The organism is Arthrobacter sp. TJ-265, from assembly GCF_058269135.1.
In genome coordinates, this window is the sequence record NZ_JBZCND010000007.1 from 1 (window position 1) to 57,671 (window position 57,671).

Annotated in this window: 51 protein-coding genes and 2 tRNA genes (1 of these 53 running past the window's edge); 31 read left to right on the forward strand and 22 right to left on the reverse strand. The window is 66.8% G+C overall.

The features are described from left to right. Positions 1–343 precede the first annotated feature (343 nt). The 5 genes from AC4D2E_RS16640 to AC4D2E_RS16660 all read left to right on the forward strand — a co-directional run bounded on the left by AC4D2E_RS16640 (position 344) and on the right by AC4D2E_RS16660 (position 3,077). Positions 344–877: a hypothetical protein gene (locus AC4D2E_RS16640; protein ID WP_490911636.1), complete on the forward strand. Its 534-nt coding sequence runs from the start codon at positions 344–346 to the stop codon at positions 875–877. Positions 878–956: 79 nt separating this feature from the next. Then, positions 957–1,298 carry a hypothetical protein gene (locus tag AC4D2E_RS16645; protein ID WP_490911608.1) on the forward strand — a complete coding sequence of 114 codons (342 nt, stop codon included), beginning with the start codon at positions 957–959 and terminating at the stop codon, positions 1,296–1,298. Positions 1,299–1,528: 230 nt separating this feature from the next. Next, the gene (locus AC4D2E_RS16650) at positions 1,529–1,927 is read left to right on the forward strand and encodes a hypothetical protein (protein WP_490911607.1); all 399 of its coding nucleotides are present in this window, start codon (positions 1,529–1,531) and stop codon (positions 1,925–1,927) included. Between the two features lie 108 nt (positions 1,928–2,035). Beyond that, positions 2,036–2,500 carry a hypothetical protein gene (locus tag AC4D2E_RS16655; RefSeq protein WP_490953325.1) on the forward strand — a complete coding sequence of 155 codons (465 nt, stop codon included), beginning with the start codon at positions 2,036–2,038 and terminating at the stop codon, positions 2,498–2,500. A 130-nt stretch (positions 2,501–2,630) separates the two neighbouring features. Then, a complete protein-coding gene (locus AC4D2E_RS16660) occupies positions 2,631–3,077 on the forward strand; it encodes a MarR family winged helix-turn-helix transcriptional regulator (RefSeq protein WP_490953326.1) in 447 nt (148 codons plus the stop codon). Between the two features lie 628 nt (positions 3,078–3,705). Here the strand turns inward: AC4D2E_RS16660 and AC4D2E_RS16665 are convergent. After that, positions 3,706–4,632 (reverse strand): pyridoxal-phosphate dependent enzyme, encoded by a 927-nt coding sequence (locus AC4D2E_RS16665; RefSeq protein WP_490911604.1) that lies wholly within the window; start codon positions 4,630–4,632, stop codon positions 3,706–3,708. Positions 4,633–5,021: 389 nt separating this feature from the next. On the opposite strand from AC4D2E_RS16665, the gene AC4D2E_RS16670 reads away from it, so the two are divergent. Beyond that, on the forward strand, positions 5,022–6,284 hold the full coding sequence (locus tag AC4D2E_RS16670; protein ID WP_490953327.1) for an MFS transporter: 1,263 nt from the start codon (positions 5,022–5,024) through the stop codon (positions 6,282–6,284). A gap of 456 nt (positions 6,285–6,740) precedes the next feature. Here AC4D2E_RS16670 and AC4D2E_RS16675 read toward each other — a convergent pair whose 3' ends face one another. Continuing rightward, positions 6,741–7,637, reverse strand: coding sequence for a LysR family transcriptional regulator (locus AC4D2E_RS16675; protein WP_490953328.1), 897 nt, complete (start codon positions 7,635–7,637; stop codon positions 6,741–6,743). A gap of 72 nt (positions 7,638–7,709) precedes the next feature. On the opposite strand from AC4D2E_RS16675, the gene AC4D2E_RS16680 reads away from it, so the two are divergent. Next, positions 7,710–8,741 carry a DMT family transporter gene (locus AC4D2E_RS16680; protein ID WP_490953329.1) on the forward strand — a complete coding sequence of 344 codons (1,032 nt, stop codon included), beginning with the start codon at positions 7,710–7,712 and terminating at the stop codon, positions 8,739–8,741. A gap of 480 nt (positions 8,742–9,221) precedes the next feature. On the opposite strand, the gene AC4D2E_RS16685 is transcribed toward AC4D2E_RS16680, so the two are convergent. The 4 genes from AC4D2E_RS16685 to AC4D2E_RS16700 form a co-directional block, all read right to left on the reverse strand. Further along, positions 9,222–10,466, reverse strand: a complete 1,245-nt coding sequence (locus tag AC4D2E_RS16685) for a glycerophosphodiester phosphodiesterase family protein (protein WP_490953330.1) — start codon at positions 10,464–10,466, stop codon at positions 9,222–9,224. 191 nt (positions 10,467–10,657) lie between these two features. After that, positions 10,658–12,097 carry a phytoene desaturase family protein gene (locus tag AC4D2E_RS16690; RefSeq protein ID WP_490953331.1) on the reverse strand — a complete coding sequence of 480 codons (1,440 nt, stop codon included), beginning with the start codon at positions 12,095–12,097 and terminating at the stop codon, positions 10,658–10,660. 37 nt (positions 12,098–12,134) lie between these two features. Then, complete coding sequence (locus AC4D2E_RS16695) at positions 12,135–13,232, reverse strand: lipid II:glycine glycyltransferase FemX (protein WP_490953332.1); 1,098 nt, start codon at positions 13,230–13,232, stop codon at positions 12,135–12,137. A 10-nt stretch (positions 13,233–13,242) separates the two neighbouring features. Then, a complete protein-coding gene (locus tag AC4D2E_RS16700) occupies positions 13,243–14,862 on the reverse strand; it encodes a glycosyltransferase family 87 protein (RefSeq protein ID WP_490953333.1) in 1,620 nt (539 codons plus the stop codon). A gap of 191 nt (positions 14,863–15,053) precedes the next feature. Here AC4D2E_RS16700 and AC4D2E_RS16705 point away from each other — a divergent pair, with 191 nt between their 5' ends. Continuing rightward, positions 15,054–16,139, forward strand: coding sequence for an inositol-3-phosphate synthase (locus AC4D2E_RS16705; protein WP_104167568.1), 1,086 nt, complete (start codon positions 15,054–15,056; stop codon positions 16,137–16,139). 76 nt (positions 16,140–16,215) lie between these two features. On the opposite strand, the gene AC4D2E_RS16710 is transcribed toward AC4D2E_RS16705, so the two are convergent. The 3 genes from AC4D2E_RS16710 to mshA are packed head-to-tail and all read right to left on the reverse strand — an operon-like array spanning position 16,216 to position 19,957. Beyond that, positions 16,216–17,883 carry a formate--tetrahydrofolate ligase gene (locus AC4D2E_RS16710; protein ID WP_490953334.1) on the reverse strand — a complete coding sequence of 556 codons (1,668 nt, stop codon included), beginning with the start codon at positions 17,881–17,883 and terminating at the stop codon, positions 16,216–16,218. A 25-nt stretch (positions 17,884–17,908) separates the two neighbouring features. Further along, a complete protein-coding gene (locus AC4D2E_RS16715) occupies positions 17,909–18,679 on the reverse strand; it encodes a phosphatase (protein WP_490953335.1) in 771 nt (256 codons plus the stop codon). Between the two features lie 30 nt (positions 18,680–18,709). Further along, the gene (gene mshA / locus AC4D2E_RS16720; protein ID WP_104167565.1) at positions 18,710–19,957 is read right to left on the reverse strand and encodes a D-inositol-3-phosphate glycosyltransferase; all 1,248 of its coding nucleotides are present in this window, start codon (positions 19,955–19,957) and stop codon (positions 18,710–18,712) included. 899 nt (positions 19,958–20,856) lie between these two features. On the opposite strand from mshA, the gene AC4D2E_RS16725 reads away from it, so the two are divergent. Next, positions 20,857–22,023 (forward strand): DUF418 domain-containing protein, encoded by a 1,167-nt coding sequence (locus tag AC4D2E_RS16725; protein ID WP_490953336.1) that lies wholly within the window; start codon positions 20,857–20,859, stop codon positions 22,021–22,023. Here AC4D2E_RS16725 and AC4D2E_RS16730 read toward each other — a convergent pair. Further along, positions 22,020–22,670, reverse strand: a complete 651-nt coding sequence (locus AC4D2E_RS16730; protein WP_104167562.1) for a histidine phosphatase family protein — start codon at positions 22,668–22,670, stop codon at positions 22,020–22,022. The genes AC4D2E_RS16725 and AC4D2E_RS16730 overlap by 4 nt on opposite strands. Further along, complete coding sequence (locus AC4D2E_RS16735) at positions 22,667–24,112, reverse strand: CCA tRNA nucleotidyltransferase (RefSeq protein ID WP_490953337.1); 1,446 nt, start codon at positions 24,110–24,112, stop codon at positions 22,667–22,669. The genes AC4D2E_RS16730 and AC4D2E_RS16735 overlap by 4 nt, the downstream gene beginning before the upstream one ends. A gap of 141 nt (positions 24,113–24,253) precedes the next feature. Here AC4D2E_RS16735 and AC4D2E_RS16740 point away from each other — a divergent pair, with 141 nt between their 5' ends. The 5 genes from AC4D2E_RS16740 (at position 24,254) to trxA (ending at position 29,810) form a co-directional block, all read left to right on the forward strand. Continuing rightward, positions 24,254–24,784: an NUDIX hydrolase gene (locus AC4D2E_RS16740; RefSeq protein ID WP_104168190.1), complete on the forward strand. Its 531-nt coding sequence runs from the start codon at positions 24,254–24,256 to the stop codon at positions 24,782–24,784. Positions 24,785–24,856: 72 nt separating this feature from the next. Further along, positions 24,857–26,584: a murein biosynthesis integral membrane protein MurJ gene (gene murJ, locus AC4D2E_RS16745; protein WP_490953338.1), complete on the forward strand. Its 1,728-nt coding sequence runs from the start codon at positions 24,857–24,859 to the stop codon at positions 26,582–26,584. Between the two features lie 74 nt (positions 26,585–26,658). Further along, positions 26,659–28,230 (forward strand): ABC transporter substrate-binding protein, encoded by a 1,572-nt coding sequence (locus tag AC4D2E_RS16750; protein WP_490953339.1) that lies wholly within the window; start codon positions 26,659–26,661, stop codon positions 28,228–28,230. 173 nt (positions 28,231–28,403) lie between these two features. Beyond that, positions 28,404–29,456 carry a thioredoxin-disulfide reductase gene (gene trxB / locus AC4D2E_RS16755; RefSeq protein ID WP_490953377.1) on the forward strand — a complete coding sequence of 351 codons (1,053 nt, stop codon included), beginning with the start codon at positions 28,404–28,406 and terminating at the stop codon, positions 29,454–29,456. A gap of 27 nt (positions 29,457–29,483) precedes the next feature. Next, positions 29,484–29,810 carry a thioredoxin gene (gene trxA / locus AC4D2E_RS16760; RefSeq protein WP_104167558.1) on the forward strand — a complete coding sequence of 109 codons (327 nt, stop codon included), beginning with the start codon at positions 29,484–29,486 and terminating at the stop codon, positions 29,808–29,810. Between the two features lie 2,097 nt (positions 29,811–31,907). Here the strand turns inward: trxA and AC4D2E_RS16765 are convergent. From AC4D2E_RS16765 to rpmH, 8 genes are all read right to left on the reverse strand, one after another. Then, positions 31,908–33,281, reverse strand: a complete 1,374-nt coding sequence (locus AC4D2E_RS16765) for a ParB/RepB/Spo0J family partition protein (RefSeq protein ID WP_490911589.1) — start codon at positions 33,279–33,281, stop codon at positions 31,908–31,910. A 238-nt stretch (positions 33,282–33,519) separates the two neighbouring features. Then, complete coding sequence (locus tag AC4D2E_RS16770) at positions 33,520–34,407, reverse strand: ParA family protein (RefSeq protein ID WP_490911622.1); 888 nt, start codon at positions 34,405–34,407, stop codon at positions 33,520–33,522. A 303-nt stretch (positions 34,408–34,710) separates the two neighbouring features. Then, positions 34,711–35,379, reverse strand: coding sequence for a 16S rRNA (guanine(527)-N(7))-methyltransferase RsmG (gene rsmG, locus AC4D2E_RS16775; protein WP_104167555.1), 669 nt, complete (start codon positions 35,377–35,379; stop codon positions 34,711–34,713). Then, positions 35,372–35,929 (reverse strand): Jag family protein, encoded by a 558-nt coding sequence (locus AC4D2E_RS16780; protein ID WP_104167554.1) that lies wholly within the window; start codon positions 35,927–35,929, stop codon positions 35,372–35,374. Before AC4D2E_RS16780 ends, rsmG begins: the two co-directional genes overlap by 8 nt. After that, positions 35,926–36,888 carry a membrane protein insertase YidC gene (yidC, locus tag AC4D2E_RS16785; RefSeq protein ID WP_490911588.1) on the reverse strand — a complete coding sequence of 321 codons (963 nt, stop codon included), beginning with the start codon at positions 36,886–36,888 and terminating at the stop codon, positions 35,926–35,928. Before yidC ends, AC4D2E_RS16780 begins: the two co-directional genes overlap by 4 nt. 2 nt (positions 36,889–36,890) lie before the next feature. After that, positions 36,891–37,232: a membrane protein insertion efficiency factor YidD gene (gene yidD, locus AC4D2E_RS16790; protein WP_490911621.1), complete on the reverse strand. Its 342-nt coding sequence runs from the start codon at positions 37,230–37,232 to the stop codon at positions 36,891–36,893. 17 nt (positions 37,233–37,249) lie between these two features. Next, on the reverse strand, positions 37,250–37,630 hold the full coding sequence (gene rnpA, locus AC4D2E_RS16795; RefSeq protein WP_104167552.1) for a ribonuclease P protein component: 381 nt from the start codon (positions 37,628–37,630) through the stop codon (positions 37,250–37,252). Between the two features lie 82 nt (positions 37,631–37,712). Next, positions 37,713–37,850 carry a 50S ribosomal protein L34 gene (gene rpmH / locus AC4D2E_RS16800; protein ID WP_022892375.1) on the reverse strand — a complete coding sequence of 46 codons (138 nt, stop codon included), beginning with the start codon at positions 37,848–37,850 and terminating at the stop codon, positions 37,713–37,715. 460 nt (positions 37,851–38,310) lie between these two features. Here rpmH and dnaA point away from each other — a divergent pair, with 460 nt between their 5' ends. The 12 genes from dnaA (at position 38,311) to AC4D2E_RS16860 (ending at position 51,303) form a co-directional block, all read left to right on the forward strand. Then, the gene (gene dnaA / locus AC4D2E_RS16805; RefSeq protein WP_181033614.1) at positions 38,311–39,726 is read left to right on the forward strand and encodes a chromosomal replication initiator protein DnaA; all 1,416 of its coding nucleotides are present in this window, start codon (positions 38,311–38,313) and stop codon (positions 39,724–39,726) included. 482 nt (positions 39,727–40,208) lie between these two features. Further along, on the forward strand, positions 40,209–41,333 hold the full coding sequence (gene dnaN, locus AC4D2E_RS16810; protein ID WP_490911587.1) for a DNA polymerase III subunit beta: 1,125 nt from the start codon (positions 40,209–40,211) through the stop codon (positions 41,331–41,333). Positions 41,334–41,396: 63 nt separating this feature from the next. Continuing rightward, positions 41,397–42,293, forward strand: coding sequence for a phosphogluconate dehydrogenase (NAD(+)-dependent, decarboxylating) (gene gnd, locus AC4D2E_RS16815; RefSeq protein WP_490953340.1), 897 nt, complete (start codon positions 41,397–41,399; stop codon positions 42,291–42,293). A gap of 10 nt (positions 42,294–42,303) precedes the next feature. Beyond that, the gene (gene recF / locus AC4D2E_RS16820; RefSeq protein WP_104167548.1) at positions 42,304–43,587 is read left to right on the forward strand and encodes a DNA replication/repair protein RecF; all 1,284 of its coding nucleotides are present in this window, start codon (positions 42,304–42,306) and stop codon (positions 43,585–43,587) included. Further along, positions 43,580–44,206, forward strand: a complete 627-nt coding sequence (locus tag AC4D2E_RS16825; protein WP_490953341.1) for a DciA family protein — start codon at positions 43,580–43,582, stop codon at positions 44,204–44,206. Before recF ends, AC4D2E_RS16825 begins: the two co-directional genes overlap by 8 nt. Before the next feature lie 242 nt (positions 44,207–44,448). After that, the gene (gyrB, locus tag AC4D2E_RS16830; protein ID WP_306738522.1) at positions 44,449–46,488 is read left to right on the forward strand and encodes a DNA topoisomerase (ATP-hydrolyzing) subunit B; all 2,040 of its coding nucleotides are present in this window, start codon (positions 44,449–44,451) and stop codon (positions 46,486–46,488) included. A 175-nt stretch (positions 46,489–46,663) separates the two neighbouring features. Beyond that, on the forward strand, positions 46,664–49,333 hold the full coding sequence (gene gyrA / locus AC4D2E_RS16835) for a DNA gyrase subunit A (RefSeq protein WP_104167545.1): 2,670 nt from the start codon (positions 46,664–46,666) through the stop codon (positions 49,331–49,333). Continuing rightward, positions 49,330–49,863: a DUF3566 domain-containing protein gene (locus tag AC4D2E_RS16840; protein WP_104167544.1), complete on the forward strand. Its 534-nt coding sequence runs from the start codon at positions 49,330–49,332 to the stop codon at positions 49,861–49,863. The genes gyrA and AC4D2E_RS16840 overlap by 4 nt, the downstream gene beginning before the upstream one ends. Positions 49,864–49,948: 85 nt before the next feature. Continuing rightward, a tRNA-Ile gene (locus AC4D2E_RS16845) sits at positions 49,949–50,022 on the forward strand. Positions 50,023–50,060: 38 nt separating this feature from the next. Further along, a complete protein-coding gene (locus AC4D2E_RS16850) occupies positions 50,061–50,177 on the forward strand; it encodes a DLW-39 family protein (protein ID WP_219815704.1) in 117 nt (38 codons plus the stop codon). Between the two features lie 44 nt (positions 50,178–50,221). Then, positions 50,222–50,294, forward strand: a tRNA-Ala gene (locus AC4D2E_RS16855). A gap of 88 nt (positions 50,295–50,382) precedes the next feature. Next, positions 50,383–51,303 (forward strand): DMT family transporter, encoded by a 921-nt coding sequence (locus AC4D2E_RS16860; RefSeq protein WP_104167543.1) that lies wholly within the window; start codon positions 50,383–50,385, stop codon positions 51,301–51,303. A gap of 95 nt (positions 51,304–51,398) precedes the next feature. Here the strand turns inward: AC4D2E_RS16860 and AC4D2E_RS16865 are convergent, their stop codons facing one another. Continuing rightward, positions 51,399–52,346 (reverse strand): hypothetical protein, encoded by a 948-nt coding sequence (locus AC4D2E_RS16865; protein ID WP_104167542.1) that lies wholly within the window; start codon positions 52,344–52,346, stop codon positions 51,399–51,401. A 165-nt stretch (positions 52,347–52,511) separates the two neighbouring features. Here AC4D2E_RS16865 and AC4D2E_RS16870 point away from each other — a divergent pair, with 165 nt between their 5' ends. Together AC4D2E_RS16870 and AC4D2E_RS16875 are read left to right on the forward strand one after the other, a co-directional pair. After that, positions 52,512–53,054: a peptidylprolyl isomerase gene (locus AC4D2E_RS16870; protein ID WP_104167541.1), complete on the forward strand. Its 543-nt coding sequence runs from the start codon at positions 52,512–52,514 to the stop codon at positions 53,052–53,054. A 221-nt stretch (positions 53,055–53,275) separates the two neighbouring features. Further along, positions 53,276–53,935, forward strand: coding sequence for a rhomboid family intramembrane serine protease (locus tag AC4D2E_RS16875; RefSeq protein WP_306738519.1), 660 nt, complete (start codon positions 53,276–53,278; stop codon positions 53,933–53,935). A gap of 256 nt (positions 53,936–54,191) precedes the next feature. Here the strand turns inward: AC4D2E_RS16875 and AC4D2E_RS16880 are convergent, their stop codons facing one another. Then, positions 54,192–54,440 carry a cell division protein CrgA gene (locus AC4D2E_RS16880; RefSeq protein WP_104167539.1) on the reverse strand — a complete coding sequence of 83 codons (249 nt, stop codon included), beginning with the start codon at positions 54,438–54,440 and terminating at the stop codon, positions 54,192–54,194. A 177-nt stretch (positions 54,441–54,617) separates the two neighbouring features. Here AC4D2E_RS16880 and AC4D2E_RS16885 point away from each other — a divergent pair, with 177 nt between their 5' ends. Genes AC4D2E_RS16885 through AC4D2E_RS16895 form a run of 3 tightly spaced genes read left to right on the forward strand, consistent with a single transcriptional unit; the run spans position 54,618 to position 56,248 of the window. After that, on the forward strand, positions 54,618–55,433 hold the full coding sequence (locus AC4D2E_RS16885) for a class E sortase (protein WP_490953342.1): 816 nt from the start codon (positions 54,618–54,620) through the stop codon (positions 55,431–55,433). Between the two features lie 5 nt (positions 55,434–55,438). Then, a complete protein-coding gene (locus AC4D2E_RS16890; RefSeq protein WP_490953343.1) occupies positions 55,439–55,600 on the forward strand; it encodes a hypothetical protein in 162 nt (53 codons plus the stop codon). Between the two features lie 3 nt (positions 55,601–55,603). Beyond that, positions 55,604–56,248, forward strand: coding sequence for an aminodeoxychorismate/anthranilate synthase component II (locus AC4D2E_RS16895; RefSeq protein ID WP_490911580.1), 645 nt, complete (start codon positions 55,604–55,606; stop codon positions 56,246–56,248). Here the strand turns inward: AC4D2E_RS16895 and pknB are convergent. After that, positions 56,245–57,671, reverse strand: partial view of a Stk1 family PASTA domain-containing Ser/Thr kinase gene (pknB, locus tag AC4D2E_RS16900; protein WP_490953344.1) — the 3' portion only. It continues 547 nt past the right edge of the window; only the last 1,427 of its 1,974 coding nucleotides appear in the window; the start codon falls outside the window, past its right edge; it ends in the stop codon at positions 56,245–56,247. The genes AC4D2E_RS16895 and pknB overlap by 4 nt on opposite strands.

Consider the following 57,671-nt stretch of genomic DNA (forward strand, 5'->3'; position numbering starts at 1 on the left):
GTGCCCTCTGGGTGACGGTACGCAGGGTTTGGTGGGTTGGACAACCAGCGCAATCCGATCGTGACCGCCCCGCCCCGCAGCCCTACTTCATCCAAGGATCCTCTGGCCCGGCTGATGGTCCGCGGATTCCCGGGCCTTACCCGGCTCGCTGCCAGACTCCGGTCAGACGGTCACAGCCCGATCACAGGGCGGTTGCGTGTTCGCAACGGATGTCTCTGATGGTCCTGGATCGCCCCATTCCGGCTCGTCAGCATGCTTACCGTTGGGTCTGGCGTAGAACACAACCCAACCGCAACGAAGGGCCGGAAGGCGCCGCCGGACCCCCCTATCCTGAGGAGGAGTCATGGGAACAATGACCAAGAGCACCTGGATGAAGAAGGCAGCAGCCCTCGCGATCGCACCGGCCGCGATCCTGTCCGTCGCCGCCTGCAGCGACACCTCCGGATCCGAACAGGGCGCCGACGTCGAAGACGTCGTGGAGTCGGATGAGGAGGACAACGAGCAGGTCGCCGAAGGGGACGACGCCTACATCGGCTCCTACGACCAGTCCTGGTACGACGACAACGAGTCCTACATCGGTGAAGAAGTCACCCTCTCCGCGGACGTGAACGAGGTTATCGACCCCACGGCGTTCACCATTGCCGGCACCGATGACACCACGGTCGAGGAGCTGCTGATCGTGCACCCCGAGGACCTCCCCGAGGTCAGCCCCGAGCTGACGGTCGCGGTCACCGGGACCGTGAAGGAAGGCTTCGACCTCGTCACGGTCGAGGAGGAGCTCGGCGTCGACCTCGATGACGCTCTCTACGAGGACTGGGACGGCGAGCCCTACGTCCACGCCACCGAGATCGACGACTCCGTCGCCTCCGACTCCTAACCCCTGACGCCGCAAAGACCCCTCCACGGGTCCTTGCCCCCATCGACATCATCGTCATCAGTGAAGGGAAGGAACATCCATGGACACCATCGGATCCGTCCGTGAAGGCATGGACGTCTTCACCGCCTTTGGTCACCGAGTCGGCACCATCGCGAGCATAAAGATGGGCGATCCCGACGCCGTCACCGCCGAAGGCCAGCAACCGGACCGGGGCGGCAGCATTCTAGGAGCGATTGCCTCCGCCTTCGACGGCAGCCCCGACCTCCCCGAGGAGCGCCGGGAACGGCTCCTGCGCCTGGGTTACATCGAGATCAACGGTACGGGGCCGGGGAACCACATGTACGAGTCAGCAGAGGCCGTCGACCGAGTCACCGATGAGGGCGTGTTCCTAAACCGCTCCGCTGCGTTGACCCAGACCTGACTCCGGCGCCCTAACCGAACAGCCCCCACCCCCTAATCCCCCCGGAATCTCGTGTGCGAGGAGGACGAGCCATGACGTGTCAGCAGACTCCAGCATCTCCTTGCACACTCCGGTGGCACCAAGCCCACCCGTCAATGTTCACGCCTCGGTCCACGGTCGACTCAGGGGCATGTCCGGCACAGGCCCTCAGGCGGGCAACAACGGTCGGTCTGACCGTCGCCATTGCGGCGGTGACAGTGGTGCTGCTGGGAGGATGCGCGACCGCATCCTCCCAGCCCGGTATCGGCCGCGGCACCCAGATGGAGATGGGCCAGGTGCAGGGCATCGACCTGAAACTAGTGACTGAAGCACCCGACGAACCGGCTCGCATCCTAGGTACCCTGATCAACACAGGAGAAACCCCTGTCGAGGTTATCCTCCGCGACACTGATGACATAGCCACGCTGACCATCGGAGCCGAGGACATGTTCCGGTTCGCTGACCATACGACCATTTTCAGCACCACCGACGCCGACATCGGCGACACCGCACCACTGCTCATCACCGTCCCGGTCACCGCCAGCGAGGAATCCGTTGCGGTGCCAGTGTACGAAGGCAGCATCGGCGGCTACAGCGACCAGACACCTTGAGGTCCCTGAGGCCACTGAAGTCCCTGGTCCTGACGCGAACACTACTCCGCCAGCGAATCAACGCAGTCCCACCCCGATGCATCACGGACTCATAGACGAGGAAGCAGCATGGACGACCACACGATGTGCAGGCTACGTCACTCCCTGGGCCTGCCGACACTTCTGCTGTGCTGGACGCTCACTATCGCTAGCTGCGGGATACCCGAAGCCACCGCTGAAACATCAGCTTCCGATGCCGGTCGCAAGGTAGGCGTCGTCGAACTGCAGAAACTGCTCCTCGTCACGGGGGGTGAGGGCAGGGCAGGCAGAATTCTTGGAACACTCGTCAACGACTCCACTGCGCCCGTCGAGGTAATGATCAGCGACCTCGACGACGCGGTGACAGTCGTCGTACCAGCGCACGCGAACTACCCGTTCACTATTCGAGAAACCATCTTCGACACCGTCGACGCCCAACCAGGCCACACCATCACCATGACCGTCACGACCCCTGCGGTATCAGCGGCTATCGACATCCCCGTTGTCGACGGTACGAAGGACCCCTACACGTCCTACCTGCCGGCCGGAACGTGAAGAACTGACAAAGAAGCGCCCGGACCTGGCATCTTCTCGGCTTCCCGTTCGTTGCACCAAGGCAACGGAAACCGAAAGAGTGGAGCGTATGGACAACCCACACGAACACCACACATACGAGGATGCCGGTATGGACGCCATCCTCAGGGCCTCTCGCGTCTTTATCGCCGTCGTCGCCAAATCCATCGCCGACATAGAAGACCTCGTCACCTACCCCCAATGGCGAATTCTCATCATCATCGCCACACGCGGACCCCAAACACATCGAGCCATCGCGGCGGATCTCGGAGTTCACCCGTCCAACGCGACCCGAGCGGTGGACAAACTTCAAGCAGCTGGGCTGGTTCGGAGGGAGGAAGACCCGCAAGATCGACGCTTCCATCGCCTCCAGCTCACCGATGAGGGCCAAGCCCTCGTCAACCGCGTCATGGCACAGCGCCGACACTCCCTCAACGAAGTGACTAGGCGGATGAACGACGAGGACCGGAACAATCTCGCGACAGCAATGTCCGCGTTCGCCGAAGCCGCCGGAGAGACTCCCGACGAGGCAACGCGTGCTGCCCTCGGCTTGAGCTAAGCCCCGGCCGTGGAGACGGCCGAAGTCAAACTGCCGTCAGGTGGAACGGTGCTACTTCAGGCGACGACCCAGGCCCGAACGCACCATCAGGACGACCAACATCAGCAGCGGTGGAACTGCCTCCTGCACTGGGTCGCGGGCCGGCCTGTCCGGCTCCGTCATTAACGACGACGAACATCCTGCCGCCGGATCGACAGCTAGGCCTGGATTTCCTTCAAGATTTTTCCGACGCCGCCGCCGTGCGTGCCGGAGTCCGCTTTGCGTGCTGAAGTGCACTCCAGCGGCCCCACCTGACGCGTATCCATGGCCATGGAGCAATTGAGCCGTCATACCTGGTCGCGAGGAGCGCCGCCTCGGCGACTTTATCGTGACCCCGAGCGAAGAACGTGCCCAGGCCGACCTCTTCTCCACAGCCGCACCAGCAGGTGCCCGTAGGAATCAGGCGACGATGCTCTGTCATGGCCATCCAATCAAAGTAGGGCTTCCAGAAGCATCGCCGCGCAGGCTCCACATCGTGTCGGCAGTTGTCGTTGCTCGGTACTCGTTGTCGAGCACAGTAAGCCCGGCAATGTGCAGCCGCATGGCGTCCCAGATGGGGATGGAGCTGCGCCCCTCGTTACACGAGGCTTCAAGCGCACTTAGCCGTGCTACCTCCGTCGTGCAGGTCAGGATGACCGAACAGCCCGGGGAGACCACCGGTGTGGAGGAACACCACGCGGCCAGGAGGAGTCACATCGGTCGTTGCCGCTGCGATCAGTCCAGCCATCGCGCGACCGGTATAGGTGGGGTCGAGAACGATCCCCTCGGTGCGAGCCGCTAAGGTCATTGCCTGCCGGACTGCCGTAGTCAGATATTGATAGCCGTCACCGATCTGCGAATCATCGATGCGCAGGCCTTCCGCTGACACTCCCATCTCGGTCACAAGCAAGCTCACCGTGGCATGTGCATCCGCTACCGCCCCGGTGGCCACCCCGAGCACTCGAGATGTACCAAGGGCTGCAGCCAGGCCCGCCATTGTTCCGCCGGATCCTACCGCTACTACGACAACCCCGAGGTCTGGAACTTGGCTCAGTAACTCTTCTCCAGCCCGCTGGTAGGCCACCGCGCTCTCCGCACTGGTGCCGCCGAAGGGAATCAGGAAGGCCCCCCGTAAAAAGGCCTGTTCGGCAGCGACCGTTGCTGTTTCGCGATTCCCGGCGAACACGATCTCGGCTCCAAAGAGCTCGTCGAGCAGAAGGTTTCCTTGCAGGCGGGACGGCGCCTCACCCTCCAGCACGAGAACGCTTCGAAGTCCGCATCGCGCTGCAGCGGCAGCCGTCAAGCGAGCGTGGTTGCTCTGAGGCGCGCCGGTCGTGACGACTGTGCTCACTCCGGCCGCCAATGCAGCACTCATCGTGACCTCGAGCTTTCGGACCTTGTTGCCGCCACCGCCGAGACCGATGAGGTCGTCGCGCTTGATCAGCAGCCGGTGCGCGTCGAGCCCGATTGCCCGCGCGAGCCGAGGTGCGGAATCGATCGGTGTCGGCCGCGAGAAGAACGAGACAGCGGAATTCATCACGCGATCATATCTGAGCGGCTCCCTTGACCCCTGTGTACGAGAAGGCGGGAGGTGACGTCGAACGCGCAGGTGGGGGCGGAAGCGGACAGACTCGCGCCAACTGCCGCAGCTCCGTACGGTAGTGCCTGCCGCCCGAACTCAATTCGTAAGCGGAGCTTCGGACAGGGGACCCGGGACTTCACGCTTCCTAAACCAGGCAACACCAGCACTGATGCAATTGAGCGTGCCCGCTGGCCGGTTGTCGAGCGGCCCCGAGCTAGCTAGAGCTACGCCCCGCTCGAGGACCGATTTACGGACAGGCGACTTCGCCCTACCCGATACGATCCGAAGACAAACGGTGCAACCACCGTTCGCCCGTGCCGCCTTCCCCTTGTCAGGAGAACGTAATGTCCTCGTTCGGTGAGGTGCTCGCTCCGCGCCGGCTGGGCATCAGCTTCAGATGGTTGCTCGCGTCCACCTGGACGAGCAACATCGGTGACGGGATCGCCCTCTCGGCCGCTCCGCTGCTCATCGCGTCGGTGACGTCGTCGCCGCTTCTCGTCGCGTCCGGGGCCATGATGCAGATCCTGCCGTGGCTCCTGTTCGGACTCCTGGCGGGTTCGATCGCCGACCATCATGACCGGCGCCGCCTCGTCATGCTGGCGAACGGGATCCGGGCCGTGATCGTCCTCGGCCTCGTGACCGTTCTCGTGACCGGTCAAGTGAGCATCTGGGTGGTGCTCGTCTCGGCTTTCCTCTACGGAACGGCCGAAGTCTTCGCGGACACGGCCGGCAGCACGCTGCTTCCCATGACGGTGCCATCGGCCGATCTCGGGGTCGGCAACGCCCGCATGCAGGCCGGATACCTCGTGGCCAACCAACTCGTCGGGCCGCCACTGGGCGCTTTCCTCTTCGCTGTCGGCTCGTTCTGGCCGTTCACCGTGCAGATTCTCTGCGTGAGTCTCGCCGTCGTCCTCGTCTCGAGGATGGCGAAAACGCCTCCTCCGCAGCAGGACGTGACTACCCTCGACGACGGCATCAAACCTCGGCCCATCCGAGAGGGTCTTTCCTGGCTGCGTGGCAACGCGCCCATCCGGACGCTGATCCTCATCATCCTGATCTTCAACGTGACGTGGGCGGCCCCCTGGTCCGTCCTCGTGCTCTACGCCACGGAGTACCTGGGCCTCAGCGCCGTTGGCTACGGCCTGCTCGCGACCTCCGCGGCTCTCGGCGGACTCGTGGGAATCAGCTGTTTCGGCTGGCTCGAACGGCGGGTCCGCCTGGCAACCATGATGCGGGTCTGCCTCAGCCTCGAGGTGGTGATGCACCTGGGCTTCGCTCTCACGACGTCGGCGGCGCTTGCCTTCGTCATCATGTTCGGGTTCGGTGTCTACGCCTTCATCTGGGGCACCATCTCGACGACGGTCCGGCAGCGCCTCGTTCCCCTGTCCCTGCAGGGGCGCATTGCTTCCGTCAACATGGTGGGCGTATTCGGTGGGCTCGTGATCGGGCAGCTGCTCGGGGGGCTGATCGCCCAGGTGTGGGGGCTGACCGGGCCGTGGTGGTTCGCCTTCTCGGGCTCCGCCATCACCCTGGCCCTCCTGTGGAAGGCCATCTCGAACATCTCCGCAGCCCCGCCCGCCCTCGAGTCAGAGGCACCGACCGGCTAGGGCCAGGGCTGGGCATCCACCGTGTCGTTGTTGACGAGGACCTCGAAGTGGCCGCTACGGATTAGGTTGTCGCACTCTCACAAGAATCCTGTAACGAGGTCCTGGCGCATCCGACGGAGACCCGTTCCGAACCATCAACGCCAGGGTTCAGGGTCCCGCCGGCTTGCAAGTCACGTTCTTCGAGGAACTCGAAACGCTCGAGCAACGGACAGGCAGAGAGGGCTTTTCTATCGACGACAAGTGCGCACGCTAAAACGATCGTCTTGCGGGACTGAGCGCGCGTCGACGTTCCTCACTGGGCACAGCTCTCGGACACGGCCCGTGAAACACGACGCACCGTTCTCGCCGCTCATCGCGCAACGCGTTCCGTGGACGGTCGTGCCTAAGACTCCTGACAGTCAGGTGTTCTAAACGCGGTGAGCGACCGACTTGCGAAACGTTTCTTTCGCCCGGTATTCAGACCGGGATCACAACTCGTCGGAGAGTTGTGACGACTTGTTGGACTGCGGTCCGGTGGAGGGTTTCCGGTCGGCAGAGGATGTCGACGCGCCTGGCCAGCAGTAGATCGTGGATGGGTTTGAGGACGATGCCGCTGCCGGGTGGTGGGGAGGCGGTGTGGCGGGGCATCAGCGCGACGGCCGGGCCGGCAGTTACGATTGCGGCCGCGATGAAGAACTCGTTGATCCGGTGTGTGACCTTGAGAGGCTGGCCGGCATGAACGGCGATCGCCTGCAAAGCCGGCACGAGCGGGAACCCGTCCTGAACAGACACCCATTCTTCATCGATCAGGTCGGCGACACTGACGCTTGGTGCGTCGGCGAGCCGGTGGCGGTCCGACATGGCGACGTCCAGGGGCTCGCGCATCAGCGGCAGGGTGGTAATCGTGTCGGGCCACGGCGCACTGTGCTCCAGACGGTGCGCGATGACCAGATCGTAGTCAGCCGTCAGGGCCGGGAAGTGCTCCTGTCCCACATCCCGGTCATGGCAGATCAGCCCCGGGCGTCCCTCACCGGATAGGGCTTGAAGCAGGGGGCCGAAGTAGGTCAGGCCGGCACTGTTGAACGCGGCGATCCTCACCGTCGCACAAGGGTCCTGGAGGTAGTGGCTGACCGCCTGCTCGGCGGAGCTCATCGCGACACTGATATCCACTGCAGCTTTGGCCAGGGCCCGACCGGCGCCGGTGAGGACAAGGTTCCGTCCGCGTCGTTCGGTCAGGGGAACGTCGACCCGACGCTGCAACGCCGTGAGTTGCTGCGACACCGCCGACGCAGAGACGTGGAGCGCGCGAGCGACGGCGGCGAGGCTGCCCCGCTCCCCCAACTCCCGAAGCAACCGCAACTGATGAGGATCCATAAGTAGAAACTAAACTAATAGTTCACCAAGTGGCCCCTCGTCTTACCGGTGCGTTGCCATGAGACTCTAGGGGTGCCCTCCCCCATACTGACTCCCCCAGCGCACCTGCGCGGTGAACGACGAAGCCCGTTCGTCTCTTTTGTTGCTGCGCGCAGGGTGGACGCGCTCCTGCTCCTGGTCGCTATCGTGTGGGGCAGCAGCTACCTGGCAGCGAAAACCCTCACCGACACGGTCGGCGTCACCGTCATTCTTTCGCTGCGTTTTCTGATCACCACGCCGGCGCTGGCGGTGATCTGGCTGATCTGGAACCGCCGCCGGCCCGGACGCCGCGAGACCATGGTCGGCGTCATCCTGGGCCTCACCCAGGCGGCGGTACTCATCCTCGAAACACACGGGATCGCCGGGACCAGCGCCACGAACGCCGGACTGATCATCAGCCTCGTCATCATCTTCACCCCCGTCACCGAAAGCATCGCCCTCCGGGTGAGACTGCCGCGCACAGTGTTCGTCGCCGGTGTCATCGCGGTCGTAGGCGTCTGCCTCCTCGTCTCCGGTGACGGCTTCGCCACACCCACCCTTGGGGACATGCTCATGCTCGCCGCAGCGGTCGTCCGCTCCATCCACGTCACCGCGGTCTCCGCCCTTACCCGGGGACGCGGTTACAGTGCGCTGACTCTGACCCTGATCCAAAGCGCGGTCTGCGCTCTCTTCTACACCCTCTCCGATTACCACGGCGTGCTTCAGGCAGTGCGGAGCTTCGATACCGGTGAATGGATCGGCGTGCTCTACCTCGGACTAGCGTGCAGTGTCTTCGCTTTCCTCGTCCAGACCTGGGCCATCCAACAGACATCAGCCTCCAGGGCGAGCCTCCTCATGGGAACCGAACCCATCTGGGCTGTGCTCATCGGAATCACCATCGGCCAGGACACCCTCGCACCCCTTGGCGTCGTCGGGGCCGCCCTCATCATCACCGGCACCTACCTGGGACTCAGAGCCGAAACACGCCACCGAACCCCACCCATGCCCCCGACCCGCGACACATTCAGGAGGCTTCCTGAACTCCAACCACCCGCCAGCAGCCACACTCCAACTGACCCTCGCTGATAGATGTGCCTGCCGACACCCGTCGGCCATACACGCTGCGGAATCCACAGCACTGACTGCGGCCACCCCATTCCCGGACTGCTATCGGGCCCCACCACCGGTCCAAGCAAAGGATTCTTCGCCGGGGCTACTCGTCGAACCGAATGACGTCTCCACCATATGGAGTACCGTCTGGGAGATGCCCGACCCATCTTCGGTTACCCGCGGGTCGCCCGCGTGTATGACCCTGACCGCAGCGACCTGAGTACCTATCCAAGTCTCGTTCATGAAAACCTAGGCGCCGGCGGGACAACCAGCACGGGCGCTGCCGCCGGAGGTCTACACGAATCGATTCCGCTACGAGCGGCACTCGGTGATCTCCTCGCCCGGATCCTACGGGACAATCCCCGACCTGAAAGGATCCCGGACGAGGGCCCCGCGGGGCCCGGTCGGGAGCTGGTTCAACCCCGACCGGGCTCCGCGGGTTCGCCGGTGAAACAGCTAGTTCGCGTAGACGTCCACCAGGCGCAGGTCCGGCGTCCACAGCCCCAGCGAGTCGCCGGTGTTGTTGAGCACGGACGCCGGGATCGCGTTGAAATAGGCCGTCGGCGTGTTCGTGCCGGGGCCGGTGTGGACGCGCAGCTCACCGCCGGGCTGCAGGACATAGCCCTCCCCCACGCGCAGGATGTTGTTCGCGGCGTCCCGGACGAAGTAGCCGCTGACATCGAGTGCGGAACCCGAGACGTTCCGCAGCGTCACGTACTCGCCCGCGTCCGGCAGGACGTCGTCGCCCGCCGGGTTGTTCACGGCCCCGCTGATCTCCAGGGCCGCACCCGGGAACACGGGAAGCCCGCGCAGGTAGCGGCTGTTCTGGATCGGGAAGTCGGTGGTCACGACGTCGACACCGAGGTCCACCACGGCCTGCACGGCTTCCGGCGAGTTCACGGTGTAGACGCCCATCACGAGGCCGGCGTCCTTGACCCGGGCGACGTCGGCGGCGGTGAGGCCGCGGTAGTTCGCGCCGACGGAATCCACGAAGGTGGCCCATTCAGCCAGTACCTCGGACCCCGGGACCACCCCGGTGAGCTGCTGCAGCTCCACCTCCGGTGCCAGCGCGGCGAAGGTGCGGTTGGAGGACTCGTCGAAGCCGAGCACCTGCACCTTGTCCGCGTCGACCAGCTTCTGCCAGGCGGGATCGGTGCTCAGTTCACCGGCCACCAGTGCCTCGATGCCGGGCGAGTTCCGGGGCGACTTGATCTCGATGTACACGCCGGTGTTGCGGGTGGCCACTGTGGCGGCGTCGTCGAGGTGCGGGATCTTCTCGCCGATGAAACGCCCGTCGAAGTACGAACCGACGTCGAGCTGCTGCAGCTCGGCCCACGTGAAGGACGTGATCGGGTCGCCGGCGCGGCCCGGGAAGACGTCCTCCACATTGGTGGTGCGGGCGGGGGTGTCGTCATGGAAGAGGAACGGGACACCGTCGGCACTGAGCTGCACATCGATCTCGATGAAGTCCGCGCCGGAGGCCCGGCCGTCCTTGAAGGCTGCCACGGTGTTCTCGGGTGCCGTACCCGCGGCACCGCGGTGCCCCACGAGGATCGGGCCCACCTGGCGCTTGGCATCGCTCTTGCCCTCGGACGCCTCGGCGACGGCACCGACCGGTACGGCGTGAGCGGGAACAGCGAGGAACGAGAGTCCGACGGCGACGGCGGCAGCCGAGCGGATGGAACGGACGAAACGAGGCATGGGTGGATCCCTTCGGGTGGAGGATGCGCGAGCGATGACCGCTCACATCGAGCCAACCCTCCCCACCCGGCCTGCCCGTCAATGGCGGGTGAACTGCCGGCGACGGGCACCGTTACCTCAGGTAACGGCCCGAGGGGATACGCGGATCCACAGACATCGCGCGGTCCTTATTCCGAGCCGACCCGGCTGCCTCAGAGCCCGAGAGTGGGAACGGCCAGCCCGAACTCACGTTTGAGCGCCAGCTTCGCCGCGTTGAGCCCGGCCATCCCGTGGACCCCGGGGCCGGGCGGCGTGGACTGCGAGCAAAGGTAGACCCCCTTGATCGGCGTGGCCCAGGGCTGCAGGGACGGCACCGGGCGGGCGACGATCTGGCGGAGGTTCACCGCCCCGCTGCTGAAGTCACCGCCCACGTAGTTGGCGTTGTAGACCTCGAGCTCGCTCGCCGTCGTCGTATGGCTCTGCACGACGACGTCACGGAAGCCGGGCGCGAACCGCTCGATCTGCGCGGTCACCGCCTCCGCCATGTCCCGCGTGGAACCCCGAGGCACGTGGCAGTAGGTCCAGAGCGTGTGCCGGCCCTCGGGCGCGCGGGTCGGATCGAACGACGACGGCTGGGAGAGCAGCACGTACGGGCTGTCCGGGTGGTCGCCCCGGTTGACCTGCTTCTCGCCGGCGGCGATCTCCTCCCTCGTCCCGCCCAGGTGCGCGGTCCCGGCGCGGTGCAGCTCGGGATGGGTCCAGGGCACGGGACCGGACAGGATGAAGTCCACCTTGCAGGCGGCATTGCCGTAGGTGAAGGCCTTCAGCGCCGTCTCGTACGCGGCCGGGAGGCGCCCCCGAGACATGGCCCGGAAGGTCGTCGGAGCGACGTCGAGCAGCACCACCCGCGCGTCGGACACCTCCGCGAGGGTCTCGATCCTGCTGTCCGTGACGATCTGTCCACCGTGCTGCCGCACGTCGAGCGCCAGGGCGTCGGCGATGGACTGCGATCCCCCGACCGGGATGGGCCAGCCCACGGTGTGCGCCAGGAGGTTCAGCACCAGGCCTGCGCCGGCACCGGTCAGGGAGGGCAGGGTGCCCACGGGGTGCGCCATGACGCCCGTGACGAGGGCCTTCGCCTCCTCGGTGCTGAAGCGGCGGTTCCACCACGGCAGTCCCTGGTCGAGGACCGCGAGGCCGAAGCGCACGGTGGCCTCCGGGCTCTTCGGGACACGCACCACGTGGTTGAGGGTGAACGCGAGGATGTCCTGTTCGCGGTCGCTGAGCGGCTGCAGGAGCTTCCGGTACGCCTCCCCGTCCGCCCCGAGGCCCTCGACCGTCCTGTCGAGGCTGCGGTAGGCGATGCCGGCCCGTCCGTCGTCGAGCGGGTGGGCGAAGGAGACCTCGGGGACGGCGAAGCCGATGCGGCGGCTCAGCTCGAAGGCCCGGAAGAACGGCGAGGCGAGGGCCATCGGGTGGACGGCCGAACAGAAGTCGTGGAGGTGGTCCTGCTGCATGAGCTCGAGGGACCGGGACCCGCCGCCGATGGTCGGCGCTGCCTCGTGGATCCGCACGGACAGGCCCGCGCGCGCCATGACGACGGCGGCCGCGAGTCCGTTGGGACCGGCGCCGACGACCTCGACATCTACCATGGCTTCCTCTCTCCCGGGCGGGGTCGATCCCCGCCGGTCAGGTCTCCGTGCTCGTCCGGCTGCGCGCGCCGACCCGACCGGCCGCCTCCCGGAGGCGGCCGACCGTCCTGCGTGCTGCCGCCGGCCCGCTCCGCCGCGCGGCCAGCAGGAACGCCACCGCCGTGTACCGGCCCGCATCGAGCGGGACGTCGTACGTCGTGGGCACCACCACCACGTTCTTCGAGAAGTTCCGCTTGAACGTCGTGACGTTGACCAGCGAGGGGTAGTTCTCGCTCTCGATACCGGTCAGTCCGCACGCCGTGTTCCCTGCAGCCCTGAGCGTTTTGAACGCCTCCCACAGGAGCAGGTAGGGGGCGAAGGTGGTGCGTGCCGCCTGCGTGCTGCCGGCGAAGTAGTACACGGCATGGCCGCGGTACTCGGTGGTGATGAGCCAGCTCAGCGGCTGCCCGTCACGATAGGCGACGAGCAGGCGGAGATGGTCACCGAGGACGGTCAGCAGGGTCTCGTAGTAGGACGAGTCGAAGGACTGGAAGCCGTCGCGTTCCGCGGTCTCCCGCATGATCGGGTACAGCTCGCTCGCGAAGACCTGCTTCCATTCCTCCCGCGGAATATGCCTGATCTCGATGCCGTTGCGCTGGGCCCGCCGGATGCTATTGCGGGCGTTCGGCCGGAAGCTCTTCAGGAGGTCCGCCTCGGACGGCGTGAGGTCGACGACGATCTCGCGCTCGTACCAGCCGTGCTCGATCGGGCCGGTGGCGGGGGCCTGCAGGGTGGCGACCTGCAGGCGGACGTAGAGCGGGTGCACCGTCGGATGGTCGCTGAACTGCCGGCGCACCGTCTCCAGCAGCAGGCGTTCCGCCGCAGGCGTCCGCTCCGCGAACCAGACCGGTCCGTTCACCACGACGACGGATTCCCGGAAGCGGCGCACCACGTGCACGTAGCTGGCGGTTGCGACGAGCGTGCCCGCGGCGTCCCGGTAGGCCCAGATGCCCAGCGGCGTGCGCCCGAGGGCCCGCTCGAAGTCCACCCAGTCGGGCGTCTGCTCGAGCGGGATCAGCACCGCAGGGTGCGCGGCGGCGAGGGCGTCGAACGCCTGCCGGTCGAGCGGGCTGTAGGTCAGGAGTGCTGCGTTCACTGGGGGTCTCTCACTGGGGGTCCTGCACTGGTCGAGGATCGGGCACGCTGCGGGCCTGCGGGCTCGCCGGCCCCGGCCCGTCACCGGCGGCCGACAGGGTGACGGTCGGGTCCGCGCGGTCCTGCAAGCCTATCGGAGCGGCACTCACGGGTCCGCCCGCCTGCAGCCCTGCGACCGCCCGGCTCCGGGGCGGGAAGACGCGAGGTCCCAGGGCTCCCAGGGTGAAGCGGTCGCGCGCCCCGTCGAACGGGCCGCCCTGGGGGTCGTCGATGCCGATGCGCCGCACCACGTCGCGGCACGGCGCGAGGATGTCCGCGACGACCACCCCCATGACATATGCCGTAGCAAGCATGTGACCGAGGACCGCCCAGGAGTAGGTGCCGACCCCCAGATTGTTCGCGGCTGGGCCCCCGCTCGTCATACCCCCCAGGTACAGCCAGACCGCCGCCCAGTGGAGGATCTCCACGAGCTGCCACACGAAGACCACCCGCCAGCGGGGAACCGCGAGTGCCATGAGCGGCACGAGCCACAGGGCGTACTGCGGCGAGTACACCTTGTTGCAGAGGACGAACGCGCCGACGATGAGCAGTGCCAGCTGGGCCAGCCGGGGCCGGCGGTCCGCGCGCAACGCGAGGACCGCGATGCCCGCGCAGGCGAGCACGAACAGGACGGCCGCACCCGCGTTGATGGCAGCCGGGGTGAGGGTGGCGACGCCTGCCTGGCCTGCCAGGGCGTTGTAGACGTACCAGCCCGAGGAGAATCCGGCGTCGCGCGTCTCCGAGAAGGTGAGGAAGTAGCCCCAGCCCGCCGGATCACGCAGCAGGAACGGCAGGTTCACCGCGAGCCAGGCCGCGAGCGTGCCCGCCAGGGCTCCGACGAAGGGCCGGTAGCGCCCCGTCCGGATCGCCAGCACCAGCACCGCCCCGAGCATCAGGACCGGGTAGAGCTTCACCGCGGCACCGAGCCCCCAGAGGATCCCCGCCAGGACCGGCCGGTCGCGTGCGAACGCCAGCATGCCCGCGGTCGCGAGCAGCACGGCCCAGAGATCCCAGTTGATGGTGCCCGCCAGGATGATCACCGGTGCCGTGGCCACGACGGCCGCATCCCAGGGACGCCGTCCGGCGAGGCGGAGCGTCGCCAGGACCGTCAGGATCCACACCCCGGCCAGGAGCACGGCGTTGACGTCGAAGTAGAGGCGGGAGGCCACCGCCGCGTCCACCCCTCCCGCGACCACCTCCACCAGCACGGCGGTTCCCGAGGCGAGCAGCCCGAGCAGCACCGGGTACTCGAAGAGTGCGCCGGGTGTGATGAACGGCAGGACGCCCTCCCCGAGACCCCGGCTCTGGTAGAGCTCGGTCCAGTCGGAGTAGCAGGCCCGGTAGAAGTAGTCCGGTGAGGACCACCCCTCGATCCGGCACGGGTTCTTGACGACGACGGCCAGGACGGCCGAGCAGACGGTCAGGAGGATCAGCACCCGCTCCACCGTGAACCATCCCGGTGTGACACGGCCGGGATCGGCGCGGCGCCCGAGCGGGCCCCCGACGCCCTCGACCAGGGGCCGCAGCGCCGGGTCGGAGCGGCTCGGAACACTGATGCGGTAGGGGCCGCGCCTGCCCGTGCCCGAGGTCATTCCCCGAGCCTAACCGCCTCGCGTCCCCGGATGGGCAGCGTTCCCGGGCCCGTGACCGGGGAGGCCGACCCGCGCGAGGAATGAGGCGGCCTCCACCCGCGTTGGAAAGGGAACGTACACTGGCATTCCCTGCCAACCGCGCCCGGGGCGATGACGGCCGGGGCATATTCATCAGGCTTTCGAGGAGAACTGTGGGACAGAACCCCATTCGCGTGGCAATTATTGGAGTCGGCAACTGTGCCGCGTCGCTGGTCCAGGGCGTGCACTACTACCGCGACGCGGATGCGGCGGGCGCCATTCCCGGCCTGATGCACGTCGAGTTCGGCAAGTACCACGTGGGGGACGTGCAGTTCGTGGCGGCATTCGACGTCGACGGCAAGAAGGTCGGCCACGACCTCGCCGAGGCCATCGGTGCGAGCGAGAACAACACGATCAAGATCGCCGACGTGCCGCCGACCGGCGTCATCGTCCAGCGTGGACACACCCTGGACGGCCTCGGCAAGTACTACCGGGAGACGATCGTCGAATCGGACGAGGAGCCCGTCGACATCGTGGCGCAGCTCAAGGCCTCCAAGGCCGACGTCCTGGTCTGCTACCTGCCCGTCGGCTCGGAGCACGCCGCGAAGTACTACGCGCAGTGCGCCATCGACGCCGGCGTCGCGTTCGTCAACGCCCTCCCCGTCTTCATCGCGGGCACCAAGGAGTGGGCGGACAAGTTCACCGAGGCCGGTGTCCCGATCATCGGTGACGACATCAAGAGCCAGATCGGCGCCACGATCACCCACCGTGTCATGGCGAAGCTGTTCGAGGACCGCGGCGTCACGCTCGATCGCACCTACCAGCTGAACGTCGGCGGCAACATGGACTTCAAGAACATGCTCGAGCGCGACCGCCTCGAGTCGAAGAAGATCTCCAAGACCCAGGCCGTCACCTCCAACGTCAAGGCCGAACTGCGGGCCGATGACGTCCACATCGGCCCCTCGGACTACGTCGCCTGGCTCGACGACCGCAAGTGGGCCTTCGTCCGCCTCGAGGGCCGCAATTTCGGTGACGCCCCCGTGTCACTCGAGTACAAGCTCGAGGTCTGGGACTCGCCGAACTCGGCCGGCGTCATCATCGACGCCATCCGGGCGGCGAAGATCGCCCTGGACCGGGGTATCGGCGGACCGATCCTCTCGGCCTCGAGCTACTTCATGAAGTCGCCGCCGGAGCAGTACGCCGACGACATCGCCCACGAGAAGGTCGAGGCCTTCATCCGCGGCGACATCGAGCGCTAGGCAGCATCACAGGAGGCCGGGACGGATCGCCGTCCCGGCCTCCTGTGTGTCCCGACCGGTCCGGGCAGGGCGGGTACTAGAACAGTCCGACGGCGTTGCCGTCGGCATCCACGTCCATGCGGAGCGCGGCCGGCTCCTGCGGCAGTCCGGGCATCGTCATCACGGAACCCGTGAGCGCGACGACGAACCCGGCGCCGGTCTTCGGGATGAGGTCCCGGACGTGGACGGTGAAGCCCTTGGGTGCGCCGAGCAGGCTCGGGTCGTCCGAGAACGAGTACTGGGTCTTCGCCATGCACACGGGCAGTCCCGACCACCCGTTCGCCTCGATCTCCTTCAGGCGACGCAGGGCCGGGACCGAGAAGTCGACGCCGTCCGCTCCGTACATCTCCTGCACGATGATGCGGATCTTCTCCTCCACGGGGAGGTCGAGCGGGTAGAGGTGGGAGAAGGCGACGGGCCGCTCGAGGGCCGCGAGGACCTCGGCCGCGAGTTCGTCCCCGCCCGGGCCACCCCCGCCCTGGCCCCACACGTCGGCGACGGCGGCGGCGATCCCCTCGCCGGCGCACCAGGAGAGCAGCCAGTCGAGCTCCTCCTGCGTGTCGGTACCGAACCTGTTGATGGCGACGACGGGCGAGATCCCGAACTTCTCGATGTTCCGCACGTGGCGGAGGAGGTTCGCCGTCCCGCCCCGGAGCGCCTCGGCGTCGGGCCGCGCGAGGTCGGCCTTGGCGACCCCGCCGTGCATCTTCAGGGCACGGACGGTCGCGACGATCACGACGGCGTCGGGTGCCAGATCCGCGACCCTCGCCTTGATGTCCATGAACTTCTCGGCCCCGAGGTCCGCGCCGAAGCCGGCCTCCGTGACGACGATGTCCGCGAGGCGGCGGGCCGTCCGGGTGGCGATGACGGAGTTGCAGCCGTGGGCGATGTTCGCGAACGGACCACCGTGCACGAGGGCCGGTGTGCCGGCGATGGTCTGCACGAGGTTCGGCTTGAGGGCGTCCCTGAGCAGCAAGGCCAACGCCCCCTCCACCCCCAGGTCCCGGACGGTCAGCGGCCGGCGGTCGTAGGTGTAGCCGAAGGTGATGTCCGCCAGGCGTTCCTTCAAATCCGCGGGATCGGTGGCCAGGCAGAAGACGGCCATGATCTCGGAGGCCACGGTGATGTCGAAGCCGTCCTGGCGGGGGGTTCCCTGCATGGGCCCCCCGAGGCCGATGACCACCTCGCGCAGGGCGCGGTCGTTGACGTCCAGGACCCGCTTGAACGTGATGCGCCGCGGATCGATACCGAGCTCGTTGCCCTGGTGGATGTGGTTGTCGATGAGTGCGGCCAGCGCGTTGTTCGCGGAGGTGATGGCATGGAAGTCGCCGGTGAAGTGCAGGTTGATCTCGTCCATGGGCAGCACCTGCGAGTAGCCGCCACCGGTCGCGCCGCCCTTCATCCCCAGCACGGGCCCGAGGGAGGGCTCACGCAGGGCGATCATCACGCGCTGCCCTGCCCGGGCGAGGGAGTCCGCGAGCCCCACCGTGCAGGTGGACTTCCCCTCGCCCGCGGGGGTCGGGCTCATGGCGCTGACCAGGACCACCTTGCCGGGGGTGCGGCCGTCGTCGGGCAGCAGCCGCGGGTCGATCTTCGCCTTGTACCGGCCGTGGAACTCGAGGGCCTCCCGCGGGATCCCTGCCGCGTCGGAGATGTCCTCGATGGGCCTGACCGCGGCGGCGCGGGCAATCTCAAGATCGCTCATGCAGCCAACCTACCAGCGCCCCGGATCAGGCCCGCGGGAGCCCTGCCCGCCCGAGGACGTAGTCGATGAGGGGTTCGTACAGTCCCGGGGTCACGTTGTCGTCGAGCGGGACGGCGACGTCGAGCTGGCCCTGCGCCTCCGAGACGAACAGCCCGGGGTCGTTGCAGTCCGCGAAGCCGACGGTCGGCAGCCCGGCATTCGCCGCATGGCCTGCCCACCCGTGGTCGGCCACGACGAGGTCCGGCAGGTCGTGTCCGGCGCGGGTGAGGGTCTCGAGGCTCAGGCGCATGGGCTCCGGGAAGTGCGTGTGCATGAGTCCACCGTGCTGATGCCATACGAGCACCCCGAAGACCTGGCGGATGTCCCCGGCACCGAAATGGCGCCCCTCGGGGACCCGCACCACGGTGGCACCCGCGGCGGTCACCGCCTGCGCGAAGGCCGCATGGACGGGGAGCAGGCCCGCCGGGTGGCCCGTCGCGAAGAGGATCCGCTCCTTCCGGCGGGCGGACGCCCCCAGCCGGTCGGCGAACCGGTCGAGGGCCGCGATGCACTTCACGGCGTCGATGGTGTCCTGGCCCTCGGTGTGGTTCCGGTCGGGGCTCGTCCCCACGCGTTCGTGCATGAGGTCGAAGACGTCGTCGTAGGTCCACTCCCTGGTGTGTTCCACCCCGAACTCGAGGTGTTCGTTGCGCTCGAGGAAGAGCCGCATGTGCTTCAGGTTGTCCTGCCGCGACGTGGCCACGAGCCCGGTGATGCGGACGGAATCGAGGTAGGTGGCGAGCTCGGTGGGATTCACGCTTCCATCCTAGGGTGCGCGCACGGGGCGTCAGCGGGCGGGCGCCGTGGAGAAACGCTCGACGGCGGTGCGGTAGCTCTGGGCCGTCAGCAGGGCCGTGCGCTGCCAGCCGAATGCCAGCGCATGGGTGGCGGCCCCGCGGCCCAGCGTCTCCTTCAGGCGCGCGTCGTCATGCAGCCGTTCGAGCGCGTCCGCCCAGGCGGTCGCGGAGTGACCGTCCACGAGGAGGCCGCTGCGCCCGTCGCTGACGGCCTGCGGCAGCCCGCCGACGTTGGCGACGATCACAGGGGTACCGCACGCCTGTGCTTCCAGCGCCACGAGGCCGAAGGATTCACTGAAGGACGGCATCACCACCGCATCCGCGGACCGGAACCACTGGGCCAGGTGGGAGGCCGTGACAGGCGGGTAGAGGCGCACGTCCCGGGTGAGGCCGGCGTCGTCGATGAGGGGCTGAAGGGCCAGCGCCTCGGAGCCGCTTCCCGCGCCGAGGATGCTGACGGCGAGCGGGATGTCCGGCCGCCGGCGCCGGAGGTCCGCGGCCGCGGCCACGAGGACCTGCGGACCTTTCAGCTTCTGGATCCTCCCGGCGAACACCACGTGGAACTGCTCCGGAGGGAAGGCCAGCGCAGCCCGGGCAGCGGCGTGATCACCCGGGTTGAACGTCGACAGGTCCACGCCGGGAGCCACCACGTCGACGCGGTCCGGCTCGGCGCCGTAGAGCGAGATGAGCTCGGACGCCTCGGTGCTCGTGTTCGCGATCAGACGCGCCGCCCCCTCGACGACGGCCTCCTCGCCGGCGATCCGCTCGGCCGGTTCCGGAGCACTGAGGGCCTTCATGCGCAGGTTCTTGACCTTCGCCATCGTGTGCATGGAGTGGACCAGGGGCAGGTTCATCTCCCGGCTGAGCGTGAGACCCACCATTCCGGAGACCCAGTAGTGGGAATGCAGGACGTCGAAGTGGCCGTCCGCGAGGAGGTCGGCCACGTCCGTGATCGCGTCGGCGAAGGTGTCCGTCAACCCCGGCAGGTCTTCCTTCGGGATGCGGTGGCGGGGTCCCGCATCGAGGTGGTGGACCACGACGCCGTCGGCGAGCACCTCACGCCGCGGGCGTCCCTCGCCGGCCTCGCGCGTGAAGATCTCGACGTCGATCCCGACGCCGGCGAGCTCGAGGGCGGTGCTCCTGACATAGACGTTCATGCCGCCGGCGTCACCCGTACCGGGCTGCTCGAGGGGGGAGGTGTGCAGGGAGAGCATGGCCACGCGCCTGACGCCGGACACACCATCTCCCTTCCGACCGGAGCGGGAAGGCCGGTCGCGTAACCTCACGACCCTATAACGCCTCGTTCACGCCCCTCATTCCGTGAAGCAGCGCACTCCTGCCCGTCGGTGACCGTCGACCGCACCCGGGATCGCTGATCTGATCGCCGGCTGCGGTCGACGCCGCGGGGCCGGCCCGCAGGTCACTTGATGAACGTGGTGTGCTGGGGCAGCGTCAACCGCTGCGATGCCTCCCACGGGTCACGGGGCCGGCTCACCCAGTTCCGTCCCCACAGGGACAGGCTGTTCCTCCATCTCCTCAGCATGCGTTGCACCTCCTTCCTGCGGTGGAAACCGGGCATCGGGTGTGCTGGGACACCCGGGAGGTCCACCCCCGGCCGGGCGTCCGGGAGCGGAGTCAGCGATCCGCCCATGATGAATTCGCCGGAGGCAGGGAATGGTGCGGAGGGATTGTCGGTGAATTGGGCAGGAATGGGCCTGGAATCGGGCATGACGGACTTTCGGCAGGACGGAATTCGGCAGGGGCGAGCCACGAATGGCATTGCCGGGAAAGGAGAGGTGGGGAAGCCGCGCAGGGGCACGGGGGACGGTGCTGGATCGGCCGGCTACCGCCGGTGCGCCGACTTCCTAGTGGAGACGGAGGACGAAGGCGGGATCGGTCGGGCGGGCAAAGGCTCCGCCGAGCATGGTATTCACGATCTCCACCTCCAATACGTCGAGTGACCTGCGGTCATGCGGCCACGGCTTCCCTCGCGGTTCGGGTCGGGAACTGTTCGAGTTGGAACGGTCCGAGTTGGGAAGACCCAATGGCACGTGAATAAAGCTACCGTATGGAATATGCACAGGCATAGCCCTTCTGGTGAATTCATCGGGATAATTTCGGGGAGAGGTGGGATCGGGTGCCGGGACCGGTGGGTGGGAACTCGCGCATCGCGCAGGTCGACGCCCTGAGGGGTTTCGCCCTCTTCGGGATCCTCATGGTCAATGTGTGGTTCTTCGCCGACTCGTCCCATCTGGCGGGAGGCCAGGTTCCGTCCAGCGCATCACGGACGGATCTCGGGATCCGCTTCGCCGTGGTGATGTTCTTCGAGGGCAAGTTCTACCTGCTGTTCTCGCTGCTGTTCGGCTACGGGTCCGTCGTGCTCGCCGCGGCAGCCGGCAGGGACGGGGCGCGCATCATGGCACGGCGCCTGATCTTCCTCGGAGTCGTCGGCATCGTTCACGGGCTGACCCTGTTCTACGGCGACATCCTCCTGACCTATGCGGTCGCAGGCGCGGTCCTGCTCGCCGCCGGGTCCATGGCGCCGCGTGCACGCCTCGCCCTCGCGATCGGTATCACGCTGGGGATGGCCCTGCTCCTCGTCGCCGCGGCGCTCCTGCTCCTCGGTGGCGCGGCAGGTACCGAGGTCTCCGCCGCGCAGACCACGCCGACGGCGTCCCCTGCCGCCGCACTCGCCGCCAACGCGGCGACCTACGGCGTCGTCCTTCCGTCCGTCGTGTCCTTCCAGGGGCCACTCGCCCTCGCGGCCTTCCTCGCGGGTTCCGCACTGGCGATGCTGGGGGTTCTCCGACCGGCGGTGCCGCCACGCGCCGTGCTGTGGCGCGTCGTCGTCCTGACCCTCCCCCTCGGTCTGGCCGGCTCGGGGTACTCGGCCTACCTCGACGTGTGGGGTGGGGACAGTGCGGTGCCGCTCCTGGCCACCGGGATCTCGGTCGTGGTGTCTCCGCTCGTGACCGTGGGCTATGCCGCGTCCCTCCTGCTGGTGCTGGAATCGCGCGCCGGACGCGTCGTCACGGCAGTGCTCGCTCCGACCGGTCGCCTGTCACTGAGCAACTACCTCGCCCAGTCCGCCGTGCTGTGCCTCGTCTTCACCGGCTACGGGTTCGGTCTGATGGACCGCCTCCCGCCCACCCTCGTGGTCGTGGTCGTCGTCGTGCTCTTCGCGGGACAGGCCGCCGCCAGTCACCTCATCCTCGCGAGGTACCGGACCGGTCCGCTCGAGTGGGCCCTCCGGCGCTTCGTCCGCAGGTCAGCGCAGCCGGCGTCGGGGTCCGACGGCGCCTAGAGGTTCCAGTGCACGATGGCAGGCGTGTGCTTGTCCCAGCCCAGCGCGCAGACCGCGGCGGTGCCGAGGACGAAGCGCCGTCCCTCGATGCCGCCGAACTGGAGCCAGCGGGCCGCGACGATCCGCAGGAAGTGGCCGTGGGCGACGAGCAGCGCATTCTGCACGGGCGTCGCCCCGGGGTCGTTGTCGGCGGCAGTACCGCACCCCGCCTGGACACGGGCGATGACGCGGTCCGCCCGCTCAGCCACCTGGTCCAGCGTCTCCCCGTGCGGCGCGCCGTCGTTCCAGATGAGGTAGTCGGGGTTCTCTGCACGGACCCTGGCACTGTTGAGCCCCTCGTTGTCGCCGTAGTCCCACTCGTGGGCGTAGGGCAGCACCTCGGCGTCGGGGAAACCCGCGAGTTCGGCCGTGCGGACGGCGCGCTGCAGGGGGGAGGTCACCACGAGGTCGAACTCGACGCCCTGGAGGTGCTCGCGCGCGGCGAGCGCCTGCTCCTCCCCGTAGCCGGTCAGGGGGAGATCCGTCAGACCCGTGTAGCGGCCGTCCCTCGACCACTCCGTCTCGCCGTGCCGGAGCAGCCAGAGGCGGGGCAGGGGTGTCCCGGACGGGGTGAGGTCCGGTGCTGCGGCGCCTGACAACGGCTTCATGGGGTGCTCTCCTGAGATTCGGGTTGCTCGCTCCACCACTGCCGGAGCTTGGTCTGTGCGTCGACGGGGTCCTGCGGCCCGTGTTCCATCCGCTCCTCGAGGAGGAACCGGTAGGCGCGGCCCACCACGGGGCCGGGGCGGACGCCGAGCAGCGCCATGATCTGCTCGCCGTCGAGGTCGGGGCGGATCGAGGCCAGCTCCTCCTGGTCGGCGAGCGCGGCGATCCTCGCCTCGAGATCGTCGTAGGCGAACGCCAGCCGTTCGGCCTTGCGCCGGTTCCGGGTGGTGACGTCGGAACGCGTGAGGCGGTGGAGCCGCTCGAGGAGGGGTCCGGCGTCGCTCACGTAGCGTCGGACGGCCGAATCGCTCCAGCCGGCCTCCCCGTAGCCGTAGAACCGCATGTGCAGTTCCACCAGGCGCGCGACGGCCTTGATGGTGTCGTTGTCGAACCTCAGCGCCCGCAGCCTCTTCGCCGCGAGCTTCGCGCCGACGGCGTCGTGGTGCCGGAAGCTGACGGCGCCTCCGGGCTCGAACTTCCGGGTCGCGGGCTTGCCGATGTCGTGCAGGAGGGCGGCGAGCCGCAGGACGACGTCGGGCCCCGGGACCGGACCGTCGCCGCCCGACTCGAGGGAGCACGCCTGGCGCAGGACGGTGAGGGAATGCTGGTAGACGTCCTTATGACGGTGGTGCTCGTCCGTCTCCAGCCGCAGGGCGGACACCTCCGGCATCACGTGCTCCGCGAGCCCGGTCTCCACCATCAGGTCGATCCCGGCGTCGGGCGCCGCGCCCTGGATGAGCTTGACCAGTTCGTCCCGCACGCGCTCGGCCGAGATGATGGAGATCCGCTCGGACATGTGCGTCATCGCCTCCGTCACCTCCGGGGCGAGAGCCACACCCAGCTGGGAGACGAAGCGGGCGGCACGCATCATGCGCAGCGGGTCGTCGGAGAACGACGACGACGGCGTGCCGGGAGTGCGGAGGACGCCCGCGTGCAGGTCCCTGACACCGCCGAACGGGTCGACCAGTTCGAGGGACGGCAACCGGAGCGCCATCGCGTTGATCGTGAAGTCGCGGCGCTCGAGGTCGTCCTCGAGGTTCGCGCCGAAGGCGACCGTCGGGTTCCTGGACGACGGGTCGTAGGCCTCCGCGCGGTACGTCGTGATCTCGATCTGGTAGCCGTCCTTGCGGAGGCCGATCGTGCCGAAGGCCCGGCCGATCTCCCAGTAGGCGTCCGCCCAGCGCCGGACGACCGCGAGTGTCTGGTCGGGGTCGGCGTCCGTGGTGAAGTCCAGATCGGGCGACACCCTGCCGAGGAAGAGATCGCGCACCGGCCCCCCGACGAGCGAGAGCTCATGGCCCGCGGCGTCGAAGAGTTCGCCGACCTCGAGGACAACGGGAGGAAGGGGTGCGGTGAGGGTGGAAGTGTCCAGCAGGTGCGCCATAGTCCCTTAAGGGTGCCAGATCAGCCCCCGTTTCCCACACCGTGGACCGGGCCGCATGATGCCGTGACGCTGCTGTGGGAACGGGCGGGCCGGGGCCCGGGTCGTCATCGTCCCGGGCCAAAGATCGTTAGAGTGGTCTGCATGGACCGACCCGTTCCAAGTGCTCCGAAGCGCACCCCATTGACAGTGTCAATGGGAACCACGGGTATGCCTGCCGTGCAGCACCAGCTGCCCACGGTGGAGGAGGTGTCCGCGGGCGGCATCGTCGTCGACGCGTCGAAGGACACCCTCGACGTCGCCATCATCGCCCGACTCAACCGCGGCGGACGCCTGGAGTGGTGCCTGCCCAAGGGCCACCCGGAAGGCTCGGAGAACAACGAGGAAGCGGCCGTCCGGGAGATCGCCGAGGAGACGGGCATCGAGGGCAGGATCGTCTCCGCGCTCGGCAGCATCGACTACTGGTTCACGGTCAGCGGCCACCGCGTGCACAAGACCGTCCACCACTATCTCCTGATCAGTACCGGCGGTTACCTCACCATCGAGAACGATCCCGATCATGAGGCCGTCGACGTCGCGTGGGTGCCCCTGCAGGACCTCGGGCGCCGGCTGTCCTTCCCCAACGAACGGCGGATCGCCGATCTCGCCCGTGAGGTCCTGCCCGAGCACCTCTGAGCCCGGCGCGCGACCACCGCACCCGGGCGGCGGCGCGCCGCCGTCGTCCCATCGGTGAGACGATGGGGAGCGATGTCTGACACGAACACAGCCTCGGTACCCCTGCAGGACCCCGATCACCCGGTCCGCGATGACCCCTCGGCGCCGCGCGGCGGCTCCATGGCCCGGGCGAGTGCGATCATGGCCGCCGGCACCCTCGTCTCGCGGATCCTCGGCCTCGTCCGTGTGGCCCTGCTGGCGACGGCGATCGGCGCGACGGGTCAGGTGTCGGACCTGTTCACCTCGGCCAACAACCTCCCCAACTTCCTCTACCTGATGCTGGCCGGAGGCGTGTTCAACGCCGTCCTGGTGCCCCAGATCATCCGCGCCAGCAAGCAGCCGGACCGGGGGGCGGACTTCGTCAGCCGGCTCCTGACCCTCACTGCCGCGGCGCTCCTCGTCCTGACCGTGCTCGTCACCCTCGCCGCGCCGGTCATCGTCGGCGTGACCACGAGCTTCACGGGGGCGAACCTCGCCCTCACCACGGCGTTCGCCTTCTGGTGCCTTCCGCAGATCTTCTTCTACGGGATCTACGCGGTGACCGGTCAGATCCTCAACGCCAACGGTTCGTTCGGTCCGTACATGTGGGCGCCCGTCGTCAACAACGTGGTGTCCATCGCCTTCCTGATCGTCTTCATCGCGCTGATGGGTGGCGAGCAGGCGGAACGGCACCAGCCGGATACCTGGACCATGGAGCAGACGGTACTGCTGGCCGGGGGGACCACGCTCGGCATCGTGATCCAGGCGCTCGTGATGTTCATCCCGCTGAAGCGCCTGAACCTGGGCCTGCGGCCGAAGTTCGGGATCCGCGGCACGGGGCTCGGGAGGACGGGCAAGCTCGCGTCGGTCACGATCCTCACGATGCTCATCGGCAACGGCCTCTATCTCGTGAACCTGCGCGTCGCCACCATCGCCTCGGACGCCCGGCAGGGCTTCCTCGCCCAGGACCCTCCCGTTCAGATCCCGGGCTCCACCAACCTCGAGTTCGGCGCGATGGTGTACCAGCTGCCGCACTCCGTCATCGCGCTGTCATTGGCCACGGTCATGTTCAACCAGCTCTCGTCCGCGCATGCGGACGGCGACATGCGGACGGTACGGGCCACCCTCTCGCGGGGCCTGCGCATGATCGGCGTGGCCACGGTCTTCGGCGCGGCGGCCCTGCTCAGCTTCGCCGGACCCCTCGGCGTCCTGTTCAGCGAGTCCCCCGAAAGTGCTGCCATCAACGGTGTGATCATCGCGATCCTCGCCGTGGGCGCCCCGTTCCTCAGCGCCAACTTCTTCCTCAACCGTGTCTTCTATGCCAGCGAGGACGTCAGGACACCGCTCAAGATCCAGATCGTCCTGTCCGCAGTAGGGGTCGGCCTCGCCCTCATCGCGGGCACGTTCGATCCCCAGTTGATCGTGCCGATGCTGGCCGTCGCCTACTCGCTCGGCAACGCGATCGCCGTCGTCGTCAGCCACCTGTTCCTGACCCGCAAGATCGGGTCCTACGGCGCCGGACACGTCTTCGACGTCCATGTCCGCCTCACCCTGGCCGGGATCATGGCGGCGATCGCAGGGACCGCACTGTGCTGGGCGTTCGGAGGGTACAGCGCGGACGGCTTCCTCTGGCAGTCGAAAGTGAACGCCCTCGTCGTGCTCGCGATCGGCGGTGTCCTCATGTTCGCCGTGTACGTCGTCATGCTGAAAGTGCTGCGCGTCACCGAACTCACCGAGCTCGTGGGCCCGCTCCTCGGACGATTCCGCCGCAGCCGCGCCTGACCCTCCAGCCCGGGAATGGACCGACCGACCGGTAGCATGGGTAAAAATCAGCCAGGGTTTCCGGGGAGGAACACGTGCCAGAAGCAGTAGACGTCGGTTCAGTGCTGGGTGGCCGGTACAAGGTAACCGCCTACGTCCTGGCCTCTGCTGAGAAGGATCTCGTGCTCGACGGCGTCGACCAGGTCCTCAACCGGCCCGTCAGCATCCTCGTCGCCTCGGCCGGCAACGCATCCCAGGTGGCCACGAGCGCCCGGGAACTGGCCACGGGTGACCGGGACGGCAACATCCAGGTCCTCGATCTGGGTATCACGGACTCCGGTACCTATCTGGTGACCAACCGTGCGCCCGCCGCCGACATGCTCGACCTCATCGTCCAGCAGGACGCACCGGCCCACGAGGCGCCGTACATCGAACCGTTCTTCACCGACACGCTCGGTTCCGAGATCTTCGGCCGGCCGCGCTCCACGGAACCCGAGACCTACGACGACGACGACGAGGATTACGACGACCGCCCCCAGCGCCCCTCGCGGCTGTCGGGCCTGACGCAGCGTTTCGGCCGGCGCTTCGGAGGTCCACGGGAGGACGACACCTCGGACCTTGCTCCCGTTCCTGCCGAGCCGGTCGCCGCGCAGCCCCTGTCCGAGCACCGGACGTCCTCCCATCGCGTGCCACCGCCGCCGAACCGGCGGCCGGGCGGGTCCTCGCCTGCAGGCGCCCGGGAGGAGCCCGATGGTGGATCCCGCGCAGAGAACGGTCCGGGCCGCCTGAGCCCTGCCGCCGTCGCAGCCGGCGCAGCAGGAGCGGCATCGGTCGTGGGAGCCACGGGAGGCCAGAAACCCGCACGGGCTGCCTCGACGTTCCCGTTGTCCGCCTACAGCGACGACGAAGACACCCGAACCTCCAGTGACGATGATCCGGACGACTACGACACGGAGCAGGCGGACCGGGACGACGACAGCGACAGCGGTGGCCGGAAATTCACCCGGATCCTCGTCGGAGCGGTGCTCACCGTCGTCCTGGTGGTCGCGGTCGTCCTGGCGACGACGCATCTGGGGTCGGTGTTCAGCGGCAGCAGGCCCGTCGCCGAGGAGGATCCGGTCCAGTCCACGACCGCACCCGCCGAGACCCCGGCACCCGTTCCGGCCACGCCTTCGGCGGAGCCCACACCTGCGACGGTCGAGGTAGCGCCCGTGATCACGGGCATCACCCGCCTCGTTCCGGACAACCCCGGGCTCGACGCCGGCAACGACGGGACGCTGCCGCTCATCATCGATGGGAACCCCGCGACCTTTTGGGGCAATCAGGTCTACGCCAGCGACACCTTCGGAGGACTCGCCACGAACCTGGCGCTCGTCGTCGAACTGGAGCAGGAGTCCACCATCACCCAGGTCACCATCGACCAGTTGAACGCGGCGGGCGGCACCTTCTCCGTGCTGGTGAACGACCAGCCCACTCTCGAGGGCGCCGAGCAGATTGCCCAGGGCGGTTTCACCGCGCCGACGGCGAACCTCCCCATCCCCTCCGGCGCGGACGGTCCCGTCACCGGCCGGTACGTCATCATCAATTTCACCCAGCTGCCCCGGCTCTCCAACATCCAGGCCCAGTTCCCGTTCGGGCTCAGGATCGCCGAGATCGAGGTCGGCTGACCCTTCGGCACGTGGCGCGCGGTCCTGTCGATCGTGTGTCCAGGTGCGCCCGGCGCGGCTCCCTCGATGGAATAACCGCACCGGCGGCTCCGTTGTGGGAGGTGTCCGCGAGAAACGCCCGGTACGGCCGAATCAGCGCAGGAAAAACAGGAAGGTCTTCCGAGAACGTGACAATTCACACCGATGTCCAACTGGAAACACCCACGGCAGATCCCGCCGGTGGTGAGCAAAAGGTCCACGACGTCATCATCGTCGGTTCCGGGCCCTCCGGTTACACCGCGGCGGTCTACACCGCGCGGGCGAACCTCAAGCCCCTCATGATCGCGAGTTCGGTCAAGGCCGGCGGTGAGCTCATGAACACCACCGACGTCGAGAACTTCCCCGGATTCCCCGAAGGTGTCATGGGCCCTGAGCTCATGGAGCAGTTCGAGCAGCAGGCCCGTCGGTTCGGCACCGAGATCCTCTACGAGGATGTGGTCTCGGCAGAGCTTTCCGGGGACATCAAGAAGCTCACCATCGCCACAGGCGAAGAATTCCTCACACGAGCGGTCATTATCTCGACCGGCTCCGAGTACCGGGAGATCGGCCTCGACGACGAGAAGCGGCTGTCAGGGCACGGTGTCAGCTGGTGCGCCACCTGCGACGGATTCTTCTTCAGGGACCAGGACATCGCCGTCGTCGGCGGCGGTGACTCGGCCATGGAGGAGGCTCTGTTCCTGACGAAATTCGCGCGCTCCGTGACGGTCATCCACCGACGCGACAGCCTCCGTGCGTCGAAGATCATGCAGGACCGCGCCTTCGCCCACGAGAAGATCCGCTTCCTCTGGAACTCGGAGGTCGTCGGGATCCACGGTGCCGACAAGGTCACCGGAGTGAAGATCGCGAGCACGGTCGACGGCTCCACCTCCGACGTGGACGTCACCGGCATCTTCGTTGCCATCGGCAATGACCCGCGAGTCGATCTCGTCAAGGACCAGCTCCAGCTGACCAGCGAAGGCACCATCGCCGTCCAGGGACGCACGTCCAAGACGTCGCTGCCGGGTGTGTTCGCCGCAGGAGACGTCATCGATCCCACCTATCGCCAGGCCATCACCGCGTCGGGCAGCGGCTGCGTCGCTGCCCTCGATGTGGAGCACTATCTGGCCGACACGGTCAGTACGAGCCTCACCGCGGCCCGCGTACCCACCCCGCCGGCCGAAGCAGTTTCCGAATCAGCCACCCTCTGATCGATCACCTACGCAAGGAGCAACACAATGAGCAACGCAAAGGATGTGACGGACGCGTCTTTCGACGCTGACGTCCTTCAGGCCAGCAAGCCCGTCATCGTGGACTTCTGGGCCGAATGGTGTGGTCCCTGCCGCATGCTGTCGCCGATCCTCGACGACATCGCCGCCGAGCACAGCGAGAAGGTCGACGTCGTGAAGGTGAACGTCGACGACAATCCCGGTATCGCTGCCAAGTACGGCATCACGTCGATTCCCGCCGTGTACGTCTTCAAGGGCGGAGAAGTCGCGGCCACCTCCATCGGTGCCAAGCCGAAGCAGGTCCTCGAGCAGGAGTTCGCTGCATTCATCAACTGATTGCACTGTTGGAAGAGGGGCTCGTCGGACTGATCCGGCGGGCCCTTCTTTTCTGTGCTCTGCTTTCCATGTGATTGATCGCGGGGGCGAGGCTTGTCTATCGCCACAGACCCGACAGGTCGCATCTTCCTTCGCACCACGCCGATCGTCGTCCGGAGGCCGGAGCCTGTGCACTTCTGATAGGCGAGCCCCTTCTCCCGGATCGCTGCAATGAGCACCCTGCCCGCGCAATGGCGAGGGGTCGATATCCGGCCTGGCCCGGAATCCGTCCGACGACCGAAGTGGACTCCTGGGGCTGGCCCCCTCCCGCCGCATTTCCTTCGAAAGTGCGGTTTCACGTGAAACGCACACCACGCTGCAGGAGCGGACGGCAATCAAGCCTTCTCGTTTGTTTTCTTGTTCGACCGCCCCTCCACGCCCGTCCGAAAGTTCCGGTCGGACGCTGCCCCCAACCGTCCGTACGTTGCGGGACCAGCAATTGCCTACCGACTCCGGCATTCGAGACGCACCCGTGCACGCTGTTCCTGCGCTATTCGGTTGCTGGTTCCGACTCGAGCCCGGCTCCGGCCGCGGCGCCTCCTGATCGCTGGCCGATATCCGGGCTGTGCCGCCCAGCCGCTGGCGGCCGGGCGGCACAGCTACCGGGCGGCGGCTGCGTTTCACGTGAAACAGCGATCGAGGCCTGCACGAGCTCGCTTCGCGTGTCCTCAGTCTAATGATCGGTGCTCAGTGGAACGTGCACCGTCGAATCCATGTACACCTCCCGGAGGCGACACGACGGCGTACCGGCAGTCGAGCGATCCGTCCGCCGATGCTCGGCCCAACGACCTACTGCAGGTCCCAGGCGGACCCGTGCATCCCCGCGACATGATGTCCGCCATACCGCCGGATCGACGGAAGACAAGAACGCGACGTTGCAGGGGAGCCCCGGCGCGCATCGACTTCGTCCTCGTACAGGCGCATTGACTAAGCCGTAGTAGTCCGGCTTCCGACCCACCTCGTGAGAGGACTATCCAAATCCTCCTCCGAGCAGTTCACGCTCCATGCCGCGCCGGTTTGCAGCCTCATGTTTCACGTGGAACCATGCCCTACCATTCAGAACCCCGAAAGCTCCCAGTACATCGGAATAGGTCGACATGCGACATTGGTCCGACACCATCACCTCGACGACCGCTAGCTATACCGCCCGGCCTGGCGAGTCACCATCGCCCAAGACGTCCCACAATCCACAGTGGCGATTCCGTATGCCCAGCCGCTCCTCCAACGTCTTGACCTCCGGCACTGGACACTGGCACGGGAGGACGAAGTCGCGCAGGTGGGCCCGTTGCCGATCGCGGTTCCACCCCGCGTCCCATGGCAGATGGGTCAGCGCGTACCCCTGCACCACACGCGCGGACCGGCACCGGCCACGCGTGGACCTCAGTAGACATCAGCGTCGACTACCTCGGCACGACGCCCGGTCGCGCGTGCTTCCCGCCCGCCCGCGTCGCTCCATCACCTTAGCCAAAAGAACGTGCGACGCTCATCCGAAGAGTGTTTCACGTGGAACCTCGATGTGATTCCAAAGGAGGCCGCCCATGGCCAGCAGCACCACCACCGTTTTGGCCGCAATACGGCGCCACCAGCGATTCAGGCGTCCGAACGCGCCACCGCACAGCCCCCGGACCGAACGAGATCCAGTCCGATGGGGGTCGGGTTCCACCTGAGACCGAGCGCAATGTTTCACGTGAAACACTGCTGGAGAGCAGCTCAGGCGCCGCTGATCGCGCTCCACGTGGCCGGAAGCCGGACAGCAGTACGCGCTTTCACGCACTGAGCGATAGCTCGTGCGGACACCGAGGGCCAGCAACGCGCTTCCGCACCTCGAAAGCGTGCGCCCGGCGGTGAGCGAGCCGCATGACGCGGTCAATTCATCAGAACACATCACGCAACGCGCAGATTCTGATCACGCGACAGCCGCTCGCTCCACATCCGGTACCGATTCGTTCCGGTCCAAGCAACGTCCGGGGATCTTGTGAGAGGCAGCCGGATGGCAGCTGCTGGAAGGGAAGGCGGGAGGGGGCGTGTTTCACGTGAAACACGCCCCCTCCGGTTCTGCTAGTCCTTCGTGGGAGACAGGACCCCGATGATCCTGTTCAGATCGTCGACACTAGCGAACTCGATACTGACGCGACCCTTCTTCGCCCCCAGCGTGATCTTCACATTGGTGTCCAGGCGGTCCGACAGTGACGTCGCCAGATAGTCCAAGCGTTCATGCCGTGCACCGTCCTTCGGCGTGGCCGGCTTGCTGGCTCGTCGCAGCCCCCCGCTGAGTGCCACGATCTCCTCCGTGGACCTGACGGACAGTCCCTCTGCGACGATCTTCTGCGCCAGCTTCTCCATCTCAGCGGGATCGGCGAGCCCGAGCAGGGCCCGCGCATGCCCAGCGGAGAGGATTCCCGCGGCGACGCGTCGCTGGACGAGCGGGGGCAGCTTCATCAACCGGAGCGTGTTGGATATCTGCGGTCGTGAACGGCCGAGCCGTCCGGCCAGCTCGTCGTGCGAGCAGCCGAAGTCGTCAAGCAGCTGCTGGTAGGCGGCCGCCTCCTCCAGGGGATTTAGGGCGCTTCTGTGAAGATTCTCCAGCAGAGCGTCCCGGAGGAGATCGTCGTCGAGCGTCGACCGGATAATCGCGGGGATGGTCTCCATGCCGGCCTCGCGCGACGCCCGCAGGCGCCGCTCACCCATGACCAGCTCGTAGGGAGCATCCCCGGCTTCCTTGGACGGGCGCACGACCACCGGCTGCAACACCCCGATCTCACGGATCGAGTGGACCAGCTCAGCGAGTTCGTCCTCGTTGAATTCGACACGAGGCTGCTTCCGGTTCGGGTGGATACTGTCCAGTGACAGGTCAGCAAAGGTAGCCCCCGGCACATCGATGAGGACACCCTCCGCTCCCGCGGAAGTCCCGAGTGAGGGCGCGACCGGCGCGACCGTTTCACGTGAAACCGCCGTCGTCGAAGTCTCCATCGACGGATCGGGTGCAGTCCCATCACTGACACCGGCAATCGACGGGCCCGGAGAATCCGCAGTACCACTTCGGTCCTGGCCCGTGACTCCGGGAAGATCCTCCGAGACCTCGACGCGCTGCTCAGCCTCGCCTGCTACTGACGACTCAGTCCGTGCTCCGTCGGAAGACGGAGGCTCTACGGCCGAGTCCTCATCGACGGCCGCTGCGACAGGTGAACCTTCCTCGACGCCCAGGGCCGCATCGTCCGCGGATCCGGCCGCGGCGGGTGGTTCCTTGCTGGTGGACCGCGCAGCGCTCCGGACTTCTGAACCTCCGGCTGTCTTCTTCGATCCTCCCTTGGCAACCCGTTTCGTTTGAGCATCAAGAACGTTCTTGTTGATCCCGCTCCGCAGGGCCGACGAGTACGAGCGCGGCTGCTCCGCCACGTCGTCCTCGGTGACGCGCTCGAAGAAGAGGTCCACGGGGCGTCCCCCTTGCTTCCGGGAGGAAGGGCTCGGCGACTCACGAACCTCGCGCTTCTCTTGCTCCCGCTCGGGCTCGCTCAGTCGAGGGGCCTCTTCGGCCGGGCCGCTGGGGATCAAAGCTCCTAGTCCCCGGCCAAGGCCACGCCGCTTTTCCGCCATGTCATTCCTTCCACGATTCGGAGTTGTGCTCCGGCTCTACGTCTTATGGACCCCACGGGCCGAGGGTGGGCCGCCGTCAGGACCGTGACGCGATTTCAGCAGCAGCTTCCTGATAGGACAGGGCTCCGCTGGATGAGGGATCGTACGTCATGACGGTCTGCTGGTAGCTCGGTGCCTCGGAGATCCTGACGGAGCGCGGAACCACTGCTTTCAGTACCTGCTGGGGGAAGTGCTCCCGCACTTCCGCCGCCACCTGAGCCGCGAGGTTCGTGCGGCCGTCGTACATGGTCAGGAGGATCGTGGAGACCGAGAGATCGGCGTTGAGATGCTTCTGGATCATCTCGATGTTCTTCAGCAGCTGGCTGAGTCCTTCGAGCGCGTAGTACTCACACTGGATGGGGATGAGCACCTCCTTTGCGGCAACGAACGCATTGACCGTCAGGAGACCCAGGCTCGGCGGGCAGTCGATGAAGACGAAGTCCAGGCGGGGCTCGCCTTTCTCCTCGCGCTGCTTGGCGTAGACCTCGATCGCACGGCGCAGGCGCTGCTCGCGTGCCACGAGCGACACCAGTTCGATCTCGGCACCGGCCAGGTGGATCGTGGCCGGGGCGCAGATCAGGTTCGGCACATCCGGGCAGGCAGCGACGACGTCTCCCAGCGGGACATCATCGATGAGGACGTCGTAGATGGAGTCGACATCGGCGTGGTGGTCGATGTTCAGGGCTGTGGACGCATTGCCCTGCGGATCGATGTCGATGACCAGCACCTGCAGACCGGCGGTAGCGAGGGCGGCTGCGATATTGACCGTCGTCGTCGTCTTGCCCACCCCGCCCTTCTGGTTGCTGATGGTCATGATGCGCGTGCTCTTCGGCTTGGGGAGATCCTTGCCGAGGAGCTTCTCGCGGCGTCGGGTCTCGCTCGCGAGTTCCCGTCCGAGAGGCGAGGAGTCGTCCATCGCCTCCATCACGCTCTTCCCCTTGACGGGCTTCCTCGTCGCCGGGGCATTGACGGAGTCAGGAGCAGCAGTGACGGTTTCACGTGAAACGATCCCCGTATTGCCCGGGTCTGAAAACACTCCCGGTTGTATTTCACGCAGTCCAACAGCAAGAGGGTTCCCGGCAGCCATCAATGGCTCGGGCTTCTTCGCGGGGGCGTCCTTGATGGTCACTCAGTAGCTCACTCTCACATGCCAGACGTCGTTATCTACAAGGGTAACGGGATAACCCGTGCCGCACGGGACGGTGACACCGCAGGGCTCGGCACCGCCTCAGGCGGGCCGGACCGGGATCCGGACCACCGTGGTGGGCTCCTCGAGGACGTCAGCGCCGACCGTGACGATCTCGGCCGTCCCCCCGCCGAGCTTCCGGATCACCTTGCGGGCCTTGTCGATCTCCTCGCCGGCGCTGCGTCCCTTGATCGCGAGGACCTGTCCACCCGCCCGGGTCAGGGGGATGGTCCACCCGGCGAGCGTGGAGAGGGCGGACACCGCACGCGCCGTGACGTAGTCACCGTGAAGAGTGCCTACCATCTCCTCGGCACGCGCCCGGTGCACGGTCACATTGTCGAGCGCGAGATCGTGGACGACCTCCTTCAGCCAGATGACGCGCCGCTCGAGCGGCTCCACGAGATCGAGGTGGAGATCGGGTCTCGCAATCGCGATCGCCAGGCCGGGCAGCCCTGCACCGCTTCCGACATCGACGACCGACGCGTCGGCGTCCATGAGCTCTGCCACGACGGCGCAGTTCAGCACATGACGTCCCCAGAGGCGCGGCACTTCTCGCGGCCCCAGCAACCCTCGTTCGATACCCGACGAGGCCAGATGGGTCACGAATCCGCGCGCCAGTCCGAGCCGGTCACCGAAGACGGCAGAAGCTGCCGTCAGTTCCTCGGCCGTCGGTTCAGGGGTACCGGGATCGAGGCGGGCAGAATCAGTCATCACTGGGGGAGATCACGATGTGCCGCGCCTGTCCCTCGCCCTCGGACTCACTCACGAACCCGAGGTCGGCGACGACGTCGTGCACGATCTTCCGCTCGTACGCCGACATGGGCGCCAGTGCCATGTCCTCCCCGGTCTCCCTGACCGTCTCGACGGCGTCCTGCGCGATCTTCGTCAGCTCGCGACCGCGCCGGTCACGGTAGCCGTCGACGTCCAGGACCAGTCGCGACCGTGCGTCGGTGGCGGTCAGGACGCTGAGCCGGGTCAGCTCCTGCAGTGCCTCCAGCACCTCGCCGTCCCGTCCCACGAGCGAGCTGAGCCCGGTGTCGGATGCATCCTCGGACACGATCGAGATGTACGTGCGACCGCTGCGGACCTCGATATCGATGTCTCCGTCGATGTCCGCGATGTCGAGCAGTTCCTCCAGGTAGTCCGCCGCGACGTCCCCCTCTTCGTCCAGCCGGGATGCCTTGCCCGCCGAAGGAGTCTCGACGTCGTCGTCGGGCTCCGGCTCGTGGCCGGCGATCTGCTCTTCGTTGTCTACCGTCATCGCCTCTTCCTCTTCTTGCGCTGGGGCTGAACACGCTGGCCTCGGGGCTCCGGCACCGTCTCCACGGCCGGCTCGGTCTTACGCTCTCCGAGCAGTGGCGCGACGGGCAGGCCCTTCTTGGCCCGCCGGTCCGCGAGAGCCTTGGCGGCGGGAGATCCCGGAGTCGGCATCCTGCGGATGACGTAGAACTGCTGCGCCATCGTCCATACGTTGGTGGTGGTCCAGTAGACCAGGACACCGATGGGGAAGTTGATCCCGCCGATGCCGAACACGAGCGGAAGGATGTACAGCATGATCTTCTGCTGACGCATGAACGGGCTCTGCATGGCCTCTTCGGACATGTTCTTCGCCATGATCTGCTTCTGCGTGATGAACTGCGACGCCGTCATGGCGATGATCATGACCACGGAGAGGATGATGACGCTGATGTTCCCGTCGGCGCCGAAGCTGCCGAGGAACGTCGAGGAGAGCGGAGCACCGAAGATCGTCGCATCGTCGAACTGCCGGACGGACTCCGGCGACAGGGCCCCGATCCCCTCGTTGTCCTCGCTGGCCCGCGAGATCCCGTTGAGCACGGTGAAGAGGGCGAAGAAGAACGGCATCTGGATCAGGATTGGCAGGCACGCGGCGAACGGGTTTGTCCCGTGCTTCTTGTACAGGGCCATCTGTTCCTGCGTCATCGCCTGACGCGAGAGCTGGTCCGTCTTCCCCTTGTACTTCTGCTGCAGCTTGCGCAGGTCGGGCTGGAGCGCCTGCATGCCGCGCTGCGCCTTGATCTGCTTCACGAAGACGGGGATGAGTGCGGCACGGATGACGACGACGAGGCCGATGATCGACAGCACCCAGGTCCATCCGGATGCGGGATTCATTCCGAGGAACGTGAAGCCCTCGTGGAACATGAACATGATCCACGACACGAGCCACCTGAACGGTGTCAGGATCGTCTCAAAAAAACCCATAATCAGTCTGCTCCTCGGGCCGCGGGGCGGCTTTCGTCATCGGCCGGAATCACCGGGTGGTTCAACACAACTATCGCTGGCTCGTTCCCCTCGCGGAAACGCCGGCCACCCGGCGGGACGTGATCCACACCGCCCGGGTTCCAGGGGTGGCATCGCATCAGCCGCCTCGAAGCGAGCCAGCCGCCGCGCAGGAACCCGTGGACGGTTACGGCTTCGAGGGCGTACGCCGAACAACTCGGGTAGAACCGGCACACCGGCCCGTACAACGGAGAGACGACCTTCCGGTACGCGATCAGGAGTCCGATCACCGTCAGACGCGGGATCCCGATGACGAAGGCGAGCACTCTCCGAGCGACTTTACTCACGATACTCCGCCCTGCCTTCCGGGTGGTTCCGAGCCCCTCAGCTTCCGGGCGACCGCAGTCGTACAGGACGTGAAGTCCTTGGTGAGGGCGGGCCAGTCGCTCTCGGCGGCCGCCGGTAGAGCGCGGACGACGACGTCGAACCCGCAGGGATTCGCGCTGACCCACTCCGCCGCCAGGTGGCGCAGCCTCCGTTTAACGAGGTTGCGCATGACTGCGTTCCCGACGTTCTTGCCGACGATGAACCCGACCCGCGAGGGGGAGGACTCCGCCGTCACTGCGCCGTATAGCACAACGTTCCGGCGCCCTGACCGGGCACCGGAACGTACGGTACGTGCAAAATCCTTTGCCGTTCTCACCCGGTGGATCATCGGGAGCATGGGGGGAACCTGTTCCTCGCAGAGGGAGGGGAGCCCATGCCGACGCGATCATCCGCAGGATGCATGGCGAGGGAGGGACCGCTTATGCCGAGAGTTCGGTACGGCCCTTGCCGCGGCGCGCCGACAGGATGGCACGACCAGCGCGGGTGCGCATGCGAAGACGGAAACCGTGCTTCTTGGCACGACGGCGGTTATTCGGCTGAAAAGTCCGCTTGCTCACTGTAGTTACTCCAGAACGATCTTGAGATGCGTCCGGCCCATTGCAACAAGGGGGAAGAACAGACTGACGCGATGAAGGTGTACATCCGACATTCGCGCGAGAGCTGTCACATCCCGAGGCCTCTTAGTACCCGGGAACACCTGTGATGGCATGCGAAATGCAGACATGTTGGACTACACAACGGTAGGGGACAGCGCCGACGGGCGTCAAACCCGCGAGGGGGACGGCCTGTGGACGAGTTGTCCACCGCCCTGTGGACAACTGGTACTGAAATCACCCTACACGCACCCCTGGTGGGCCCGTCCAACACCCCCTGCAGGACCTCCGACCCCGCGTCAGTCCGCTATCTTCTCCACTTTTCATCCTCTAGTCTTGGCTCTGGTCCGTTTATCCACGACATGTGCACAAGTCTGTGGATGACGGACATTTTCGACTGGAAGCACAGCCAAGAGGGGTGTTCGTGGGTACAGATGAGGTAAACGACGTCGGGAGCTCCTGGCGTAAGGTCATCCGCACCCTCGAACAGGACGACCGCGTCACCCCCCGCCAGCGCGGCTTCATGGTCCTCGCCCAGGCGCAGGGACTCATCGGGACGACGATGCTCATCGCCGTCCCGAACGAACTGACACGCGAGGTGCTGCAGACCCAGCTCAAGGGAGCCCTCGACGAGGCGCTGCGCGATGTGTTCCGCGAGGACATCCAGTGCGCGTTCGTGATCGATCCCGAGCTGACCCCTGTCACCGAGGAGGTCCCGGAACCGGAGCCGGCGGAGCAACCGTCCCCGGAGCCGAAGGGTGAAGCGAAACCGTCCCCGACGCCGCCCAGCAACTCACACGAGTTCGGCCGGCTCAATCCGAAGTACATCTTCGACACCTTCGTGATCGGGTCCTCCAACCGTTTCGCCCACGCTGCCGCAGTGGCAGTGGCGGAAGCCCCGGCGAAGGCCTACAACCCGCTGTTCATCTACGGCGACTCGGGACTGGGCAAGACCCACCTCCTGCACGCGATCGGCCACTATGCGAGGCACCTCTACACCGGCATCCGCGTCCGTTACGTGAACTCCGAGGAGTTCACCAACGACTTCATCAATTCGATCCGCGACGACGAGGGCTCGAGCTTCAAGCAGACCTACCGCAACGTGGACATCCTGCTGATCGACGACATCCAGTTCCTCTCCGGCAAGGACCGGACCATGGAGGAGTTCTTCCATACCTTCAATGCCCTGCACAACCACAGCAAGCAGGTCGTCATCACCTCCGACCTGCCACCCAAGCAGCTCATCGGGTTCGAGGAACGCATGCGTTCCCGCTTCGAGTGGGGCCTCCTCACCGACATCCAGCCTCCCGAGCTTGAGACGCGCATCGCCATCCTCCGGAAGAAGGCGATCAGCGACAGCCTGAGCGCGCCCGACGACGTGCTCGAGTACATCGCCTCCAAGATCGCCACGAACATCCGTGAACTCGAGGGTGCACTCATCAGGGTGACGGCCTTCGCCAGCCTGAACCGCCAGCCCGTGGACGTGAACTTGGCGGAGATCGTCCTGAAGGACCTGATTTCCGCCGACGGCGCCCAGGAGATCACGTCCACGGTGATCATGGCGCAGACCGCCGACTACTTCCAGATCAGCATGGAGGAACTGTGCAGCAAGTCGCGGACCAGGACCCTCGTGACGGCACGGCAGATCGCGATGTACCTCTGCCGTGAGCTGACCGACATGTCCCTGCCGAAGATCGGGCAGGAGCTCGGTGGACGCGACCACACGACCGTCATCCATGCCGACCGCAAGATCCGGGAACTCATGGCGGAACGCCGTGCGATCTTCAACCAGGTCACCGAACTCACCAACCGGATCAAGCACAAGCAGCGGGAAGCCTGACCCCGAGGGACCTCCTGGGGGCGACATCCGTAATTAACAGGTGTGGACACAGCTGTGGATAACCGGGGGGCCATCCCGGTCCAACCTGAGGATAACCCCCCACCCGCCTGTGGATCCGCGAAATCACAAGAATTTTTCCCACACCCGTCCCCTGTGGGCCGTCGGCCCGACACACACCTTGTCCACAGGCAAAATCCGCGCCGCCGCCCCGCCCAGCGGGGTTATCCACAGAATCCACAGCAGTTATTAACACTACGAACCTTAAACTTCAAAAGCTCGTCAAATAACATTCCACGTCCCGCACGCCCCACACCCCTGCCCGCCGGAGCCCGCTTAGCCGGCTCGCTATCCGGCTAAGCTTTGACCCAGTAGGGTTGTAGTTCCCGTGCCGTGGGGACATCCGTCCAGGCATCGGGCCCGACCATCCGCCGGCGATTCGCCGGTGGCTGTTTTTTTGATCTGGCGAAAGGCGGCACTGCTCCGTGAAATTCAGAGTTGAGCGGGATGTACTTGCGGAGGCAGTGTCCTGGACCGCTCGTTCCCTGTCACCGCGCCCACCGGTGCCCGTTCTCGCCGGCCTCCTGATCAGAGCCGAAGGCGGCATGCTCAGCCTCGCGAGCTTCGACTACGAGATCTCGGCCCGCCTCGAGATCCCTGCCGACGTCCTCGAAGAAGGCACCATCCTTGTCTCGGGACGTCTCCTCGCCGACATCTGTCGGAGCCTGCCCTCCGCGCCGGTCGAGGTGGCCACCGACGGTTCCAAGGTGACGCTGACCTGCCGCAACAGCCGCTTCAACCTCGCCACCATGCCCGAAGGGGAATATCCCGAGCTGCCGAAACTTCCCGACGTGAGCGGCGTCGTCGATGGAGACGCCTTCGCCCAGGCCGTGTCGCAGGTCATCATCGCCGCAAGCCGTGACGACACCCTGCCGATCCTCACCGGCGTGCGGATGGAGATCGAGGACGACCTCATTACGCTGCTCGCCACGGACCGCTACCGCCTGGCCCTTCGCGAAGTCGCCTGGAAACCGTCGACCCCCGGCATCTCCACCAGCGCCCTCGTGAAGGCGAAGACCCTCAGCGAAGTAGCGAAGACCCTCGGCGGGGCCGGCGAGCTGAACATCGCGTTGTCGGACAACTCGGAACTGATCGGCTTCGAATCCGGGGGGCGTCGCACCACCTCGCTGCTCGTGGACGGGGACTACCCCAAGATCAGGTCGCTGTTTCCAGCCACCACTCCGATCCACGCGACCGTGCAGACCAGCGCGCTCGTGGAAGCGGTACGCCGCGTCTCGCTCGTCGCCGAACGCAACACACCCGTCCGCCTGGCTTTCTCGGAGGGTCAGGTGACCCTGGACGCCGGAACGGGGGAGGATGCCCAGGCATCCGAGGCGATCGAGGCCACGCTCGACGGCGACGACATCACCGTCGCATTCAACCCGCACTACCTCAGCGAGGGTCTGGGAGCGTTCAACAGCCCGTACGTGCGGTTCTCCTTCACCTCGCCGCCGAAACCCGCGGTGATCTCGGCCCAGGAGGACGCTTCCGGTGAGGACAGGGAAGACTACAGGTACCTGCTGATGCCTGTGCGGCTGCCCAATCTGTAGCCCGGCCAGCTGGTACAAAGCCCGGTCGGCGGCCGGATGAACACATCATCAGAAAGAGAGCTCATGCACATCGGTCTCATCGGTCTCGGCAAAATGGGTTTCAACATGAGGGAGCGGCTCCGCGCGAACGGGATCGAGGTCACCGGCTTCGACCGCGCTCCCGATCGCACGGACGTATCGAGCCTCGAAGAACTCGTGTCCTCCCTGCCTGCCCCCCGGATCATCTGGGTGATGGTCCCGGCCGGCGAGATCACGCACGCCGTGGTCACCGATCTGTCACAGCTCCTGTCCGAGGGCGACCTCGTGATCGACGGCGGCAACTCCAGATTCACCGATGACCAGATCCACGCGACGCTGCTCGCCCAGAAGGGCATCCGATTCCTCGACTGTGGGGTCTCGGGCGGCGTCTGGGGCCTGGAGAACGGCTACGGCCTGATGGCCGGCGGCAGCGACGAGGACATCGCGTTGGCCCTGCCGATCTTCGATGCACTGCGTCCCGAGGGCGATCGGGCGGAGAGCTTCGTACACGTCGGCGACGTCGGAGCCGGGCACTACGCCAAGATGGTCCACAACGGCATCGAGTACGGGCTCATGCAGTCCTATGCGGAAGGTTACGAACTCCTCGAGGCCAAGGACATCGTGAAGGACGTCCACGGCACCTTCGCGGCATGGCAGAAGGGCACCGTCGTCCGGTCCTGGTTGCTGGATCTGGTGGTCAAGGCCCTGCAGGAGGACCCCGGCCTGGCGACCATCGCCGGTTACGTCGAGGATTCAGGCGAGGGTCGATGGACCGTCGAGGAGGCCATCGCGAACTCGATTCCGGCGCCCGCGATCACCGCCGCGCTGTTCGCCCGGTTCAATTCGCGGCAGGAGGACTCCCCGTCCATGAAGATGGTCGCAGCGCTGCGCAATCAGTTCGGCGGCCACGCCGTCAGGCCTGCCCAGCCGAAGCCCGAGTAAGTGCGCTCCGGTGTACGTTGAGCACCTCTCGCTCACCGGGTTCCGGAGCTATGGGCAGCTCGATATCGACATCGAGCCGGGCATCACCGTCTTCGTCGGGCCCAACGGCGTGGGGAAGACGAACATCGTCGAGGCGATCGGATACCTCGCAACGCTGTCCTCCCACCGGGTGAGCACCGACAGGCCGCTCATCGCTTTCGACGAGGACCGGGCCATCATCCGGGGCCGGCTGGTCCGCGGAGTGCAGCGCACCAGCGTGGAAGTCGAGATCAACGCCGACACCGCGAACCGGGCACGGATCAACCGGTCCAACCCGGTCCGTGCCAGGGATGCCGCGGGGATCCTGAAGACGGTGCTCTTCGCACCGGAGGACCTCACTCTCGTCAAGGGCGACCCGTCCGTGCGGCGCCGGTATCTGGACGAGGTCATGGTGTCACTGCTGCCACACCAGTCCGCATTGCGGGCGGACTACGAGCGGGTGCTCAAGCAACGCAACGCCCTGCTGAAATCGGCCCGCGCGGCGGGCAGGTTCTCGACGGCACACGAGGCCACCCTCGATGTGTGGGACCAGCACCTGGCCGAGTCCGGAGCCCGCCTGCTGTCAGCCCGGCTGGTCCTCGTCGACAAGCTCCGTCCCCATGTGCAGCGCGCCTACCGGGAGCTGACGGACGGTTCCAAGCGCGCGGACATCACCTACAGCTCGAGCGTCTCGCCGTCGTCCGACCCCCTGACGGAGGACCACGGCATGGACCCGGGGCGCAGTGAGGCGGACGACGCCCTGGGCGACCTCGACCAGGGTGCACTGACCGAACTGTTCATCGCCGGTCTCCTCCGACACCGCAGGAAGGAACTCGAGCGCGGCATCTCCCTGGTCGGCCCGCATCGCGACGAGCTCGCGCTGTTGCTCGGCGGGGTGCCCGTCAAGGGATACGCCTCGCACGGTGAGACCTGGTCGATGGCCCTGGCGCTGCGACTGGCGTCCTACTACCTTCTGCTGGAGGAGGACCGGACGCCGGGAGGGGACCCCGTGCTCATCCTCGACGACGTCTTCGCGGAACTCGATGCGCAACGGCGCACCCGGCTCGCTGCCATCGTGGGGTCCGCCGAGCAGGTCCTCGTCACCGCGGCCGTGGGTGACGACATCCCCACGGCGCTCGACGGACGGCAGCTCCGGGTGGTGCCCGGCGCCGTCGCCGCGAGCGGCGGCCCGGGTGGAGCCGCCGGCGTCCCACTGGAGATTCCCGACCAGCCCGCGGCCGCCGATAGAGATGCCTCGGGAGGAATAGATGTCTGACGGAGCTTCCGGGGACACTCCTCCCGCGGACGGACCAAATGCGCAGGGTTCCGGCGATCGATCGGGCAGGCGCGCGGCGGAGGGCGACGAGCCGTCGCGCACGCCCTCCCCGAAGGATGAGTTCCCGGAGCAGGATGCCCCGCAGGCCCTCCTCAACCGGCTGCGGAGCGCATCGCAGGCCAGGGGCACGCCCCGGGAGGCGGTATCGAAGCGCTCGGCGAAGACGACGCGCCGCCGGTACTCGCCCGAGCCGGTCTACGGCGGCAGGGATCCCGAGGGGGTGGGCAACGTCTTCTCGCGGATGCTCGCCGAGCGGGGATGGAAGTCACCGGTCGCGATCGGATCGGTGCTGTCGCGCTGGAGCGAGATCGTCGGGACCGACATCGCAGCGCACTGCGTACCGGAAAGCTTCGACGCGGACACAGTCCTGGTCCGGTGTGATTCGACGGCCTGGGCCACGCAGCTGCGGCTCATCACCCCACAGGTGCTCCAGCGGTTCGAGGCCGAGCTCGGCCCGGGAGTCGTCACACGGCTGTCGGTCATCGGGCCCGCCGCTCCGAGCTGGCGCAAGGGCGGACGCTCCGTCAAGGGCCGCGGGCCGCGGGACACGTACGGGTGATCCGGGAGCCCGGTCACGCCGTCCGCTGAGCGGCCTGTAGCGCAATCGGGGTCCCGGCCGCCGTATCCGGGCTCACGGATGGTACTGCCGTCCGGTCTGATGTGGGTTTATTGGCCAGTGAAGGGGTGTTCGCGCCGGACGTCGGCCCTCCGCAGGGTAGAATAGGGGAGATTGTTTTGGTCGATCCAGCTGAGGAGCCGTCTACGCCTGTGGCACACGAGAACGAGTTGAATGCAAGCGATGTGAAGATAGGCGACGGCGAGTCCCCGATCCTGGAGGCGGCCACCGAACACGCATACGGCGCCAGTGAGATCACGGTGCTCGAAGGCCTGGAAGCTGTCCGGAAACGCCCGGGCATGTACATCGGATCGACAGGGCCCCGGGGTCTGCACCACCTCGTCTACGAAGTCGTGGACAACTCGGTCGACGAAGCGCTGGCCGGCTACTGCGACCACATCGAGATCTCGCTCCAGTCCGACGGCGGCGTCAAGGTGGTCGACAACGGCCGCGGCATCCCCGTGGACATGCACCCCACCGAGGGCCGGCCGACCGTGGAAGTGGTCATGACCATCCTCCACGCCGGCGGCAAGTTCGGCGGCGGCGGCTATGCCGTATCCGGTGGCCTGCACGGCGTCGGTATCTCCGTGGTCAACGCCCTCTCCCAGCGCGTGGAGACGGAGGTGCGGCGCCAGGGCCACGTGTGGCGGCAGTCCTTCGCGGACGGCGGCAAGCCCGTCGGCGAGCTGCGGAAGGGTGAGCAGACGTCCGAGACGGGCACCACGCAGACGTTCTATCCCGACGATTCGATCTTCGAGAGCACCGAGTTCGACTTCGAGACACTCCGCGCACGCTTCCAGCAGATGGCGTTCCTCAACAAGGGACTGCGTATCACGCTGACGGACGAGCGCGCGGATGCCGTCGAAACGGACGAGGTCACGGAGGTCCAGAGCGCGCAGGACGCCGACGGGGAGCCGAAGCATCGGTCCGTGGTGTACCTCTACGAGAACGGGCTGCTCGACTACGTCCGCCACCTCAACTCGTCCAAGCGCGTGGATGTGATCCACCCCGACGTCATCGCCTTCGAGACCGAGGACACCGACCGCAGGATGGCCGTCGAAGTGGCCCTGCAGTGGACGTCGGCGTATTCGGAGAGCGTGCACACCTACGCGAACACGATCAACACGCACGAGGGCGGGACGCACGAGGAAGGTTTCCGTGCGGCCATGACCACCCTGATCAACAAGTACGCACGCGAGAAGAACATCATCAAGGAGAAGGACGACAACCTCACGGGCGACGACATCCGCGAGGGCCTGACCGCCGTCATCTCGGTCAAACTGTCGGAGCCGCAGTTCGAGGGCCAGACGAAGACCAAGCTCGGCAACTCCGAGGCGAAGGGATTCGTCCAGCGGGTTGTCACCGACCAGCTCGGCGATTGGCTGGAACGCAACCCCGGGCCGGCCCGCGACGTCATCCGCAAGTCGATCCAGGCATCGCAGGCGCGCCTCGCAGCCCGCAAGGCGAGGGAATCCACCCGCCGCAAGGGCCTGCTCGAATCCGGGGGCATGCCCGGCAAGCTTAAGGACTGTCAGTCGAAGGACCCCGCGCGGTCCGAGATCTACATCGTCGAGGGCGACTCCGCCGGCGGCTCCGCGGTCCGCGGACGGAATCCCGAGACCCAGGCCATCCTGCCGCTGCGCGGCAAGATCCTGAACGTGGAGCGTGCCCGCCTCGACCGCGCCCTCGGCAACAGCGAGGTCCAGGCCATGATCACCGCCTTCGGCGCGGGGATCGGCGAGGACTTCAACGTGGACAAGGCCAGGTACCACAAGATCGTGCTGATGGCCGATGCCGACGTGGACGGCCAGCACATCACGACGCTGCTGCTGACCCTGCTGTTCCGCTACATGCGGCCGCTCATCGAGAACGGCTTCGTGTATCTCGCGCAGCCGCCGCTCTACCGGATCAAGTGGTCCAATGCGAAGCACGACTACGTGTTCAGCGACCGGGAGCGCGACGAGGTCATCAAGATGGGTATGGCCAACAACCAGCGACTGCCCAAGGACAACGGGATCCAGCGCTACAAGGGCCTCGGTGAGATGGACTACACGGAACTGTGGGACACCACCATGGATCCGGACCACCGCACCCTGCTGCAGGTGACCATGGACGACGCCGCGGCCGCCGACCAGGTGTTCTCCGTCCTGATGGGCGAGGACGTCGAATCCCGCCGCAACTTCATCCAGCAGAACGCCAAGGACGTGCGGTTCCTCGATATCTGACGGGTAGCCCCGGCATTCTGCCGGCGCAACGAAAGTAAGAGCGGACTCAGGGTCCCTGCCCGAGCTTGTGAGGGAAAGGGCGACGTCCGGTCGAGCGCCTGTACAGAACGCAGGGACCACCCTTGCTCGGATTCGCCAGTACTGCGGGGCAAAAATTGACGAACGGAACTGATTCATGAGTGACGACATCACCGGCAACGGACCCGACGAGCCCATCGAGGGCGAGGTCCTGACGGACCGCGTCGAGCAGGTCGACCTGCAGACGGAGATGCAGCGGTCCTACCTGGACTACGCGATGGCGGTCATCGTGGGCAGGGCGCTGCCCGACGTCCGCGACGGACTGAAGCCGGTGCACCGCCGTGTGCTCTACGCGATGTTCGACGGCGGCTACCGGCCCGACCGGTCGTTCAACAAGTGCGCCCGCGTGGTCGGCGAAGTCATGGGCCAGTACCACCCGCACGGCGACTCGGCGATCTACGACGCCCTGGTGCGCCTCATCCAGGACTGGACGATGCGCTACCCGCTGGCGCTCGGTCAGGGGAACTTCGGATCACCGGGCAACGACGGCGCCGCCGCCCCGCGATACACCGAGACGAAGATGGCCCCGCTCGCCATGGAGATGGTGCGGGACATCGACGAGGAGACCGTCGACTTCCAGGACAACTACGACGGCAAGAACCAGGAGCCGACGATCCTCCCGTCGCGCTTCCCGAACCTGCTCGTCAACGGATCCTCCGGCATCGCCGTCGGCATGGCCACGAACATCCCGCCGCACAACCTGCGCGAAGTGGCCGACGGGGTCCAGTGGTACCTCGAGAACCCGGACGCCACGAAGGAGGAACTCCTCGAGGCACTGATCGTGCGCATCAAGGGACCCGACTTCCCCACCGGCGCCCAGATCCTCGGCCACAAGGGGATCGAGGACGCCTACCGGACGGGGCGCGGATCCGTCACGATGCGGGCCGTCGTCAACGTCGAGGAGATCCAGAACCGCACGTGCCTCGTCGTCACGGAACTGCCCTACCAGGCCAACCCTGACAACCTCGCGATCAAGATCGCGGAACTCGTCAAGGACGGCAAGGTCAGTGGCATCGCCGACCTCCGCGACGAGACGTCCGGCCGCACCGGCCAGCGCCTGGTGATCGTGCTGAAGCGCGACGCCGTCGCGAAGGTGGTTCTCAACAACCTGTACAAGCACACGCAGCTGCAGGACAACTTCAGTGCCAACATGCTGGCCATCGTCGACGACGTGCCCCGCACGCTCAGCCTCGATGCGTTCATCCGCCACTGGGTGACCCACCAGCTCGAGGTCATCGTGCGCCGCACGCGGTACCGGCTGCGCAAGGCGGAGGAGGAGGCCCACATCCTCCGCGGACTGCTGAAGGCCCTCGACGCCCTGGACGAGGTCATCGCGCTGATCCGCGCCTCGTCCACGACGGAGCAGGCCCGGGACGGTCTGATGGAGCTGCTCTCCATCGACGAGCTGCAGGCCACGGCCATCCTGAACATGCAGCTCCGGCGCCTCGCGGCCCTCGAGCGGCAGAAGATCCAGGACCGCCATGCCGAACTCGAGTCGATGATCACGGAGTTCAACCGGATCCTCGCCTCCGAGGACGTGCAGCGCGGCATCGTCAGCACCGAACTGGCGGAGATCGTCGCCAAGTTCGGCGACGACCGCCGCACCGAGATCCTCATGGGCTACGACGGGGACATGAGCATGGAGGACCTGATCCCCGAGGAGGAGATGGTCGTCACCATCACCCGCGGCGGGTACGTCAAGCGCACGCGCAGTGACAACTACCGTCAGCAGGCGCGTGGCGGCAAGGGCATCCGGGGTGCGCAGCTGCGCGGCGACGACGTCGTCGAGCACTTCTTCGTCACCACCACCCACCACTGGCTCCTGTTCTTCACCAACCTGGGTCGGGTCTACCGCGCGAAGGCGTACGAACTCGTCGAGGCCGCGCGGGACGCCAAGGGCCAGCACGTGGCGAATCTCCTGGCCTTCCAGCCCGACGAGACGATCGCCCAGGTCCTCGACCTGCGTGACTACCAGCAGTCGCCCTACCTGGTCCTCGCGACCAAGCGCGGCCTGGTGAAGAAGACCCGCCTCGAGGACTACGACACCAACCGCACCGCCGGCGTGATCGCGATCAACCTGCGCGACACCGACGAGCTCGTCTCCGCGCAGCTGGTGTCCGGCGACGACGACATCATGCTCGTCTCCCGCAAGGGCCAGTCGCTGCGGTTCACGGCCGACGACGACGCCCTGCGGCCCATGGGGCGCGCCACCTCGGGTGTGACCGGCATGAAGTTCCGCCCGGACGACGAGCTGCTGGCCGCCAACGTGGTCACGGACGCCTCCTACGTCTTCATCGTCACCGAGGGCGGCTTCGCGAAGCGCACCAAGGTGGACGACTACCGCGTGCAGGGCCGCGGAGGGCTCGGCATCAAGGTCGCGAAGCTGGCCGAGGAACGCGGGGACCTCGTCGGAGCGCTCGTGGTCCAGGAGGAGGACGAGGTCCTCGTGGTCATGGGCGGCGGGAAAGTGGTGCGCTCGGCGGTGGCGGGAGTCCCCGCCAAGGGTCGCGACACCATGGGCGTCATCTTCGCGAAGCCCGACAAGACCGACCGCATTATCGCCGTCGCCCGGAACAGTGAGCGCAGCGTCGCCGTCGAGGAGGGCCTCATCGATGATCCGACCGAAGCCAGCCCGGATGTCGACGTGATCGGTACGATCACCCCGCAGGAGGATCCTGCGGAGTTCACAGCCGATGAAGTACGGTTGTCGACAGAGGAAACGGCTGAGCCCGACGCTGAGTCGCCCGAACACGGAGGTAACGAGTGAGCTCGGCCAACACCAACCCGCGGTCGTCCAGCGGACAAGTGCGATCGTCCGGGGCAGCGCCGCGCGTGAATGCTCCTGCCCGGCCGCCGCAGCGGCCCGCGGCCGGTGGGCAGGCCGCCCGGCCGGGGCAGCGCCCCGGTCTCGTGAAGCCGGCGCCGAAGGCCAAGGCCCGCAAGGCGCGGCTGCTCGTCAGCAAGGTGGATCCCTGGTCGGTCCTGAAGATGTCGTTCCTGCTGTCCGTCGCGCTCGGGATCGTCACCGTCGTCGCGTCCTTCGTCATCTGGACCGTCCTCGACCTGACGGGCATCTTCGACGGGGTGAACGAACTGCTCCGCGAGATCGCAGGGTCCGAGAGCGGCGGGTTCGACCTTCGCCAGTTCGCCTCCCTGCCGCAGGTCCTCTCCTTCGCGACGATCATCGCCGTCGTGAACGTGGTGCTCCTGACCGCCCTGGCCATGCTCTCGGCCGTGCTGTACAACATCTCGTCCACCCTCGTCGGCGGTATCGGCGTCACGCTGACCGACGACTAGGAGACCGGCCCCTTCGGCGCCCCGGGCGATTTGAAGAATGCCGAGACACTACTGTAAAGTCGTGTCTCGGCCCGAAGAGGTATCGGGGCGTATAGCTCAGGCGGTTAGAGCGCTTCGCTGATAACGAAGAGGTCCCAGGTTCAAGTCCTGGTACGCCCACGGATCCACCACTCGCAGGGAACTGCAAGGAGACTGTCGTGAAGAAGTTGCTCGTCGCAGCAGCGGCTGCCGCAAGTGTCCTCGTGTACAAGCGGTGGAAGGATTCCGAGAAGAGCAAGAGCGTCTGGAGCAGTGCGACGGACGAAGTAGTCTAGCTTCACGGAACGGCGTCCGGGACTCACCGGACGAGGTTCCTTTCGGGGGCATGGCGCAATTGGTAGCGCACCTGCTTTGCAAGCAGGGGGTTCGGGGTTCGAGTCCCCGTGCCTCCACCGAAGGAAAGCCCCGGCCACCGGCCGGGGCTTTTCGCGTTCATGGAGTGGATGATGGGCCGCCTGTGCCGTGCCCTACAGTTGCCGGGTGACTATCTTCCTCTCGATCCTCGGCGTCATCGGGGTATCGGCGTCCGGACCGATCATGGCGGCAACCGCCGCGCCGGTCCTGGCCATCGCTTTCTGGCGCAATCTGCTCGGGGCTGCCCTGATGGGAGGGCCCGCGCTCGTGTCCAAGAGGGCCGAGTTCGCCGCCCTGACGCGGGCAGAGTACCGGCGGCTCGGTATTGCCGCCGTGGCGCTCGCCCTCCACTTCGCATGCTTCATCACCGCGTTGAAACTGACGTCCGTTGCGGCTGCCACGGCTCTGGTGTGCCTCCAGGTCGCATGGATCGCACTCTTCAACGCCCTGCTGGGATCGCGACCGCAGGCGGCCGTGGTCGCGGGCCTCGGAGTCGCCTTCGTGGGAGTCGTCATCATCACCGGGTTCGATCTCTCGCTGTCGCGGGAGGCGCTCCTCGGCGACCTGCTGGCCCTGGCCGGCGGAGCCCTGGCCGCGGTCTACCAGATGGCCGGAGCTGCCGCCCGGCGGACCCTGTCCACGGGGACCTACACCACGCTCTGCTACGGCGCCTGTGCACTGATCCTGGTGGTCCTGTGTGCCGCTACCGGGCAGCCGATCGTCGGCTTCAGCCCTGCTGCCTGGGCGGGCATCCTCGCCGTGACACTGCTGGCGCAGATCATGGGACACTCCGTCTTCAACCACCTCCTGGCGGTCATGAGCCCGCTTGTTGTCTCCATGATCATCCTGCTCGAGATCCCGGGGGCTGCGATCCTTGCGGCGGTGTTCCTCGGCGAGCAGCTCCCGCTCGGGACCTACGGTGGGCTGATCCTCATCCTCGTCGGCCTCGCCGTCGTCATCCGCGGTCAGCAGCGGCGGAAGGCGCGCCTTTCCCCGGTCGACCCCGGGACCGCGACAGCGCCACCGCCCGGACTGGGTGGCCGGTAATAGTCCGTGGTGGTTATATGCGGTGCTCGTGATAGACGTTAAATGAGGAAACCCCGGCCCATGGGCCGGGGTTTCCTCCGTGTGGTGCTGCGCTGTCAGGCTTTCGAGTCGCCGTCCGACGGCTTGGCGTGCTTGGCTGCCTCCGTGGCGTCCTTCGCCTTGTCGGCAACGGTCTGAGCCGCATCCGCCGCCGTGTTCTTGCTGTCATCCTTGGCACCGCTCACGGGGGTACTCTTGGTGGTGCCTTCCGAGGCGGCGGCACGATCAGCCGCTTCCTTGACGGACGTGACGACGTCCTTGGCCTCCTGGGTCTTGGCGCTCGATGCCGGAGCAGGAGCTGCCTTGATCGGAGCCGGCGTCTTCCAGGGGTCCTCGACGGGCTTCGATGCCCGCCAGACGGCGACACCGGCCACGAGTGCGCTCAGGACGATGCCGACGATGAGCCAGCCCTTGCCCTTGCTGCGTCGCTGGCTCTTCTTCAGGTCCTTGGAGGCCTGCAGCGTGGCAGCTACCAGTCGCTTCTGGGCCTTCTTGACCGCCTTCTTGTCACCCGTGATCCGAATGACGGCTTTCTCGACCGCGGGCGGCACATGTGCGGAGGCGAGCGAGCGGGACGCGGTGTCCGCTGCCTCGCCCAACCTGATGGACAGCGTCGGCAGGTAGTCGTCGACCACCTTGACCTTCGCCGAGTTCAGTGCCGGCGCCGCCTTGTCGAGGGTGCCCTGGATCTTCGGCGTGGTGTCGTCGATGACCTGCGAGATGCGCGGACCGACCTTGTCGATACCGTCCTGGATCTTCGGCGCGACGACAGCGATACCACCGGCGATACCACCGGAGATTCCCTCCGTGGCCTTGCGGACTGTGACCTGCAGTGCGGGTCCGGCGGTCTCCCTGCCCTTCTCCCATCGTGGCTTCGCCCACTCGTACGCGGCGTCGACGCGTGGTGTGGCCCATTCGCGTGCGGCGGCCAGTCCGGCAGCTGCTGCCAGTCCGAGTGCGACGCCTTCTTCGAGTTCGTGGGTAGCGCGTACGTTCTTCTTCACAAAAACCTCCAAGGGGGGTGGTTACTCGTTTTGATCAGCCTACGTTGCATGGGCAGACGGTGCTATCCGGCCGGTAGGTCAGTGCTCGGCGACGGTGCCGTTTCACTGTGCGCGGAATGGCCCTGCTCCAGCTTATTGTCAGATGCCGCGTGGAAGAATGGCCTGATGACTGCTATTCCGACAGCAAAAGCGACCATCCACACCAACCAGGGCGACATCGAGGTGAACCTCTTCGGCAACCACGCGCCGAAGACGGTCAAGAACTTCGTGGGCCTCGCGACCGGTGAGATCGCCTGGACCCACCCGCAGACCGGCGAGGAGAGCACTGCTCCCCTCTACGACGGGACGATCTTCCACCGCATCATCAGGGACTTCATGATCCAGGGCGGGGATCCCCTGGGCCAGGGCACAGGCGGCCCCGGCTACAAGTTCGACGACGAGATCAACCCGGATCTCTCCTTCAAGGAGCCCTACAAGCTGGCGATGGCGAACGCCGGCACCCAGGGTGGGCGCGGTACCAACGGCTCGCAGTTCTTCATCACCTCCGTCCCCACCACATGGCTGCAGGGCAAGCACACCATCTTCGGCGACGTCACCGACGAGGGATCGCGTGCGGTGGTCGACAAGCTGAACTCGATCGCCACCGACATGAGGGACAAGCCCCTGGAGGACGTCGTCATCAAGAGCATCACCGTGGAACAGCTCTAACCCAGATGTCCTATGGTGTCCCCGCGCCCGACGCCGGAAGCCGGCAGGCCCCGGTCTGTCCACGCCACCCTGACCGCGTCAGCTATGTGAGATGCCAGAGGTGCGACCGGCCTGCGTGCGCAGAGTGCCAGAGGCCGGCGGCGGTCGGTTTCCAGTGCGTGGAGTGCGTACGGGAGCAGGCCGCCGGCGCCCCGGTCCACCGCAATGCTTTCGGTGGGGTCGTGCGCGGGGACACCAGCATCGTGACCTACACGCTGATCGGCATCTGCGTGGTGGTCTTCCTGCTGCAGCTGGTGCTGCCCGGGGTGACCAACGCTTTCATCTACGCGCCGTTCTTCACGGCCGGCGTCGAGGGGGCCGTGCCGGCCCAGCCCTGGCGCATGCTGACGGCTGCGTTCCTCCATTCACCGGGCTCGTTCCTCCACATCGCCTTCAACATGTACGCGCTCTACATCCTGGGGAAGGTCCTGGAGCCGGCGCTGGGACGGGCGAGGTTCCTCGCGCTGTACCTGATCTCCGCCCTGGGCGGATCTGTCGGCGTCCTGCTGTTGTCCGGGAACCCCGGACAGGGCGTCGTCGGCGCCTCCGGCGCGGTGTTCGGACTGTTCGGAGCGCTCTTCATCGTCCAGCGGAAGCGGGGCGGCGACGTACGGCAGATCGTCGTCCTGATCGCCATCAACGCCGCGCTGGGATTCCTGGTGCCATCGATCGCATGGCAGGCCCATCTGGGCGGGCTCGTTGCCGGCGCTGCGTGTGCCGCGGTGATCGCGTACGTCCCACGCGGTCCCCGCCAGGCACGGCTCCAGTGGCTGGGGCTGGGAGGCGTCGTCGTGCTCCTGCTCCTGCTGACCCTGCTGGGAGTCTCCCTCCTCCCGTTCTAGGGACGCACATCCAGGGGAACGAATTCGGGGAGGGTCGGCGCACATCGCGCCGGCCCTCCCCTAGTTGTCCACACCCTTTATCCACACGGGGGATAACTTACACACATGTAATTCCACAGCTGTGGATAAGCCTTGGACCGGATTTTCGGGCCCTTCCCCGGATCATCAACATTTCTGTGCACATCTGTGGATAACTTTCTACACACCATGTGTACAGAGCGTGGAGGGCGTTCCGCCGCCCATCGCCGACGTGCGTCTACCGCCAGCGCGTCGTCATGAGGAACCCGACGATCGCGATGCCGAATCCGGCGAGGATGTTCCATGACCCCCAGGCCTCGACCGGGAAGCGGGCTTCCGAGATGTAGAACGTGATGATCCAGAGCAGGCCGATGATCATGAGACCGAACATGACGGGCTTGTACCAGACAGGGTTCGGCTTCGGCTGTGAGGACTTCACGGCGGGAGCGGCGGACCTGGCTCTCTTACGGGGCTTCGACTCGGGCACGGTTTCTCCTCGGCAGGGCACGGCTGCGGTCAGCTGCGCCGGTGGTCGTACCGGCCGCCATTCCATGCCCGGACCCGCAGGCTATCCTGAAGGAGAACAACGTCGGGCGGCCCGGTTATCCCCATGATTCTAGCCAAGAACCGCCCGATACCCGTGCAACCGGAGGCAGGAGCGGCAGTGGTCAGGTCGGCCGTCGATGCTGCGTTGCGCAACCCGGCGGCCAGGGAGCGTCCGGAGCGCCGCCGTCGTACCCGGTTCCAGTTGGCGGCCCACGTACTCGGCGAGCTGCTGGTCACCGCGGGTGTGGTCCTCCTCCTGTTCGTCGGGTGGGAGCTCTGGTGGACCAACATCGACGCCGGGATCAGGCAGGAGCAGGCGCTCGAGGAGTTCTTCTCGGACGTGCCGTCCATCGAGGAGGCCCCCCTGTCCCCGGTGCAGGGCGGAGATGCGGCCGCCTCCGAGGATTTCGGCGAACCCGCCGTCCTTCCGGCGGCGGACCTCAGCGGGACGTTCGGGGCCGTCTACATCCCCCGCTTCGGCGAGGACTACTCACGACCGGTCACCTCCGGGGTCGGTTCCGACGTCCTCGACAACCTCGGGCTGGGGCACTATCCGGGGACGGGCGCGCCGGGCGCCGTGGGGAACTTCGCCCTCGCCGGGCATCGCCAGACACACGGGCAGGTGCTCGACCGGATCCACACGCTGGTCCCGGGTGACAGGATCTACGTCCAGACCCGCCAGGGCTACTACACGTACGTCTACCGCAACACGGGGATCGTGCTGCCGGACCGCGCGGATGTGATCGCGCCGGTACCAGCGGAGCCCGGAGCAGAGCCGGGGGACCGGATCCTCACCCTGACGAGCTGCAATCCGAGGTTCGGCGCGCAGGAGCGTATTATTGCTTACTCGGTGCTGGAATCCTGGCGTCCCTCGGACGCCGGGCCCCCACCCCAGATCACTGAGCAGGTAGCCCGCGCGGCAGGACAGGGATAGTCACGATGTACGGATGGATCTTCCGGACCCTTCCCGGACCGCGATGGCTGCGCATCATCCTCTCCATGGTCCTGGCCCTCGTGGGCGTCGCGATGCTGATGCTCTTCGTGTTCCCCTGGGTCTCCCAGTTCACCCCGCTCACAGACTCAACGATTGGTTCCCCCTAGCTCATGGCCGACACCACCCGAATCCTCGTCGTCGACAACTACGACAGCTTCGTCTATACGCTGGTCGGCTATCTGCAGGAACTCGGCGCGGAGACGACAGTGGTCCGCAACGACGACCTCACACTCGCCGAAGTGCAGGAGATGGCAGCCTCCCGCGATGGGGTCCTGATCTCGCCCGGCCCGGGGACACCCGCCGATGCGGGGGTGTGCGTCGACCTCATCCGCTGGTGCGGCGAGAACGCCAAGCCCATGCTCGGGGTCTGCCTCGGCCATCAGGCGCTCGCGGAGGCGTACGGCGGAACGGTCACCCATGCGCCCGAGCTGATGCACGGCAAGACCTCCCTGGTCGAACACGATGCCACCAGTGTGTTCGCAGGGCTCCCCTCACCGGTCACGGCGACGCGTTACCACTCGCTCGCGGCCGTCAGTGACGACGTCCCGGACGAGCTCTCGGTCACGGCCCGCACGGCCAGTGGCATCATCATGGGCCTGGAACACCGCAGCGCGCCGCTGTGCGGCGTCCAGTTCCATCCGGAATCGGTCCTGACCGAGGGCGGGTACCGAATGCTCGGCAACTGGCTCGAATCCCTGGGCCTCGAGGGTGCAGCCGCCCTGTCGGCAGGACTCAGCCCGCTGATCGCCCGCTAGTCGCCGTCCTCCGTCGGCCGCGGTTCCGACTGTTCTCCCGTCGGCCGACCCTGCGGCTGGTCGGTCGGCGGGTCGGCGGGCACCGTGGTGGGTTCCTGGGTCGGTTCCGGCGTGGGTTCCGGCGTGGGTTCCTGCGTGGGTTCCTCAGTGGGTTCGGCCGGGGCTTTCGCGACGGTGAGGACGATCTCCGTGCCCTGCGGGACCTGGGACCGTGCGGGCTCCGACTGTGCCGTGATGACACCGGGCTGTACCACGCTGTTCTCGACCTCACGGACGCTGAAGGGCAGCTGTACCGCCGGGTCCTCGAGCAGGGCCTGTGCCTGCGCGATCGAGAGATCGGTGAGCAGGGGAACCGTCACCCTGCCGCTGGAGAGTACGAGGTCCACCGCGCTGCCGACCGGCACGGACTGTCCGGGCTGTGGATTCGTGGTGATGACACGCCCCTGCGCGACGGTGGCACTGGTCTCCTCGGTGACGTTGCCACCCTTCAGGCGCAGGCCTTCGAGCGCATCGCGTGCCGAGGACTCCGTGAGGCCGGGGAGGGAATCGGGCAGCACCACATTCGCGGGGCCGAGGGACACCGTGATGTTCACGCGGGAGTCCGGCTCGACCGACGCCCCCGCCGCCGGGTCGGAGGCGACGACGTCCCCTGCGTCGACCGAGGCGTTGAACTCCTCGTCCGAGGACGGAACAAGGCCCGCATCCACGATGGCGTCCCGGGCGTCGCCCTCCGGCATACCGATCAGTTCGGGCACACTGACCGTCGCCGCGTCCTCGACGGGCCGGTTGTTCATGGAGGTGATGACGAAGAAGCCGGCTGTCAGCACGAGCAACACCGCCACGAGGAACACGGTGCTCCAGGCAGCTCGGGAGGCCCGGCGCCGTCGATCCTTCCGCTCGTCCGCCTCGTCCCTGTCCCGCAGGATATCGAGCCGGTCGTCGGGGTCCTCGTCCGGGTGGTGATCCAGTGCCGCCGGTGGCGGGTCGCCCGGGACCCTGTCCATGGCGCGCGTACTCGGTCCGCCGGATGCGGACGCACCCAGGGTTGCAGGGTAGGTCCGCGACGCCGTGACGTCCATCATCTCCGTTGCGTCCGTCGCAGCAGCAGCGAGGACCACGCCGCGTCCGGCGTCGAGCAGTGCGCCCCGGAATGCGGCCGCGTCCCGGAACCGGTGGTCACGGTCCTTCTGGAGCGCCCTGGCGAGCACGGAGTCGAGCGCCGGGGTCACCTCGGGGTTCAGGCTGCTCGCGAGAGGTGGTGCCTCCCGCACGTGCTGGTAGGCGACGGAGACGGGACTGTCGCCGATGAACGGTGGTCGTCCGGTGAGCAGCTCGAACAGCAGGCAGCCGGTCGAGTACAGGTCGCTCCGCGCATCGACGGTCTCACCGCGCGCCTGTTCGGGCGAGAGGTACTGCGCCGTCC

What these genes read in the sequence shown, in the direction of transcription:
- yidC (WP_490911588.1), bottom strand. Translation starts at nt 36,888, where the DNA reads ATGGGTTTTTTTGAGACGATCCTGACACCGTTCAGGTGGCTCGTGTCG.
- AC4D2E_RS16645 (WP_490911608.1), top strand. Translation starts at nt 957, where the DNA reads ATGGACACCATCGGATCCGTCCGTGAAGGCATGGACGTCTTCACCGCC.
- AC4D2E_RS16825 (WP_490953341.1), top strand. Translation starts at nt 43,580, where the DNA reads ATGTCTGACGGAGCTTCCGGGGACACTCCTCCCGCGGACGGACCAAAT.
- AC4D2E_RS16895 (WP_490911580.1), top strand. Translation starts at nt 55,604, where the DNA reads ATGGCCGACACCACCCGAATCCTCGTCGTCGACAACTACGACAGCTTC.
- AC4D2E_RS16660 (WP_490953326.1), top strand. Translation starts at nt 2,631, where the DNA reads ATGGACGCCATCCTCAGGGCCTCTCGCGTCTTTATCGCCGTCGTCGCC.
- AC4D2E_RS16640 (WP_490911636.1), top strand. Translation starts at nt 344, where the DNA reads ATGGGAACAATGACCAAGAGCACCTGGATGAAGAAGGCAGCAGCCCTC.
- rsmG (WP_104167555.1), bottom strand. Translation starts at nt 35,379, where the DNA reads ATGACTGATTCTGCCCGCCTCGATCCCGGTACCCCTGAACCGACGGCC.
- AC4D2E_RS16685 (WP_490953330.1), bottom strand. Translation starts at nt 10,466, where the DNA reads ATGCCTCGTTTCGTCCGTTCCATCCGCTCGGCTGCCGCCGTCGCCGTC.
- AC4D2E_RS16770 (WP_490911622.1), bottom strand. Translation starts at nt 34,407, where the DNA reads ATGGAGGCGATGGACGACTCCTCGCCTCTCGGACGGGAACTCGCGAGC.
- AC4D2E_RS16890 (WP_490953343.1), top strand. Translation starts at nt 55,439, where the DNA reads ATGTACGGATGGATCTTCCGGACCCTTCCCGGACCGCGATGGCTGCGC.
- AC4D2E_RS16665 (WP_490911604.1), bottom strand. Translation starts at nt 4,632, where the DNA reads ATGAATTCCGCTGTCTCGTTCTTCTCGCGGCCGACACCGATCGATTCC.
- gyrA (WP_104167545.1), top strand. Translation starts at nt 46,664, where the DNA reads ATGAGTGACGACATCACCGGCAACGGACCCGACGAGCCCATCGAGGGC.
- murJ (WP_490953338.1), top strand. Translation starts at nt 24,857, where the DNA reads ATGTCTGACACGAACACAGCCTCGGTACCCCTGCAGGACCCCGATCAC.
- AC4D2E_RS16655 (WP_490953325.1), top strand. Translation starts at nt 2,036, where the DNA reads ATGGACGACCACACGATGTGCAGGCTACGTCACTCCCTGGGCCTGCCG.
- AC4D2E_RS16780 (WP_104167554.1), bottom strand. Translation starts at nt 35,929, where the DNA reads ATGACGGTAGACAACGAAGAGCAGATCGCCGGCCACGAGCCGGAGCCC.
- AC4D2E_RS16670 (WP_490953327.1), top strand. Translation starts at nt 5,022, where the DNA reads ATGTCCTCGTTCGGTGAGGTGCTCGCTCCGCGCCGGCTGGGCATCAGC.
- trxA (WP_104167558.1), top strand. Translation starts at nt 29,484, where the DNA reads ATGAGCAACGCAAAGGATGTGACGGACGCGTCTTTCGACGCTGACGTC.
- gnd (WP_490953340.1), top strand. Translation starts at nt 41,397, where the DNA reads ATGCACATCGGTCTCATCGGTCTCGGCAAAATGGGTTTCAACATGAGG.
- rnpA (WP_104167552.1), bottom strand. Translation starts at nt 37,630, where the DNA reads ATGCTCCCGATGATCCACCGGGTGAGAACGGCAAAGGATTTTGCACGT.
- AC4D2E_RS16675 (WP_490953328.1), bottom strand. Translation starts at nt 7,637, where the DNA reads ATGGATCCTCATCAGTTGCGGTTGCTTCGGGAGTTGGGGGAGCGGGGC.
- AC4D2E_RS16690 (WP_490953331.1), bottom strand. Translation starts at nt 12,097, where the DNA reads ATGGTAGATGTCGAGGTCGTCGGCGCCGGTCCCAACGGACTCGCGGCC.
- AC4D2E_RS16700 (WP_490953333.1), bottom strand. Translation starts at nt 14,862, where the DNA reads ATGACCTCGGGCACGGGCAGGCGCGGCCCCTACCGCATCAGTGTTCCG.
- AC4D2E_RS16740 (WP_104168190.1), top strand. Translation starts at nt 24,254, where the DNA reads ATGGACCGACCCGTTCCAAGTGCTCCGAAGCGCACCCCATTGACAGTG.
- AC4D2E_RS16870 (WP_104167541.1), top strand. Translation starts at nt 52,512, where the DNA reads ATGACTGCTATTCCGACAGCAAAAGCGACCATCCACACCAACCAGGGC.
- AC4D2E_RS16735 (WP_490953337.1), bottom strand. Translation starts at nt 24,112, where the DNA reads ATGGCGCACCTGCTGGACACTTCCACCCTCACCGCACCCCTTCCTCCC.
- AC4D2E_RS16730 (WP_104167562.1), bottom strand. Translation starts at nt 22,670, where the DNA reads ATGAAGCCGTTGTCAGGCGCCGCAGCACCGGACCTCACCCCGTCCGGG.
- AC4D2E_RS16710 (WP_490953334.1), bottom strand. Translation starts at nt 17,883, where the DNA reads ATGAGCGATCTTGAGATTGCCCGCGCCGCCGCGGTCAGGCCCATCGAG.